Raw genomic sequence first — 57,671 nt, 5'->3', positions numbered from 1 at the left:
GGGGCGAAGCCCCTGACCGCGGGCAAACTCCGAAGGAGTTTGCATAACCGCGCTCTTGTTGTTTTCTTCGGGCGCTTCGCACCCTCTGAAAACCCTTTGAGAACCGGGCTGCTCGCTGTGCTCGCTTGCCCCTGCAATCAGGGTCCCATGCACGCAAAAACTGTCAACTTTTTAGCCAAAAGCAAAAGCCGTGCTCGCTGCTCACTCGCGCCAGGCATTGGGGCGGTGCCCCCTTGCCTTCGGCCTGTTTTCTGGTTGCATTGGTTATCAGGGCTATTTTTGAGCGTGTCGTGGTAGATGTTGAGAAGCAAAAACTAAAACTCTCCAAACTGCTGGAGGTGGCTGCAAAGGAGCAAGCCAAACTCTTGCTGGCGGAGAAGCAACAGAAAGCACGGGAGGCCCGTCAGGTCGCCCGGGAGAAAGCCAAGGAGCGTGCCAAGCTGTTCCGCTCGGCCGATGCACACCGAAAAATCGTGCTGGGCGGGCTGACGATTGCCGCCGAAGCCGATGGCTGGGACCCGGCCGAAATCGTCGGGGGCGCTGCTCGTGATTGGCGAGCGGATGGCCACGCACCCGAACGTGCGGGGCCAGCTCCGCGAAAAGGGTATTCAGCATCTGGAGGCGCGGGCGGCAGCCCGTGAAGGGGCGCGGTCATGAATCGCCCCAAGACCCCCGACCCGTTGTTGGCCCGACAGATGGAAGCCCTGCGCGCCCAGTTCCTGGCCAATGCGCTGGGCCTGCCGCTGCCGTATTTCTACGCCACGTCGGATTTTCTGGCAGAGGTGAGTTGCTGGTGTCTAAGCTGCCCGATGAGCGCCAGCAGGAAGCGATGGCCGCGTTGAAGGCCATCGCTGGAAAGGTTTAAGCCCGTTCCTTGGTTCGGTTGCTGGGCTTGCTGTCAGGCAGCTCAGTCAACAGGGGGCGCAAGGCGTCCAAGTTGAGCGCATAGGCCAGCACCGACAGGCCGGGAGACTTGCCGGCACCGTGCAGTTTCTCGGCGGCGGTGAATTCCCGGCTGTAAGTCGCATGGTGTTCGTCGTCCAGTTCGTGGCCGACGATTTGGGCCCTCATTTCCGAGGCGACGCCAGCGGTCTGCATCTCCTGGATGACGCTCTTGCGCAGGCTGTGGAAGCCGCGTTTGGCTTTCGGCCAATCGGCAGACAGCTTGCCCATGTAGTAGCCGAACGCTTTGGAAATCCAGTTACCGGGCCCGTTCTTGGCGTTGGTGGCGGCTTGCGGGAACAAGCGGGTATCGCCACGGTCCCGCAGCCGCTGCACGTAGTTGAGGAAGCCTAGCGCCAGCAGGTCGGCGTGGATGGGCACCACCCGTTTGGAGACATCGCTTTTAAGCCGCTGGTTCTCGCCTTCGTCGGTCACGTGGAGGACGGGCACGCCGTCGGCCTCTGCCACGTCCGTCAGCAGTAGTTGCCCGACTTCGCCGGCCCGGCCGCCGGTGTAAAGGCCCAGCAGGGCGGCCCAGCGTGTGCCGGGGGAAAGCCTGGCGACCTGCTCGGGCGCGTAGAGAGTGTGGATCTGGGGCAGGGTGAAGGCCTTGAAGCCCAGCTTTTTCCGCTGGCGCTTTTCCTTGGCCGTGTAACGCACGTGACCCTTGGCCGGGTTGTCCACGGTCGGGAAGTGGCCGGATTTGGTGGCCCAATCGAAGAAGCCGCCCGCACCGCCCAGGTAGGACTGTTTGTTGTAGATGGAGGGCGTGCTGTTGCCCTTGTCGCGCAAGTGTTGATAGAAGCGCGCCATGTCAGGCCGGCCGATGGTGTGCACCTGGTGGTTGCTGCCGATGTAGTCCACCAGCATGTTGATGGCCGTGCCCTTGATGGTCAGGGTCTTGGGGCTGGTGAACGCCTCAAGGCTTTTCAGCCATGCGTCGCGCGCCTTGCCCATGGAAATGGCTTCGGCCACAGTAGCGGCCGGAGCCGTTGGCGCAGGTGCAGCAGGTGCCGGAGAGGGGGCAGGGGGCTCGTAGCCGTCCAGCATGGCCATGAGCGGGTCCTTTTCATACATCGCTGCCAGTTCGGCATTGCGACCGCGTGGGGCCGTGGCTTGGCGGTAAAGCCGGACGTCGTCGTCGTTGTCCAGTTGCCAGCGCTCGACGATGGAGCCATCGGCGCGTTGCGTGCGTTCCAGCGTGAGTTCCGGCAGACGGCTTTTGCTCAAGCGTGCAATCAACGCGTCCACGTCGTCCTTGCTCATCCCTGTGTCCTGTATGGCGGTGAAAGCCGCAGCATAGCGGGCGGACAGCTCCAACGCGGCCAACCGTGCGGCCAGCAGGTCAGCGCCCAGCGAACGCTTGAGGAAAGCGCGTCCAACCCTTTCACGCAATGCAGAGGGAACGCGGATGCGGAAGAGGTAACGGCCTGACGCGGCCTGCGTAAGGTAGTGAGGAAGTGCCATCGGAGTTGTGCCCCGATTTGTGCCCTGCCCGCGATCTTTTAGCCAACAAAAAACCCCTGTAAAAACAGGGGCTTATGTAATGCTGGCGGAGAGAAGAACTGCTCGGGCGATGCCCAACGGGGCCCAGCCGATCTCAACCTTTGAAAATTCTAGCGCGCGGTTCAGCAACTTAGCTACAGCTGCGTACCAATCGACCCCAACGACACCTAAAGGAAGCAAACATCAAATGGCATACTCGATGGCATACCGGAAACAGGGGGGCCGAGGAAGGACATGGGATTGATCACGGATGCAAAGGCTCGCAGCCTGAGCCCTGGCGGTCAGGCTGTCCCGCACGGAGGCATAACTGGCCTGACGCTGCATCCGTCGCCCTCACAGAAGGGGCAGGGTAAGTGGGTGCTGCGCTACGTCAGTCCTGCCACGGGCAAGCGACGCAACGCCGGCTTGGGTGCCTACCCCGAAGTTGGGATTGCTCTGGTGGGTAAACTGGCGCGAGAAATGCGCGAGCAGATCGCGAGTGGGCAGGATCCGTTGGAGGTTAAGGCGGCTGACCACGCTAAGCCGAAGACACCGACCTTTCAGGAAGCAGCGGAGCTACTCCACGCGGAACTAAAGCCCGGGTGGAAGAATCCCAAGCACGCACAGCAGTGGCTTAATACGCTGACTGAGTACGCGTTTCCACGGATTGGCTCCCTTTCCATCGACCAGTTGCAACCGCGGCACGTTGCGGATGTCCTCCGCCCCATCTGGCTCGACAAGGCAGAGACGGCAAGTCGCGTGAAGCAACGGCTACACGCGGTAATGGCGTGGGGTTGGGCGCACGGATTTAACCAAGCCAACCCGGTCGATGTCGTAACACATCTGCTTCCGCTGCAGCCGGGAAAGTCTGTCCGGCAGGAGCATCAGCCAGCAATGCCCTGGGCGAAGCTTCCATCGTTCGTGAAAGCAGAACTTGCAGGAGCTGGCGAGTACGAAGTCACGCGAAATGCTTTGCTGTTCCTGATCCTGAATGCCAGTCGTTCCGGCGAGGTGCGCGGGATGACGTGGGCGGAAGTGAACCTTCGCGCGAAGCTGTGGACGATTCCTGCTGCTCGCATGAAGGCCAAACAGCCTCATCGAGTGCCATTGTCGGAACAGTCCGTCAAGCTGCTCAGGCGCCAGGAAGGCCATCACGACGAACTTGTCTTTCCCTCTGTGCAGGCTCGTTCGGTCATGTCGGACATGACGCTCACAGCCTTGTTGCGGAGAGCGAACGCACCGAGCGACACGCCTGGGCGTATTGCGACCGCCCACGGGTTCCGCTCGAGCTTCCGCGACTGGTGCAGCGAGCAAGGCTATGCCCGTGACCTGGCAGAGCGGGCGTTGGCGCATACGGTCAAGGACAAGGTCGAGGCCGCCTACCACCGCACAGATCTCTTGGAGCAACGTCGTCCGATGATGCAGGCCTGGGCCGACTTTGTTCACCCACCTGCAAAGAACCCCAAGAAGGATGCCTCGCCGCATGACGCCTGAATCGCCAGCCATTCGAGTTCGGCCCTTAGCCAGCATGCTTGACGGGAACGACCCTGTTGAGTTCGTTCACAGGCTCCTTGAGGCTGGATACGACAGGTTCTACGTCAAGGTCCCGAAGGGATTTCGGGTCAGCCTTCTCTCCATTGACCCCTTTCCTCCTGGGTACCAGCTTCTGTGGCCCCAGAAGTCAACCCAAGGTCCCGTGCGGGCTGATGGCAATCAGGCCCAGATACGGTATTTGCAGCTCGATACATCGCAGTTGCGTGACGTTCTCGAATATCCCCCCGTCGCATTGCACCAATTCAGTGCGGGAGGTCTGGAATCCGCGTTGACGCACGATGGCATTCCTTCAATCGATTTCAAGTATCGAAAGGGTTTGCTGGGTTTCCTCTTGCCCACCGAGCGGGCCATCGCCGACAAGGTGCCAACCGAGTTTGATGCCAGCTCGGGTGCTCCTGTGGTCGTGAAGACGTTGAATCGCATCAGAAGCCAGTATTCGTACATTCTTCACGGGGTCAGTTTCAAGGATGTTTTCGTTGAGGCGCCCGCACTTAGTGACGCCTTGGAAAGCACGCCGACTGCTAAGGATGTGCTTGTGCCAGCCTGTGGAGATGCGCCGGATGACCCCTATGGGCTGAAAGATTCGTCGCCATTGGTATACGAGATCCTCCGCAAAGCCTATCGAAATCGAGGGAGGGCGCGCAGTGAGATCGATGCGCCATCGCTTGCGGCAGAATTTCGAGAGTTGAATGCCGGCTACAAGAAGAATCCCAAGCCTTTCAACGACGGTCGGCATGAGTTCGCGGCGACGCTCGCCAACCCCGGCTACAACTATTCGTCCGAGGGCCTTGGGGAGATTGATCTTCCCGAAGAGGCCGTAGAGGTTCCGGCGGATACATTCCTCGATCAGGATTTCATCAATCACAAGCTCAGAAAACTCCTATATGCCGCCTGCCGTTGGAGTGGTGCTAAGGAACCAGGACTCGGCGGCGATCGGGAAAAATTGGTGGATCTCTTGGTTGGTCTTGGCTTCTTTGACCGGGAAGACAGTGATCAGGTGCAGTCGTTGGTTTACTTCATCACCGGTGAAAAGTACCGGCGCAACAAGCACAAGAGCGACTTTAGGCACATCCGCAGCGATCGAGGGTGACGCCAAGCCGGGGATGGGTAACGCGCACACCCGGTCATTTTCCATTTCGCCAAGACTTTGGGAGACGCGTGTGTGCCAGCAAGGGGATGAACAATCATGAGCACGCTGGCCGACCAGCTGAAGACATTGGGCTTACAGCCGACCGAGCGAGAGGTTGTGGACACTAGGAAGACCAATTCCAAGACCGGTGGTCGGCCGCTAGGATCTGGTAAGAAGCCACAATCTGATGAGGGAATGCTCTTCTTGAAGCTGCCACGCTTCGGAACTGTGGCCAGGCTCGACGAAGAACGGGGCTTCGGCTTCATCTCTGGTGGCGCGCGCGAGGACGTGTTCTTCCACTTCAGGGGATATCCGGGCCGGCTGCCTGACGGAAAAAAGCTTCCCCCTGTGGGATCGCAGGTGCTTTTCATTACGGGCAGCGACCCACGGCGTCCACACGAGCCCAAGAAGGGTGCAGTCTTGTGGGCGCCCGTCGAAATCTCTTCAGCTTCGCTAGGGAATGCGCCCACGGATCAGACATCTGTGGACGCTTTGCGGCGCAAGCGCCTAGGTGAGTTGCCGCGGGATGCGCTGTGGGGCCTGTTTGAAACAGCGTGGTACGCGAAGCCGTGGGGTGGAAATGCGCCGGCACCCACCGACCTGGAAGACGAGGTACTGGGACAGGTCGTCTGCGAACGTCTGGCCGAGATGTCGCCGGCTGATCTGGAAGCACATCAGGTCAGTAGCCGGCTGGCGAAGTCGCACTACCAGTTTGCTGCCTGCCTGTCGCCAGGCAGCCCGGCTTGCGCGTTCACGCGGATGCTGGAAGTGTTCGAGCCAGCACAGCTGGCCGTGCTGGGGACACCAGACCCCTCGTGGATTCAACGCCAGAGGCTTTCTCCGGACGCCCGCTCCCGCCTCCTTGAATGGCACCTGCTCAGCCGGGCCTTGTCGGAACCGCGTGGCAACTGGGAGTCCTGTTTCCCAGGAGCCGAGGCATCCGAGGTCGAGCTGGCAACGCGTTTCCTGGCCTACGACATCCCGCGGGATGCGTTCATCGATGCTTGGCTGGACAGGATCGTGCGTAACGGATTGCTGTCCGAAGTACAGGCTGAAGCGTGGGCGGACCGTAATCTCGATCTATCGGTTTCGCTGTTTCATCGACTTCCAGCCGCGCGCCAGGTTTCTCTGGTGTCAGGGTGGCGGAAGAATCCGGCAGGGCTGGACAAGCAACTCCAACAGGAACCATCACGTGCAAGGACGCTGCTTACCGCTGCGTCACTGGCGTTTGACCTGGAAACCGACGGTAAGCGCATCTGGGAAATCGGCTGCGCACGCAACGGACAGGCCAGCCTTCTTCACGATGAGCGTAGCGGGACCGACCTGGATGTGGCCATGGCCGACCTGGGGCAGCGAGTCCACGCTGCGCCATTGGTGGTAGGTCACAATGCCCTGGCATGGGACTGGCCGATTGTTGCCCGCCACATCGCGCCGACTTCGGTGCCATTGATCTGGGACACGTTGCTCATCGGGTACCTTCTGGAGCCGCAGGCGGCGTCGCACGCGCTCGGTGGGCGGCATCATGCGGACCGGGATGCACTTGACACTTTGCAGCTGTTCAAGCGACAGCTAGAGGGCCTGCCTGAAGATATTGCACGCAGTGTGTTGATCGGCGAGTTCACCGATTCTGCCCGACTGCTGGATGCGGTCATTGAGGCCCAGCGGGGCGTCCGCGATTTTGCCCGCGAGTTCCCGGGCTTCATGACCGCGGAGGGAACCTCGCCTGCAAAGCTGGTCGTCGTGCCCGAGAGCAGGCTCGGGGAGATCGACTGGGTTCCGGGCGCGTCGGTGGTCTCGGCGGACCCCAGCGAAGGGCTGGCGGCCGAGTGGCGGGAAGTTGACGTTGCCTTGCTTAAGAAGGCCCTGCCGGCAGACGCCGCGTCCGACCCGGCTGCTCGGGTCCTGGTGGCTGTTGGGGAGCTGGCTGCCGCGCAGGGCATCGCGCTGCGGCGGAACATGATTCCGGTCTGGCTGCTTGAACGTGACGCCCGCCTGCGGTCGGCGGTCGACATGGCGTGCGTAGTGCCGAAGGCCGGTTCGGGCTGGCGTATCGCGTCGTTGCCCGCCAGCGTTGACTGGTGGGCCAGCAGGGATCCATCGTCCTGCGTGGTGACCGGGCTCAGCGATGATGTTCTCGTGCTCGATCGACGGAAGGTTGCGCAAAGCGATGTTGCGCAGATGCTGGGTGAAATGCCCGCAGCGCCATTCATGCGTATCGGTGAAACCGGATCTGCGTTGCGATGGTTGCTCGTCGACCGTGCCGCACACGTGCTCGACTCTCGAGGAGGTCTGGCTGCATTCACGACGCTCCCCGTCAGCGATGCGGCGATCGTTCGTGCCGAGGGCGCGCCGGTTCCGTCATGCCGTCCGAAGGTCGCAACGCGGCGCCATCACGTGTTGCATCCGCGGGCCGAGGACCAGGGCAGCTACTGGGCCGAGGTGCTTCGTACGTTCAAAGAAGTGGCGACGTTTGGAGCGGGAACCGTTCCGATTCTCCTGATTGCGAGTACCCAAAGCGAGGCGCTGCGTGATCTATTGACAGTTGGGCTGGCGGAGATCGGGCTTGGCGAGGTGAAACCGGAACACCGCAGCCAACGTGAACACATGCTTCGCGCCTCGAGTGGTGGCCTCGCGCTGGTCGACGTGGTCGACCAGTGGCCCGTCTGGCAATCGCTTGCCCAGTCGGCAGGCGTGGTGCTGCAACCTGTGGTCGAGGCACTGCCGATCGAGGAGTGGCATGCCTGTGCGGAGACGCGCATTGCCGCGCAGGCAGGTTGTGATTCTGGGCAAAAGACCGAGAAGGCGGGCGGCGCCACCGTCGTTAGTGGCGCTGCTGTACTTGAGTCTGCGCCTGCCTTGTTGCGGGCCCGGTTGCATGGATGGATGGCCGATGTGGGGCTGTCAGCGTCGCAGCTCCCCACCATCCTTATTGATCCGCGCGTGGGCGACATGGCCAAGGGGCTGTCGAACTTGGCGGACTCGTTCCAGCTTGTGGAGACGCCATTCCTGGCTGAGCAGGCGCAACGGTTGGAGCTTGTGTTGTCGCCGTTCAAGCTGGTGCGAGAGGTGGCTCCTTCCGGCATCGAGGCTATGGAACGCTTCCTGGTGGCGAACTGGCAGCCTCGAAGCGGGGGCGGTGGGAATCGCGTCACCGGCTTCAAGCCGTCGCAGAAGATTGCGATGGAAGCCATCTGCGAACGCTCCGCTAATGTTCTCGTCTCGTTGCCGACGGGCGAGGGCAAGTCGGTGCTGTTTCAAGTTCCCGCGCTCTGCCGTGGCCTACGCAATAGACGGTTGACATTGGTCATCTCGCCGTTGAAGGCCTTGATGCGGGATCAGGTGGAGCGCCTGCGGGAGCAGGGTTTCTCCGAGTCAGTCGACTATCTGAGCGGTGATCGACCGCCCAGCGAGATCGCCGAAGTGATCCAGGGCGTACTCGATCATCGCATCGTGCTGCTGTATGTCGCGCCAGAGCGGACACGCAGCAGTGTTTTCCTCGATGTGCTTCACAAACGCATGCAAGCTGACAAAGGCTTGGAGCATGTAGTAGTGGATGAAACCCATTGCGTGAATCAGTGGGGATACGAGTTCAGGCCGGACTACTTTCATGCGCTGAATCTGTTGCTGCGCATGTGTCGTGCAATGGATTTGAGTGAGCCGACGCCTTTCCTGTTGCTGTCGGCAACGATCACCGCGTCCGACAGGGTCCGTTTGCAGGCCGTCATGTCCGGAGATTCCGGAGAGACGGGATCTCCACTGCCGCTCTTGGCAAGGCCGGACTCGTTCTCCAATCCATTGCGAACGCATATTGCCGTTGAGCCGCGTCGTGTGCGTGGCATGCTCAACGACCGGCGGAACTTTGACAAGGCACTGGCGGAGCGTCTGCCTCACATCGAAGAAGCCGTATCGGCGGCACGGCGCAACCGGGCGTCGACGGGTCAACGTAGTGCCGTCGTAGTTTTTGTATCCAGCCGATACCACGCGGAGGTCGTGGCGCAGCGGCTTGCCCGGGCCACCAGCGGTCAGGTCGACTACTACCATGCGGGCTTGGATGCAGGCTCGCGGGAAGAGATCTACACGCGCTTTCTTGACGGTGACCTTGATGTCCTCGTGGCGACGAAGGCCTTCGGCATGGGCATGGATATTCCGGATATCCATTGGGTCGTGCACCTTGCACCGCCGGGATACCTCGAGGACTACCTGCAGGAGGTTGGCCGGATCGGGCGCGGGGAGCGGGAGCGTAAGAATGCGCAGCTCGAAAAGCTTTCCGCCACGCTGCTATTCTCGGATCAGGACTTCGAGTCGATCCGGGGTTTGCGGGCGCGCAGCGCCCTATCCCTTCCAATCATCAGGGATCTCCACGAAAAGGTGTGCGAGCACGCATACCAGGTGGATGGCCAGCAGCTCGCGATCGTTCCTGCCGAGGGCTACGGCACGCCACAGAACCCCGTGGGGCAAAGTCCGGCCGCCAGACGCGCGGCCGCGACGCGAGTCAGAATGGGGCTGTACTGGCTCGAACGGGCCGAACGCGTCCGCCTGTGCGGTTCCGTCCCGGATCTGATTGAGGTGACTGCCTACCCGTCCTCGCTTGAGCGGATATCCCAGGAGGATGGTTTGGCTGCTGAAGTAGCCGGTTTGATTCTTAAAATTGGTTCGGTGGACACTTCGCTTGCAGGTGCATCCCTTGGAGGCGGCTCCGTTTTTGGCGCTTCTCCAACCCCGGCAGGACTTCTCGGCGGCACGATCGACGTGCTCGGACGGCTGTTTTCCAGCTTGTCCGACACGGTGGGCATGCTGTTCGATGGCTCGGCAAGAACTCCGGCGCGGTCGCTTCCAAGCCCACGTCCCGCACACGCCGGGTTGTCGAGCGGTGAGGCCGCCACGGCAAAGACGGTGATTCTCAATCTCTCCCAGATCAAGCTGCGCAGCAGTGCGATCAAGTCGATGGGAGATGTGCTGGCAGTCCTAGGCGACCTCGAAAAGCGTGGGGCTGTATCGCTGAATCGCGAGATTGACGTTGTTCCGCGCAAGCTTGCATCTGAGCCATCCACCAAGATCAGCGAGCTCTTCCAGTACGTCGATGGCGGAGTAGCCGAACTCATACGCCGGCTCGCGAAGAACGGACGAATCGAGTTCAATCCGTTTGAGATGGTCGAGGACGTAGAGGGGCCGCGGGTCGGCGATGACAAGCGCCGGATGTATGAAAGATTGTTCATTAACGGCTTCAGAAGCCTTGCGCGTGCATCCGGAGTCAAGCTTCGCCAGCTGGTTCGGGCCGACGATAAAGTCATCTGGGAGGCAGTGCTTCCGCGGTCGTCATGGTCCAAAGCAGATTCCAGACGGCAACGTTTCCTGCAGGGGGCGAAGTCCCTGTTCGCGGCCGTCGCAAACCAGAGATCGATCCCGATTTCGAAACTTGTGGATCAGCTACGTGCCGGAAGCCATGACGGCCGTTTCCGCGAATCCGACTTGAACAAAGTGGCCGCGCTCTTGTCGGCAATGAGCCTTGTCAGCATTTCGCCGGAGTTGGTTCCGCTGTCACATGTCGTAGCAGTATCCAATGTCGATGGCAGGCTTGAGGATCAGGCGGATATCTGGGACGAGCTCAGGCAGGTCAATGAACTTGCAGAGGCACGAAATCTGGCAATGGAGGTGTTCGCAAACGTGAACACGGATGCCCACCCGGTCTTCATCGAAGGGTATTTCGATGCCGCTGATGGCCCTGCGATCAAGCAGTTCCTTGATTCGCAACTGGGTGAAATAGTCAGCGAGGATCGGGACGGCCCCTCCACCTTGCTCTTGGAGATGCAGGAGAAGCTCCGCGCCACGAAAGCGGTTGAGTTCTTCGAGAGATTCAGGGGCTCGGAAGAATCAGCGCAATGGGAGGTGGCCAAGGCGCCGTTTGATCAGCACATCATGGTCAACGCGGGTCCCGGGGCTGGCAAGACCTTTGTCCTTGTAGGAAGAATCGCGCACCTGATCCGGGAGCAGAACATCGATCCCTCGCAAATCATCGTGCTTGCGTTCAATCGCGCAGTCGTCTTTGAGATCAGGCGACGGATTCGCGAGCTGTTCAAGTCGCTGGGCTATGCAGCCTACGCGGGGCGTCTGCGGGTCTCGACCTTCCACTCGCTGGCTATGCGGAGCCTGGCGCGGGAGGGGGTTGAGATTACTAGAGACAGTGTGCAAACCCTGCTTTCTGATTTTTCCAGTCGGCTGTCGAAAGATCCTTCGTTCGCCCAGAGGGTAGCCGGCGGCGCACGTTGTGTCCTTGTGGACGAATTCCAGGACGTGACGGATGACGTGTATCAGGTCATCAAGTATCTCCACTCCGGCAGCGGGTCTAGGGCAGGGGTCATGGTGATTGGTGACGACGACCAGGACATCCTGCGCTGGCAGCGGAAGAATGATGGTAGTGCTCACCAGTTCTCCGAGAAGTACTTTGATCAGTTTACGCACGATTTCGGGGGAGGAAGTTTCCAGGAGTTCCTGCTGGGCGTGAATTTCCGATCTGGCGAGAGCATTGTCGAACGCAGCCAGTTGATGATCTCAGGGTTCTTCGAGCGCACGAGCCGCTCCCGGCGTCTGAAGTCCTCCCGGTTGAGATCACGTGCGGGAGCCAGGGAAGGGGCGTGCCAGGCGATCGAGTGGAGCGGTCGAACGTGGGGCGAGGCGGTAGAAGGCACTGCAGCTTTGCTAAAGGACCTGACCGGCCGCGAAGGCGAGTCGACCGCCGTGCTCTGTCGTTCGAATGCTGAGGTCGCTGAAGCGCACAGACTGTTGAGCCAGGCGCTGCCGAAATTGAGGGTGCAGGGGGGCGCCAATCTGCGCGTAGCCCAGCTGAGGCACGTGGCGCTCTGGTTGGACCATCTTCGGGAGGCTGCTGCCAAAGGCGACGCCGCACTTTCAGAGGATTTGCGGCGAGAGATCTTCAACCGGACGGTGCAAGCTGGAGGTGTTCCGGAATACTCCAGGCCGGCTACGTCCGACGTCACGCTGGACGATCTGTGGGAGCTGTGCTGCCGCGAGCGTTCATTCCCCCATCTTTCCTCGCTCGTTCAGTTTGTCGATGAATTGAGAACCGATGAACTCGTGCGGTTGCTGGGGACGGTCGATGAAGCGTCAACGGCAGTAGTTTCGACACTGCATAAGGTGAAGGGGCTTGAGTTCGACAACGTAGTAATTCTGCCGTCGATGATTCAGTTCGGCGTTGCAGGGTGGGATCGACTGGGACCGGATCTCCAAGGCGATGCCGCGGAAGAGGCGCGGCTGCTGTATGTGGGAATGACCCGGGCCAAGAGGAATCTGACGTACTACCGCGGTGATCGCGAGCGGAGCTGGGGAAGGAAGGATCCTGTGCCGTATGACGGCCTGCGCACAGACGGCCATGTGTTGATCGGTTCAATGGAGGATGTCTCGCTCGGTTGGGCCATGCAACGCAACGCATTCAACCCAACTCCGGATGAGTGTCAGCGCTATATCGAGACTGAAGTCGCGATAGGTGATCCAATCGTGCTTGGCGGGTGGGGGGGCGGTGCGTTCAAGTCTTTCATGCATCGAGGGAGTTCAGGACAATTGACACAGGTCGGCTTTCTTGCGAAGCAACATGTAGTCGGCGGACCGAATGCTTCGCTGAAAGTCAGCGCGGTCCTGCGGTTCCGGCCGGACTCAATCGACGAGACGCTGGCAGACTGTGTTCGTGATCGTGGCTGGGGGTACGTTGTGCTTGTTTCGGGGCGCCTCCGCTGATGTTCGCTAGATTCCTAGCAGCGTAACCACGGCTCCTGCGTGCTCCCCGGGGCGTGTCAAGAGAAAGGGCCGGCAAGCCGGCCCTTCGTCTGGAAGCAAGATTTGAGGTCACTTTTTCAGCAACTCTCGATCAATGGCTGAGGTGTCCAGGCCGCTGCTCCTGGGCGCGCCACGGCCGCTGTGACCCTTCGGCATGATTCCCTTGCGCAGGTTGCGGATCCCCTTCTTGCTCGCGGTGTCGGCGTCCTCGTCGCCTGCCAGGGACTTCGGCGGGCTGGGTTTGAGCTGCGTGGTTTCCTTGCACAGGTACTCGATCGCCAGGCGCAAGCCGCGCAGCTTGTCAGTGTCCGTCGGATGGATCAGACCCAGGCAGTTGAAACGGTACTGGTCCGTCCGGGTGTAGCAGTTGAAATAGCTCGCCTTGGCCTTCTTGCCCGTCTCGCCGACATCCACCCCATCCTCGTACTCTCCATGGCCGCAGCGGCGGACCCAGTCCTCTCCGACCATGCGGGTCAGATTGGCCGCATCACGGTGCTTGTGCCCGTCCAGGACAATGAGGACGTGAAAGTGGATGCCACGATCGATCCCGTCCTCGCGCTTGCTGATGTAACCGAGGACGTCGGGAACGATTCGATTTTCGCGCAGAGCACGCAGGAACCTCGCGTAGTGGCCATCCGCTTCGCGAGTGTAGCCCCAGCCCTTGAACGCCGGGCGGAAGTAGAGATCAACCCGTAGGATCAGCAGCTGCGAACGACGCTGGAACTGGGCTGCCAGATACTCGCAGCAGCTGGTGATGTTCTTCTCTTCGTTGCGCTTGTAATTGTCGACTTCGTCCTTGTAGGCCTGGCTCCGACATGATGCGCGGATGGAAGCAGCCGCGTTCTCGAGAATCTCACGCGTTCGTGGATCACTCAGTACCGGATCGCCGTTACGGGTGTGAGCCCAGAGCTCAGGCGAACACTGGTCGACGACCTTCAGCATAACGGTCAGGGGAGGATTAAAGCGGTGGTGCTTGTAGTACTCCGCACTGTCTTGGTTGTAGCCCTTGCATACGTTGAAGATTGCCTTGCCGATCTGGGTTAGCTGATAGCGCGGCTGCCCCCTTCGATCGTGCACAACTTCAACCGGCTGGTCATCGCTCCGGGCGATGGCGTCGACGAGTTTCTCTGCTCGGAGCAGCCAGTAGATGAAGTCGTGTTCCTGCCCGACATAGGTCTGTCCGTAGCGTTGACTGGTCTTACGTACGAAGAGGTGGTGGTCCTGCTCTGCCGGGGGCATCAGCGGAGCCTTGGACTTGGGGACAATGGGAAGGTCGGGCATCTGCTCAAGGAGCAGGTCACAGTCGAAGGCGACTGCCTGGGTGTATGAGGTGGACTGATCGATCTCATTCATGTGAATGCTTCTCTGTATGTGCTGATTGATTTAACTAATTAATAGGATAGAAACCGGAATTCGAGCGGGATCGAGGGCCCCGCTTCTCCCAGCCTTGAAAATAAAAACCCCAAGCGCGTTGGGGTTTTTGTGTGATGACTTGCTACGTCGACTTAGTGAGCTGTTACATGCGGCGGGCACCCTCCATGCGGCTTTCCAGCCACTCGTCGATGACGTATTCGATCCAGCCCTTGGCGGAACTGCGCGAGCCGCCAGCGCCCAGCGGAACGGGGCGCGGGAACGTCTCGTCGTGCCAGCGGCTCGACGGGTTCAGGCGGTTATCGATGGTGCTCTCGGAGCACGAGAGCTTCTTCGCCAGGTCCTTCTTACGCAGAACTCGCTTGGAGCGCGTCAGTGGGGGCGCGATGCCCTTGGTATCGGTGTTCGAATGGGGCGTGTGGGTTGAACAGTTGTAGTGAAGGTTCATAACGCGATCTCGGTGCAGCGACAGGCCCTTTGCCTGCCTGCGGCCACGATGCGCGTTTTCTGGGGCGATGAATAAGGAGCGGAAAACTGAGATCGGGTGGAAAAAAGGTGGGGAAAATGGATCGCCGCGCGGGCATCTCTGACCGACGTTTGTTGCCGAGCGCGGGATCAGGGGGGCCAAACCTGGGGAGGAACCAACGTGACGACCCAATCCGACCCAAGTGATTGTGGTTCCGCGCTGACGGCGCCGGACAGTCGTAGCCGAGCCAACACTAGGTTCGGGTTCTCGACCTCGCCGGTCCTGGCCGGCCGGACGGCAGAACGGCTCAATGTCGGGGTCCTGTGGGCCGTGGCTTGTCCGCACAGCCTCGCTCTGCCCGGGTGGTTTCCACTGAAGCGGCTTCTCCGTAGGAGATACCTATGGCGGGGGCCCCCGGCGAGTTTAGGGAGTTTTCGGTCGGAGGATCGATGGCCATGCCGGTCAGCAGGAGTGCTATTACATCGGCGTTCGTGCATGCAGGCCATGCGGCCCCCCTCGGTTAGGGGGGGCGGATTTCAACCGGGCACGCCGGGTCAGCGAGAGAATTGCAGAAGAGTTACGCGGCGAAGGAGCGAGGCTTTCGGTTGCGCTTGGCCTTGGGCGCGTCTCGCATTGTCGCGATTCAAAATTCTCTCAAACCCTTAATACCCACTTGAAGCGGGAGATCCTCGCTTCACGTCTGAGCGCTACGTCCCAAGCGCTTACGGCAAGGTCAGAGCCATGCGCGATGACACCAAGGAGACGATTGTTCAGCTTGTAACGCTGGCCGCTGTAATTCTGGTGAGCCTGCTGACCAAGCGCGACATTCGCTTTCCCTGAGCCAGTGTCCTGGCAGCAGAAGGCCCGCCTTTACCGGCGGGCCTTCTGCTTTTGTGCCGTCAACCGAATGGAGTTCCCATGCATCTAGTTCAATCGATGGCCTACGCCGGCGAGAAGCCGTGGCATGGCCTAGGCAACAAGCTGGCACCCCGCCAGCCGATCGACGTTTGGAGGGAGCAGGCCGGGATGGACTGGGCGGTCGAAGAGTCCGAGGTGCGCTACATCACCGGCAGCAACAACGTTGGCCTCATCAATGCCTTCCCCGAGCAGAAGGTGCTTTACCGCTCGGACACCAAAGCGCCTTTGGCGGTTGTCAGTAAGCGTTTCAAGGTGGTGCAGCCGGGAGAGGTTCTGGAGTTCTACCGTGACCTGACAGTACACAGTGGCTTCGAGCTTGAGACTGCCGGCGTGCTCCGGGAAGGCCGCAAGTTCTGGGCACTGGCTAAGACCGGGCAAAGCACCGTTCTCAAGGGGCGCGACCGCGTGGACGGGTACCTGTTGCTGGCCACGGCGTGTGACGGAACGCTAGCTACCACCGCACAGTTCACATCGGTGCGCGTGGTCTGCAACAACACGTTGCGGATTGCGCTGGGTGGCGCCAGCGGTGCGATCAAGGTGCCGCATCGCAGCCATTTCGACGCGGACACGGTGAAACGGCAGCTGGGCATCACCGTCTCGGCCTGGGATGGTTTTGTCGCCCGGATGAAGGCGCTCGCCGAATGTCCGGTGGATCCAGACTCGGTGGAGGGCCTGTTGCGTCGCGTGCTGACCTACCCGGTTGCAGAGGGCAAGGCGACCGTGGTCAACGAGCAGGCATTGGCAAACGCCCGGGCCTTGTACGAAGGCGGTGGACGCGGGGCGATGCTGGCCTCCAGCCGAGGCACCGCCTGGGGGCTGCTTAACAGCGTCACGGAGTTCGTGGACCACCACCGCCGCGCGCGCAGCGACGACCACCGTCGAGACGCGGCGTGGTTCGGACAAGGTGCGCAAATCAAGCAGAAGGCTTGGGAAAGCGTCCTGGAACTGGTGTCCTAAGGTTTCCGTCCTTTACCAGCACGTCATAACGCCCGGCCATCTGGCCGGGCGTTTTCATTTGGGAGATTGCACATGAAGAAGCAGAACGCGCTGCGACTTGTCGATACGCGCACGCTGGACCGCGGGCAGTGGCTTGAGGTGCGCCGTGGTGGCATCGGCAGCTCCGATGCGGCCACGGCCGTTGGCCTGAACCCTTACAAGAGCCAGCTGGAGCTGTGGCTTGAGAAGACCGGGCGGCAGCCGGCCAGCGACCAACAGCCCGGCATGGACGATCCGCGATATTGGGGCACTTTGCTGGAGCCGTATGTGGCCGTGGCCTACCAGCAGAAGACGGGCCGCAGGGTTCGGAAGCTCAATGCCGTCCTCCAGCATCCGACCCTGCCTTTCATGCTCGCCAACATCGACCGCGAGGTCGTGGGCGATCCGGACGTCCAGATACTCGAGTGCAAGAGCGCGGGGGAATTCGGGTCGCGCTTGTGGAAGGACGGGGTGCCCGAGTACGTCCAGCTCCAGGTCCAGCACCAGTTGGCAGTTACAGGCAAGCACGCCGCGGACGTGGCAGTTCTGCTCTGCGGCCAGGACCTGCAGATCCACCGGATCGTCCGGGACGAGGACATCATCGCCCGGCTGGTCGTGCTGGAGGCCCGCTTCTGGGAGTGCGTCGAGACCGACACACCTCCGGCCGCGGACGGCAGCGAGTCGGCCGCCCGGGCCCTGCGCCACCTGTACCCCGGCAACGACACCAGTCTGGATTTCACGGGCGATGTGGCGCTTTGCCAGGTCTTCGACGAGCTGGCCGGGCTGCGCTCAGAGCTCGACGCCCAGCAGCAACGGGCCGAAACGCTCAAGCAGGCAATCCAGCAGGCCATGGGCGATGCATCCAAGGCGATCTTCGCCAATGGCTCGGTCACCTACCGGCGGGCCAAGGACGGCACGTCGTTCGACGCCAAGCGGCTGACCGCCGAGCGCCCCGACATCGCGGCCCAGTACTCGGTTGTGCGTCCCGGCGCGCGCCGGTTCGTTCTGGCCGTCCACACCGACACCCCCAACCAACCTTAGAGGGCGACATCATGTTGAAGGGACTTGTGATTACCCCGCCCGTGGTCGGGCGGATTTCCATCGGGCGCGTGGTCGAGCGCAACGGCAAGCGCCTGCCGGAGAAGGACGACCAGTTCACCCTGACCAGCCAGATCCAGAATCGGGACGGCTGGGTTCTGCACCCGCTGGACGAGGCGCTGCGCCAGCAGGCCGAGGGCAAGCTTAGGTCGATCCCGGTCCGGCTGCTTTTCAACGATCCGGGACTGAACCTTCGGGCGGACTACTCCTTGTTCGACCGCGACACCGGCCGACCGGTCTGTGTCGGCAACGGCGAAAGCTGCCGCAGGTCCACCCAGGAGGGCATCGCAACGCTCGCATGCCCCGGTCCGACCGCATGTGCGTTCGCGGCGGGCAGCTGCAAGGCGTACGCTCGCCTCAACGTTATGGTCGGGGACGCAGAGGACGATGCGTTGGGCAGCTTCGTGCTGCGCACCACGTCCTTCAACACCATCCGGACCCTGGCGGCGCGCATGCAGTACTACAGCGCCGTCTCTGGCGGTCTGCTGGCTTGCATGCCGCTGGAACTGAAGCTGCGGGGCAAGTCGACCACGATGAGCCACCGCGCGGCGATCTACTACGTCGACTTGGTGGTGCACTCGGGGATGACGCTGGAGCACGCCATCGCCGAGGCCCGGGAGGTGGACGCCACCCGGCGGGCAGCGGGGCTGGACCAGGCCGCCTTGGACGACGCCGCTCGGCGCGGATTCGCCAATGGTGCGTTCGAGGAGCTGGAGGAAGACGTGCCGGCGGTGGTGGAGGAGTTTTATCCGGAAGCCCTCCCGGAAACGGCCGCCAGCACAACGGAGCCATATGCAACGCGGCCCCCGCTAAGGGCGCGGCTGCAGGAGAAGGCCGCGCGTGCGGGGACCAGATGACCTGGCTCTCAAGGGAAGAAACCACCACTGGACCACTACCGGAAGGGCGCACTCGCGCCCTTCCGTAATTGGAGAGCAAGGAAATGACAGACGAACCCATGCCGGGGCTGTATGTGCGCAGCAACCGGCGCCGCTACGCGCCGGCCGACCCGGACGCGGTGCTGGCGGCGGCGAGGCGCATCGTGGATGCAAGGACCCAACGCGGGATGAGCTTCACCGATCATCAGGTCGCCGCACGGTTCTTCCAAGACAAGCTCGTCGGCGCCGAGCGGGAAATCTTCGCCGCTGTGTTGCTGGACACCCGCCACCGCCTGATCCACTACGCGGAGCTGTTTTACGGCTCCATCGACGGGGCCGAAGTCCATCCCCGGGAAGTGGTGAAGCAGGTGCTGCGGTTGAACGCGGCCGCGATCATCCTGGCGCACAACCATCCTTCGGGTGACGCGGAGCCCTCAGCCGCCGATCGGGCGATCACTGCGAGACTTAAGCAAGCGTTGGCGCTAGTGGACGTTCGGCTTCTCGACCATGTTGTGGTCGGCGGACGACAGACGGTGAGCATGGCCGAAAGGGGATGGTTATAGGCCTTTTCGCAGCCCAGGGGCGACGCCGTGGCGTCCCCCTGGGTTGCGGTCGGCACCATTCTTTTTTGTCCGCGGCTATATCGCAGCGTCTTGCCCGGCACGTCAAGGGATCGAGGACTTCCTCAGGCAATCGATTCCACCGACCCGTCCGGGCACGTGGCGTGATAAGCATCAAAAAGATGCGGTGTACATGCCTTCAAGAAGACCATATACTCCAAGATGAACAGCCCGGGACTGCCGTCGAATGTCAGAAGAACCGCTTCGTGATCTGACCCAGCCGCAACGCGACCGGCTCGCGTTCGTCGAGTTGCGGCTCCGGTTCATAGGGGAGATTCGCCGCCAGGATCTGATGACGCGGTTTGCCATCCAATCCGCTGCCGCATCCAGGGATCTCGCGCTTTACAAAGAGATGGCGCCCGGGAACCTCGATTACGACCCCAAGGGCAAGTCCTACGTTCTAGGACCAGCTTTTGACCCGGTGTTCGACTTCGCGCCGGAGCGAGTGCTCTCGTGGCTGGCCCAGGGATTCGGTGACGGTGAGCCTTTGCAGCGCAAGGCGTGGGTAGCTAGTGAAAGCCCCTCCAGGCTCGCGCTGCCCGATCTCGATGTCCTCGCCACCGTGACTCGCGCGATTTACCAGGAAAGCCCATTGAGTATCGAGTACCACTCGATCTCAAATGGCCGCACGGAGCGGGAGATCGTCCCATTCGCGCTGATCGACAACGGCCTGCGCTGGCACGTCCGCGCCTTCGACCGGAAATCCCAAGAGTTCCGGGATTTCGTCATCACTCGGATCAAGCGCCCGGTCCTTATGAAGGATGCAGATGTGCAGCCCCATGAGCGCAGTGATCAGGACATCCAATGGACCCGGATTGTTGAGCTGGAGATCGTGCCGCACCCGGACCAGCCCCGCCCTGAAATTACGGAGATGGATTACGGCATGGTTCGCGGGTCACTGCGAATGAAGCTGCGTGCTGCCACCGCAGGATACATCTTGCGTCAGTGGAGTGTGGACTGCTCTCCGGACCACAGTCTGCGCGGTTATGAATTCAGGCTCTGGTTGAAAGATCACCTGGCGCTGTACGGCGTCAAGAACGCTGTGTTGGCGCCGGGTTACCGCTCGCCCGACCAAAACAAGGGAGAGCAATAACGTGGCCTACGATCCAAAACGCGCGCTGGAACTTCTTCGCATCGGCTCCGGACGCGCCGATGCCACTTTCCGCGACGGCCAAGAAGATGCCATTCGTCATATCGTCGAAGGCAAAGGCCGCTTGCTGGTCGTGCAGAAGACCGGGTGGGGTAAGAGCTTTGTCTACTTCATCGCGACCAAGTTGCTGCGGGAAGCTGGAGCCGGCCCGGCGTTATTGATCTCGCCGCTGCTGGCGCTGATGCGAAACCAGATCGCAGCGGCAGAACGGATGGGGGTTCGCGCCGCCACCATCAACTCCGATAACCAGGATGAATGGAAATCGGTTGAAGCCAAGCTGCGTCGAAACGAAGTGGACATTCTGCTGATAGCGCCAGAAAAGCTGGGTAACGACTGGTTTAACACAGAGGTTCTAGCTGGTATCGCAGGGCAGATTTCGCTGATGGTTATCGATGAGGCTCATTGCATTTCCGATTGGGGTCACGACTTCCGTCCTCACTACCGACTGCTGGAACGTATCGCCAGAACGCTTCCAGCCAATCTGCGGCTGCTGGCCACAACGGCAACAGCAAACGATCGCGTTATGGAAGACCTTGTGGCCGTGCTCGGCCCCAACATGAAGGTGCTGCGCGGTGACCTGAATCGAAGTTCTCTGACGCTGCAGACGATGCGTTTGCCCAGTCAGGCTGTCCGTCTGGCATGGATCGCGCAGCAACTCAGTTCACTTCCAGGGCACGGCATCATTTACACACTCACTATCCGAGATGCCAATCAACTGGCGGATTGGCTCAAGGCCCAGGGCTTTGCTGTAGAGGCCTATACAGGTAAGACAGGTGATCGGCGTGAGGAGCTAGAGCAGGCTCTGCAGGAGAACAAGGTTAAGGCACTTGTAGCGACCACCGCATTGGGTATGGGCTACGACAAGCCTGATCTGGCATTCGTTATCCATTTTCAGATGCCAGGCTCAGTTGTCGCCTATTACCAGCAAGTAGGGCGCGCAGGAAGAGCGCTGGAATCTGCATATGGCGTGCTCTTGAGCGGAGATGAAGAAGAAGGAATTACCGACTGGTTTATCCGTAGCGCGTTCCCAACTCGCCAAGAGGTAGACGATGTCCTGGGGGCTCTTAATGAGGCACCGGAAGGACTTTCAATCCCTGACCTCATGACCTGCGTGAACATGAGCAAAGGTCGCATCGAGAAGACTATCACGGCACTGTCTCTCGAATCTCCAGCGCCGATCGCCAAGCAAGGTACGAAGTGGCAGCTTACTGCAGCCGAGCTAGGAGACGAATTCTGGGCGCGAGCAGACCGGCTCACCAAATTGAGGCGTGCCGAGCTCCAGCAAATGCAGGAATACGTCTCTCGGCCTTTCGGGCAGCACATGGGCTTTCTGATTGATGCGCTTGACGGCGATTCAAGCACCGTCAGCCCACCGTCGTTGCCGCCGCTGTCAGAAGAAGTAGATCAGTTGCTGGTTCGGGAAGCCGAGGAATTTCTTTGTCGCACAAGTCTGCCCATCGAGCCTCGCAAAAAATGGCCCGTGGGGGGAATGCCGCAGTACGGAATTCACACCGCATCCACCATTCCCTATCAAGCGCAGCCAGGCAAAGCCCTCTGCGTCTGGGGTGATGCCGGTTGGGGCGGCTTGGTTCGACAGGGTAAGTACCACGACGGCTACTTTTCCGATGACCTCGTTGCTGCGTGCGTGAAGATGATTCAAGAGTGGAATCCGCAGCCGAGCCCGACCTGGGTGACCTGCGTTCCTTCGCTTCGGCATCCCGCATTGGTGCCGAATTTCGCGCAACGCTTGGCTGCTGCGCTGGGTCTGCCGTTTCATATGGTCATCGCAAAAACAGACGCAAGGCCCGAACAGAAAACGATGGCAAACAGTACACAACAGGCGCGCAACATTGATGGTTCGCTCGCACTCAACGGCCAGCCCATTCCTCCCGGCCCGGTCCTCCTGGTGGATGACATGGTCGACTCGCGCTGGACCCTGACGGTGGCTGCATGGCTGCTGCGCAAAAGCGGTAGTGGTGCAGTTTGGCCGATGGCCCTTTCACAGACGGGGCACGACGAATGACGCCAGTCCTCTCACCCAATACACAGGCGATCCTGCTGCTGACGGCGCCGCTCATTGCCGGACGAGGCACTGCGTCATCGGATCTGCTCTCGCCAGGTGAATACAAACGTCTCGCGCGTCATTTGCGCGAGATCCAGCGTCAGCCTGCGGATCTCCTCTCACCGGACGCAGCTGAGATCTTGCGCGCGTGCCAGCCGATGATTGACGAGAGCCGCCTGCAGAAATTGCTGGGGCGCGGATTCCTGCTGAGCCAAGTGATCGAGCGCTGGCAAGCGCGCGCCATTTGGGTGGTCAGCCGCGCCGATGCCGAGTATCCGCGTCGTCTGAAGACCCGCCTGCGCGAAGATGCGCCGGCAGTGCTCTACGGCTGTGGCGACATGGCTTTGCTCGAAACCGGTGGGCTTGCCGTCGTCGGATCGCGGCATGTGGACGACGCCCTCATCGACTACACCATGGCAGTTGGCCGGCTCGCTGCTCGGGCAGGCAGAACGCTTGTCTCCGGTGGCGCCAAGGGCATCGATCAGGCCGCCATGCGAGGTGCGCTTGAGGGAGGTGGAAAAGTTTGTGGCGTTCTGGCGGACAGTCTGGAAAAGACCACCATGAACCGCGAGCACCGCAACCTGCTGCTCGATGGGCAACTGGTCCTGATTTCGCCCTACGACCCGAGTGCCGGGTTCAATGTCGGCAACGCCATGCAGCGGAACAAGCTGATCTATGCGCTGGCAGACACCTCACTGGTGGTCAGTTCCGACCTCAACAAAGGTGGCACTTGGGCGGGCGCTGTCGAGCAGCTCGACAAACTCAAATTCGTCCCGGTCTTCATTCGATCGACGGGCGAGGCTTCAGCCGGATTAGATGGTTTGCGAAAGAAAGGCGCACTTCCCTGGTCGAACCCGCAAGACGTGGATTCGTTCGAGGACGTGTTCAACGTGGCAATGCCCATGCCGACGGCATCCCCACAGGTTGGTTTTACGCTGTTTTCAAACGAAGAGCCAACATCGGCTGACGCCAAGCCAACGGCGCCCGTGCCACCCGACACCGCGCCAGCGCCCCAGGCCGCGAGTGAGCCATCAGCACCGGTCGACGTTGTTTCCGATGCGCAGCCACCCGCTGAGGCATTGGAAGAATCGCCGCCAGTCACGCCAGAGGCCGTGGCGCCTATAGACGAGGCCAAGGAATCTCCGCAGCCGGAATCGACCCCTGCCGAAGCGATCTTCGCTGCCGTGCGCGCTGCGATTCAGCAACTCTTGAGTGCGCCGATGAAGGACGCCGAAGTAGCAGCGGCGCTGGACGTTTCCAATGCACAGGCCAAGGCGTGGTTGCAGCGCCTGGTTGACGAAGGCGTACTAGAAAAACAGAAGAAACCTGCGGGCTACATCGTCAAGCAAAAGCGGCTATTCGAGTAACCGATGAAGACCAAACAAGAAGACAAGCCGCAGTGCGACGGCATTGATATAGAAGGGCCATTCGTTTGAGCGACCAACAAATCACCCTCAGCCAACTCGAAGGCCACCTCTGGGAATCCGCCAACATCCTACGCGGCCCGGTGGATGCGGCTGACTTCAAGACCTACATCTTTCCGCTGCTGTTCTTCAAGCGCATCTGCGACGTCTGGGACGAGGAGTACCAGGAGATCGTTGATGAGACCGGCGACGAGCAACTGGCCTGGTTCCCGGAATCGCACCGTTTCCAGATCCCGGAAGACTGCCACTGGAACGACGTTCGCACCAAGGCCAGCAATGTTGGGACGGCCCTTCAGCGCGCGATGCGCGAGATTGAGAAAGCCAACCCCGACACCCTGTACGGCGTGTTCGGCGATGCCCAGTGGTCGAACAAGGATCGGCTGTCTGATGCCTTGCTCAAGGACCTGATCGAGCACTTCTCCAAGCTGCCGTTTGGCAACAAGAACGTCAACTCGGATCTGCTTGGCGACGCCTACGAATACCTGATCAAGAAGTTCGCCGACGCCACCAACAAGAAGGCCGGGGAGTTCTATACCCCGCGCAGCGTCGTGCGGCTGATGATCGACATGCTCGATCCCAAGGAAGCCGAGACCATCTACGACCCCGCCTGCGGTACCGGCGGGATGCTGCTTGCTGCCGTGCAGCACGTCAAAGAAAAGCACGGTGACGTCAAGCGCCTCTGGGGCAAGCTGTACGGTCAAGAGAAGAACCTCACCACCTCGTCTATCGCGCGGATGAACCTGTTTCTCCACGGCATCGAAGACTTCCAGGTGGTACGCGGCGACACGCTGCGCAACCCAGCCTTCTTCGAGGGCGACCGACTGGCCACCTTCGACTGCGTGATCGCCAACCCCCCGTTCTCGCTGGAAAAGTGGGGCGAGGACCTGTGGCTGAACGATCCCTTCGGCCGCAATTTTGCCGGTCTGCCACCCTCATCCAGCGGTGACTTCGCGTGGGTGCAGCACATGATCAAATCGATGGCCGACGTCAGCGGTCGGATGGCCGTGGTGCTGCCCCAGGGCGCCCTGTTCCGCAAAGGTGTGGAAGGCAACATCCGCCAGAAGCTACTGGAAATGGATCTGGTCGAGGCGGTGATCGGCTTGGCGCCCAACCTTTTCTACGGCACCGGGCTCGCCGCGTGCATCCTGGTCTTGCGCAAGCGCAAGCCGGCCAAACACAAGAACAAGGTGCTGATCGCCGATGCGTCACGCCTGTTCCGCCGGGGCCGTGCGCAGAACTATCTGGAGCCTGAGCACGCCACCGAAATCCTCGGCTGGTATCGCGGCTTTGCCGATGTGCAGGACGCGGTCCGCGTGGTCAGCCTCGACGAGATCAAAGCCGAGGACTGGACGCTGAACATCTCGCGCTATGTCCTGCCGCCATTGCAAGAAGACATCCCACCGCTGCCCGATGCGATTGCGGCATTCAAGGACGCGCTCACCCGCTGCCGTGAAGCCGAAGAGCGGCTTGCGCAGGTCATGACTGAAGGGGGATGGCTGCAATGAGTCACCCAAGCAAACGCATCAGCCAACAAGAACTCGAAAGCTACCTGTGGGGCGCCGCCGTGCTGCTTCGCGGCCTCATCGACGCGGGTGACTACAAGCAGTTCATCTTCCCGCTGCTGTTTTACAAACGGGTCTCGGATGTCTGGGACGAGGAATACCAGGCGGCGCTGGCCAACTCAGGCGGTGACCTCTCTTACGCGCAGTTCGCGGAGAACCACCGCTTCCAGATTCCCGAGGGCGCGCACTGGAACGATATACGCCAGACCCCGAAGAACGTCGGTGCCGCCATCCAGAAGACCATGCGCGCCATCGAAACCGCCAACCCGGATCTGCTCGACGGCATCTTCGGCGATGCGCCATGGACCAACCGCGAGCGTCTGCCCGACGAAACGCTGAAAAACCTGATCGAGCACTTCTCGACGCAGACACTCTCGGTGGCCAACGTGCCGGAGGACGAGCTCGGCAACGCCTACGAGTACCTGATCAAGAAGTTCGCGGACGATTCCGGCCACACGGCAGCCGAGTTCTATACCAACCGCACCGTCGTCCACCTGATGACGCAGCTTCTGGCGCCGCAGGCGGGCGAGTCGATCTACGACCCCACATGCGGCACCGGCGGCATGTTGATCTCGGCGCTGGATGAAGTGAAGCGCTCGGGCGGCGAGTACCGCACGCTCAAGCTCTACGGGCAGGAGCGAAACCTTATCACCTCGTCCATCGCGCGCATGAACCTGTTCCTGCACGGCGTGGAGGACTTCGAGATCATCCGTGGCGACACCCTGGCCGACCCCAAGCACATCGAGGGCGACCGTCTGCGCCAGTTCGACGTGATCCTGGCCAACCCGCCGTACTCCATCAAGCAGTGGAATCGCGAGGCCTGGAGCAGCGACAAGTGGGGCCGCAACTCCCTGGGCACGCCGCCGCAGGGCCGCGCCGACTATGCGTTCCAGCAGCACATCCTGACCAGCCTTACCGCCAAGGGCCGCTGCGCCGTGCTGTGGCCGCATGGCGTGCTGTTCCGCAACGAGGAACAGGCCATGCGCGCCAAGATGGTTGAGCAGGACTGGGTCGAGGCTGTCATCGGCTTGGGCCCCAACCTGTTCTACAACTCCCCAATGGAGTCGTGCATCGTCATCTGCAACCGCAAGAAGGCGGCTGCTCGCAAGGGCAAGGTGATCTTCATCGACGCGGTGAACGAGGTCACCCGGGAACGGGCGCAGAGCTTTCTGAAGCCCGCGCATCAACAGCGCATCCTGACCGCCTATAAGACCTTTGCGGACGTGCCCGGTTTCGCCAAGGTCGCCACCCTGGGCGAAATCGGCGCCAATGCGGGCAACCTCTCTATCCCGCTGTATGTGAAGCGCATTGCCGCAGCCGTCGCTACCGACAGCAATGGCGACGCGGTATCGCTGCGCTCGGCATGGGACCAATGGCAAACGGATGGCCGCGCGTTCTGGCAACAGATGGACGCGCTGGTGGAAACGCTGGATGGGCTGATTACGGAGGACATCGAGCGTGTCTGATAACAAGAATTTGAAGCCAGGCTGGAAGGTCTGGCGCTTCGATCAGATGGCGACCAACGTCAATGCGCGCATCGACAACCCGTCCGAGTCGGGCATGGAGCACTACGTTGGTCTGGAACACCTGGATGCCGATTCGCTGAAGATCCGCCGCTGGGGTACGCCAGACGACGTGGAAGCCACCAAGCTGATGTTCAAGAAGGGCGACATCATTTTCGGTCGCCGTCGCGCCTACCAGCGCAAGCTCGGTGTTGCCGATTTTGATGGCATTTGCTCGGCGCATGCCATGGTCCTGCGAGCCAAACCTGAGGTCGTCCTTCCCGAGTTCCTGCCCTTCTTCATGCAGAGCGATCTCTTTATGAATCGGGCAGTCGAGATCTCGGTTGGCTCGCTGTCGCCCACAATCAACTGGAAAACGATGGCAGTCCAAGAGTTTGCTCTGCCGCCCCTGGATGAGCAGCAGCGCATATTGCAGGGACTCAGGTCGTCCAATGCGCTTGTAGAGTCCTATCAGAATCTGATTTCTGCATCTGAGCAGTTGTGGAAGTCAAGGACGACAGATTTGTTCGCCACGGACGCTGCAGGAGAATTTGTACCCCTGGGGGCGTTGGTTGACTACTCATCTGATGGCCCGTTTGGAAGCAAACTAAAGACTGAGCATTACTCTGACCAAGGGGCCCGCGTCATTCGGTTGAATAACATTGATCTTCTAGAGTTCAACGACACGGACTCCGCGTTTGTCCCAATGGACTACTTCGATGAGCTTCGTGGTTATGAAGTAAAAGGCGGGGACGTCATCATCGCAGGCCTTGGCGATGATCGCATCCCGATGGGGCGTGCTTGCATCGTCCCATTGAAAATGGGACCAGCAATAAACAAGGCGGATTGCTACTGTCTTCGGACCAATGAACGGATATCGGCAAAGTATCTCGTCCATTTTCTGAATAGCAGCGTGGGGCTAAGCCAAGCTCGCGCGATGGCGCAAGGCACCACGAGAAAGCGACTGAACCTTTCTAACATCAGGCGTTTTGGAATTCCGTTCAGATCGTTGGCTGAGCAGATTGAAGTTGCGGAGGAGCTTGATTCATACCTGGCATCCAAAAAGGAAGCAGTAGCTCGATTGCAGTTATCACTTGTTGTTCGCGATCAGATGCGTAAATCAGCGTTTGCGGAGACGGAGCATGTTTAACGAATCCAACACCGTCGAAGCCTACGTTCGCGATCTGCTCTCCGGCCCTATCAAAGCTGTCCCGGCCAACACCGCCCAGGAACCTCAAGCCAGCTACGGTCCCAGCCCCAAAGGCATCGGCTGGCGCTACGCCGCCCCGGCTGAGGTGCCGCGCCAGATTCAGGAAGTGCTGGTTGAACCCTGGCTGCGTGAGGCGCTGATCCGCCTGAACCCGGAGATTGCCGCTCAGCCCGATCGCGCCGACGAGGTGCTCTACAAGCTGCGTGCCATCGTGCTCTCGGTGCGCTCGGATGGCCTGATCCGCGCCAACGAGGAAATGACCGCCTGGATGCGCGGTGAGCGCTCGATGCCCTTCGGCCCCAACAACGAGCATGTGCCGGTGCGGCTGATCGACCTGGATGATCTGGCGCAGAACCAGTACATCGTCACCCAGCAGTTCATCTACCGCGCAGGCCCCACCGAGCGCCGCGCCGATCTGGTGTTGTTGGTCAACGGGCTGCCGCTGGTACTGATCGAGGCCAAGACGCCAGTCAAGAAGTGCATCAGCTGGGTCGATGGCGCGGTGCAGGTGCACGACGACTACGAGAAGTTCGTGCCTGAGCTCTTCGTCTGCAACGTGTTCTCGGTGGCGACCGAAGGCAAGGCTTACCACTACGGGTCCATCGGCCTGCCGGTCAAGGATTGGGGGCCGTGGCATCTGGATGGCAATGGGGAGGATGGTCAGCACCACCCGCTGAAGTCGCTCAAGCTGTCCGCTGAGAGCATGTTGCGCCCGCATGTGGTGCTGGACATCCTCGGCAGCTTCACCCTGTTCGCCACCAACAAGAAAAAGCAGCGCATCAAGATCATTTGCCGCTACCAGCAGTTTGAAGCGGCCAACAAGATCGTCGAGCGCGTGCTGGCGGGCTACCCCAGGAAAGGGCTGATCTGGCACTTCCAGGGTTCGGGCAAGTCACTGCTGATGGTGTTTGCCGCGCAGAAGCTGCGCATGCATGCCGGCCTGAAGAATCCCACCGTGCTGATCGTGGTGGATCGGATCGACCTGGATACTCAGATCACCGGCACCTTCACCGGGGCAGACATCCCCAACCTGGAGAAGGCCGACAGCCGCGAGAAGCTGCAGCAGTTGCTGGCGCAGGACGTGCGCAAGATCATCATCACGACGATCTTCAAGTTCGGCGAAGCCAGCGGTGCGCTGAACACGCGCAACAACATTATCGCGCTGGTGGACGAGGCCCACCGCACGCAAGAAGGCGACCTGGGCCGCAAGATGCGCGAGGCCCTGCCCAACGCGTTCTTGTTTGGCCTGACGGGCACGCCGATCAACCGGTCCGACCGAAACACCTTCTACGCCTTCGGTGCCGACGAAGACGAGAAGGGCTATATGAGCCGCTACGGCTTCGAGGAGTCGATCCGCGACGGCGCCACGCTGAAGCTGCACTTCGAGCCCCGCCTGATCGACCTGCACATCGACAAGGCCGCGCTGGACGCTGCCTACAAGGACTTGACTGGCGGCCTGTCGGACCTGGACAAGGACAACCTCGCCAAGACCGCCGCCAAGATGGCCGTGCTGGTCAAGACGCCCGAACGCATCCGCAAGGTGTGCGAGGACATCGTCGAGCACTTCCAGACCAAGGTGGAGCCGAACGGCTTCAAGGGCCAGATTGTCACGTTCGACCGAGAGTCCTGCCTTCTTTTCAAGTCCGAGCTGGACAAGCTACTGCCGCCCGAGGCCACGGACATCGTGATGTCGGTGCAGGCGTCCGACAAGAAGGACCACCCTCAGTACGCGAAGTACGACCGCACCCGTGACGAAGAGGAACGGCTGCTGGATCGTTTCCGCGACCCGGCCGACCCGCTGAAGCTGATCATCGTGACGGCCAAGCTGCTGACGGGCTTCGACGCGCCCATCCTGCAGGCGATGTACCTGGACAAGCCGTTGCGGGACCACACGCTGCTGCAGGCCATCTGCCGCGTGAACCGAACCTACTCGGAGCAGAAGACCCACGGTTTGATCGTGGACTACCTCGGCATCTTCGATGACGTTGCGGCGGCGCTGGAGTTCGACGACCAGACCGTCAAGCAGGTGGTCAGCAACATCCAGGAGTTGAAGGACAAGCTGCCTGAGGCGATGCAGAAATGCCTGGCCTTCTTCCAGGGCTGCGACCGCACGCTGCAAGGCTACGAAGGCCTGATCGCGGCGCAGCAGTGCCTGCCCAACAACGAGGTGCGAGACAACTTTGCTGCCGAGTACAGCGTGCTCAGCAAGATTTGGGAGGCGCTGTCACCGGACACCGTACTGGGCCCCTTCGAGAAGGACTACAAGTGGCTGTCTCAGGTGTACCAGTCGGTGCAGCCGTCCAGTGGCCACGGCAAGCTGATCTGGCATTCGCTGGGCGCAAAGACCATCGAGCTGATCCACCAGAACGTGCATGTCGACGCGGTGCGGGATGACCTCGACACCCTGGTGCTGGACGCCGATCTACTGGAGGCAGTGCTCTCGAACCCCGATCCCAAGAAGGCCAAGGAGATCGAGATCAAGCTCAAGCGCCGGCTGCGCGGGCATGGCGGCAACCCCAAGTTCAAGAAACTGTCGGAACGACTCGATGCGCTGAAGGACCGTTTCGAATCCGGACAGATCAACAGCGTCGAGTTTCTGAAGCAGTTGCTCGAGATCGCCAAGGAAACGCTGCAAGCCGAGAAGGAGGTCCCGCCCGAAGAGGACGAGGATCGCGGAAAGGCGGCGCTGACCGAGCTGTTCAACGAGGTGAAGACCGCCGAGACGCCCATCATGGTCGAACGCGTTGTGGCGGACATCGACGAGATCGTGCGCCTCGTCCGCTTCCCGGGCTGGCAAGGCACGCAGGCCGGCGAGCGTGAAGTCAAGAAGGCACTGCGCAAGGCCCTCTTCAAATACAAGCTGCATGCGGATGAGGAGCTGTTCGAGAAGGCCTACAGCTACATCCGGCAGTATTACTAAAGGGGGCGGGGGATGACCACTCAGACGATAGATAGTGCACCGCATGCAACCTGGTTTGTCGGCGCCAGCTACGGCGGTACCGATGATCAGATGCCGCGATTTCTTGCGGAAGGAATTTGGGAGAACGGCTACGACGACAAGCTCCTCGAAGTGGTGCGTTCCATGCGCCCGGGAGAGCGGATCGCCATCAAGTCGTCTTACACGCGAAAGCACGGTCTGCCTTTCGATAGCCGAGGCCGAGCGGTTTCGGTTATGGGCATCAAGGCGGTCGGCACGATCACTGAAAACCTGAACGACGGGAAGCGGGTGAAGGTGGACTGGGCCAAGGTCGAGCCAGTACGGGAGTGGTACTTCTACACTCACCGAGCAACGATCTGGCGTGTGCTGCCCGGCGAATGGATGAACGATGCGCTGATTGCATTTGCGTTTGACGGCAAGCCGCAGGATGTAGATCGCTTTCGCAACGAGCCCTTTTGGCGGGAGCGTTACGGCACGACTTCGCCAGAAAAGCAGCGCTTCGAGTGGACGGACTTCTACGAGGCAGTGGCCGAAAAGCTGCTGGCCCACGCAGACGATCGAACGCCGCTCATCGAGGGCATCCACGAGATCGCGTCCCGGGTGCCGGGGCTGACCTATCTCCAGGATAAGTTTCCTGATGGAACCAGTGGTCCGCTGCGGGACATTTGCCCATTCACCACGATGGGCACCTTTAACCGATCCATGACCGATGCTAACCGCAAGACCATCGCGGGCGAACTTGCCAAGTTGCTGGGTGTGACGGTGCCGGTCCCGCCTTCATTCGAAGGCATCCCCGTTCTCAACAACCAACGTTCCTGGTTTTTCGCCTATGCCGACAAGCGTGGTGCGGGCGACATCGACGCGCTATGGAAGGTATTCGTTGCCGCGAGCAAGATGGTCGATGGCGATCAGTTGGACACCCGAGATGCCTTCATCCGGGCTTATGACGAGGCAACCCAAGTGTGGGGTGTCGCATGGAACCTTTCGACAGGTCTCTACTGGGCGCATCCGTGGGAATTCCTGACGCTTGATAGCCAGTCGCGCCACTACATCAACAAGCGGCTCGGCCTGAATGTTCCCATCAGTGGTCAGCAAGGTCCCTGTGATGGACGCGAGTATTTGAAGCTGCTAGACGATTTGCGGTCGCGCTTCGGCGAAGACGGCTATCCGGTCCACAGTTTCCCAGACCTGTCGCTTGCGTCCTGGATGTACAAAGACCCGGTTGACGAGCCTGTGCCGGCTGGCGATATCGGTACCAATGCCGGAGCCGAACAGGAAACTGAAGGTGAAGTTCGCGAAGCCTTTCAGGTGGCAGCGCCAATCGTTCCCTACTCGGTGGAGGACATCCTCAAGGACGGCTGTTTCCTGGAGCGGGCCGAGATTGACCGCTTGCTCGATCGTCTGCGCACAAAAAAGAACTTCATCCTTCAGGGGCCTCCGGGCACGGGCAAGACCTGGCTAGCCAAACGGCTCGCGTTCGCGCTCATGGGGCAGAAAGACGACAGTAAGGTCCGCGCCGTGCAGTTCCACCCCAACCTGTCCTACGAGGACTTTGTTCGAGGGTGGCGCCCCACTGGCGAAGGTAAGTTGTCGCTGGCGGACGGTGTCTTCATGGAAGCTATCAAGGCCGCATCGAAGGACCCTTCGTCGAAGTTTGTCGTGGTGATCGAGGAGATCAACCGTGGAAACCCGGCGCAGATCTTCGGCGAGTTGCTGACGCTGCTTGAGGCCGGCAAGCGGACACCCAACGAAGCGCTGGAACTCTGCTATCCGGATGCGGACGGCAAACGACGTCCCGTCCATATTCCCGAGAATCTCTATGTGGTCGGCACCATGAATATCGCTGACCGATCACTTGCACTGGTCGATCTGGCATTGCGTCGCCGCTTTGCTTTCGTTGGGCTGGAGCCAAGACTGGGCCAGGTTTGGCGGGATTGGGTGGTCAAGGAGTGTGCTGTCGATCCGGGCTTGGTCGCGGATATCGAGCGCCGTATCGCCGAGCTGAACGACCAGATCGCGGCGGACGCGCGCCTTGGCAAGCAGTTCCGGATTGGTCACAGCTATGTGACGCCCGCACACCGACTGGAGGCGGGAGACACGAAGAAGTGGTTCCAGCAGATCGTGGAGACGGAGATCGGCCCGTTGCTGGATGAATACTGGTTCGACGCGCCCGACGAAGCACAAAAGGCGATTGCACGGCTGACGCAGGGCTGGTGATGACCGCCGTCGCAGAACAGGTGGAAAGTGCATCCATGAGAGCTGAGGGTTTCATTGGACGCATTCCGGTGCGCAACCTCTGGCTGCTGATGCTCTACGCCTCTGACCTGTTCCGCACTCGCGGCATCGGCAAGATCGGCTTGGAAGACAGCCCGGACGATCTACCGGATCTAGTCGCGGAGATCCTTGCCCACGCGGTTGAGGTGCGACAGCGTCGCCGCTTGAGTCTTGGCTATCGATCTCGTAACGCAGTCATCAATCGCGTGCGCGGTCGGATCGACGTCTTGACCACCGAACGCCATCAGTTGATGGATAGAGGCCTGGTGGCTTGCCGGTTCGACGAACTCACCATCGACACCCCACGCAATCGTTTCGTCCGAGCAGCCTTGGAGTCCATCTCCAGGATCGTTCAGAGGAAGGACGTTGCCCATCGGTGCCGCGCACTTGCGGGTGACATGAAGGCAATGGGTGTATCAGGGGACGCACCGACCCGCGCCCAAATGAGCACTGATCGTTTCGGCCGTAACGATGCGGACGACCGGTTCATGGTGGCAGCCGCAAAGCTGGCGTTCGACCTAGTGCTACCTACGGAGGCGTCGGGTGCGAATGTGCTCTCTCTGCCGGACCGAGAAGCACCGTGGGTACGCCGTTTGTTCGAGCGGGCGGTGGGCGGCTTCTACGAAGTCGTAGTGAGTCCGCAGGGCTGGCGGGTGCTATGCGGCGGGACGTTGGGCTGGCAGATCGAGCAGAAGACGGCGGGGATCGACAAGATCCTGCCGACGATGCGAACTGATGTCGTGCTCGACCACCCGTCAACCGGGCAGAGGATCGTCATCGATACCAAGTTCACCTCGATTGTGACGAGCGGTTGGTACCGTGAGGAAACCCTGCGCAGCGGATACGTGTACCAGATCTACGCCTATCTGCGCTCCCAGGCTGGGTGCGGCGATGCGCTTGCAGATCGCGCGAGTGGATTGTTGTTGCATCCCGCGATCGGCCAGATGGTCGACGAGACAGTGCTGATCCAGGGGCACGCCATTCGATTTGCCACTGTGGATTTGACGGCAACTCCTGCGGACATCAGGGCGCAGCTGCTGCGACTTTGCGTACCTGACCACACGATGAAGGCAGGCGCGTGAAAGGACATGGACAGAATCGAAATCGACACTTGGGCAAACATCAGCGCGGAAGGTTGGAGTTCCCTCCTTCTGGGTAACGGCGCCAGCATCGCCATCCACAAGGAGTTTGCATACCCAACGCTCCACAGCGTCGCTGATGCAGAAGGGTTGCTCGCAACCACCGCGCCAATATTCACCAAGCTCGGGACGACCGACTTCGAGCATGTTCTGCTTGCGTGCTGGTATGCCGAGCACGTCAACGTGGCACTGGGAACTCCGTCTGCCGACATCTCTGCGGCTTATGCGGAAGTGCGCACCGCACTGATCGAGGCGGTGCACAGCGTGCATCCTGTACATGCGGATATCGCCACCGACTTACAAAAGGTTGGTGCATTCGCGAGCGCGTTTCCGACTGTCGTCAGCCTGAACTACGACCTCACATTGTACTGGGCCATGCTGCTGTTCAATGCGGCAAGCGGCAGCTGGTTCAAAGACGCGTTCCATCATGGGGAATTCCAGACGGACTGGGGGTATCTGCGCAGGCCGCTTCCCCCGGCCGGTGGGGCCACGCTAGTGTTTTATCCTCACGGCAGTCTCGCCGTGGCGCGTGACTACATTGGTGATGAGACAAAGATTTCTGTTGGTGCAGGGGCCGCAGGTGACATGCTCGACACGATAACTCTCTGGTGGTCGTCCGGAAACTACGTGCCCGTGTTTGTTAGCGAGGGAACCAGCAAGCAGAAGGTCGCAGCGATTCGTCGGAGCCACTACCTGACGAACGTGTATGAAGAGGTTCTACCCAGCCTCGGAGAGAATCTGGTCGTGTATGGCTGGAGCTTTGACGAAAGGGATCAGCACGTGCTTGAGGCAATCGCGACAAGTCCACCCAAGCGAATGGCGGTCTCCGTGTTCACTGGTCAACCAGAACCGGATCAGCAGGCGTTCTGCCACCAGGTGCTCAAGGCCGCTGGCCGGTCCTTGCCAGAAACGGTTGTGACGTTTTTTGATTCGAAGAGCCCAGGTTGTTGGAACAATCCATGACGGTGCATGCCCTCCGAGATTGCGTTTGAACGGCGTCGCATCAGGGTCGATGTCTGAGGTCGCCTCGCACCGAGATGAAGTGTGAACTCGCGGATTTCCACGGGTCGCGCTAAGGGCCTGCTGTCGGCGAGCATTCGAGGACGAAGCCTCTTGAATAGAAAGATGCCCGGCGTTTGCCGGGCATTTTGTTCGCTCTGTCACGCTCACCGCCACGTAATGTTGCGCGATCGCGAGAACATCTTCATGCAGTTGATAAACGTTGTCTTGCCGCCGCACAACTCGATCAGGTCTCGCTGCTCCATGCGTAGAAGGGCGGCGCGCAGACGATTGCTGGGAATGCCAAGCAACAGGCCAATAGGCTCCGTGGGAACTTCCTTGTAGTCGGTTTCAAGGCGAAAGATCTTCAAGTGCTCGATTACGGCTGCCACGTCGGCCTCCTGTTGGGGCAGGGGAGGTGGCGGCACGAACACGAGTTCGTACTGGGTGGCATGCCAGGAGACAAGCGCCCAGGCACGTTGGAGGCAGGAGATCGAGACGTAGTGGGTCTGGCTTTCCCATACATGCAGCACCGCAGCCAGCCGGGCGGTCAGGTTGAGCATCTTCGAGACGAAGTCGGCGATATGCGCGAGCTGTCCGAACTTGAGATTGTGAGTGATGCGGCACAGCTCGTCCCAGTAGCCCAGCGCGTCAGGTGCGAAGGCCAGTTCGATGGGTGCAATGCCACCGGCCTCCTGGTTGTCCTGGTGCAGGTCGTAAAGCTCCTTGAGCGCCTCGTGGAGATTCGAAAGAGCCTCGTCATCGTCGCCCTCGGGTGCGTATCGATTGCCCATGGGCGACGGCTGGGCGACGCAGACGAGGAAACGCGCGAAGAAGCCGAGCCTGACGGCCTTGTGCTCGGTGTACTCATTGCGCTTGCACCGGGGGCGGAACGGCTCGATCGCGGCGGACTGCGCCAGCAAGCCGAACGTGCCACGTGGTTGGCTGGCATAGAGATGCCTCTTCTTCTCTCGACGAAACTCCAGCGGCTTGCCGTCGATCAGATCAACCAGATCCGACACGTGGCGCATCAAGCTGGAGCTCAGCAGCTTGTCACCTTCGTCGGTAAGGAAATCGACGGCTTCGTGCTCGCCATCCAGCTGGTGAAGCAGGCTTTCCAGGTCGAGGTTGCTCGCGAGGCGCGGACGGTGTTTGGGGGCCGCTGCGGCCGTACGGTGCAGCTCGGCCAGCGTCGCAAGAAGTTCCTGCGCGGGCTCCTGCTTGCGCAGGCAGCGCGCGATCTCGGCCTTCAGGAGCTTGATATGGAACTGTTGCTCGGCCGACGCGGCGCTCGCTTCGGTCCGCGCGACCTCATACCGAGCGAAGCTGTCTCGAGCGTGGTCCTTGAGCGGCTGGATCATGCACTCGTGTACCGGGCTCTTACTTCCACCAACATCGGCGATGCACAGCGTGTTGACGCTGATGGGAATGGGCGTCCAGTTTGGGGGCGACATTACGTAGAGAGGCGCAACCGCGGAGGACAGGACCGAAAGCAGGTGCGTCCGGACCAAGGCGGGGCAGGCTTCCGTGGCCCTGGCGCAAACTGCCCTCGCGGCAGCTGCGGCCAGCGGCGGGAGCATGCCGAAGTTGTGGTCGGATGCCTGGAAGGTCGTGAGCGGCGTAAGCATGTTCACACTGCGGCCCTCTCAAGACGGCCGTTGAGCGCGGCTGCGAGCGCATGGAGGGAAACCTCGCTCGCCGACGGGTCCTCTTCGCCACTGGCGGGCGCGTCCGATTCAGACTTGCCCAGTCGGCCGCGCAGCTCCTTGAGCTTTGCGGGGTAGAACTTCTCTCGCAGACCCAAGGCATTGATCAGGTCAATCAACTCCTTGTCGCTGATGCCGTCCGCCTTGGCGGTCAGGATCATCGGCTTGATAAGCGTAAGGAGCCGTTCGGCATCTTTCTTGTCTTTGAGTGCCTGGTACGCTGCGGTGAACTGCGCGGCCATTTCGTTAACGGTGCCGGGTGGCATGTGCTTGTCCTCGATCGGGAGAGCCGGGATGGCTGTCCTCAGCGGACATGCTGGGCAGGTACGAGGAAATTGAATAAGGAGCGGATTTCGGCAAGTGATCCAGAAACCTCTCCGGAAATTCCTGTCGAGCGGGGGGGGCTGGCCCTTGTCAGCAAGAGGTCAGTAAGGCGGCCGCGGCAAAGTCCGGTAGGCCAATTGCATCAAGCTGGAGTCAGGCACGTTTCGCATGAGAGCAATGGGTAGTGCAGCCCTCACGGGTTTCCGCTGCTTCGCGATGCGCAGCGCGGCGCAAAGGGGCCCAACCACAGCCAACTTGCTGTGGCATACTGGACGGCATACTGGAGTGATCGGAAAAGAAAAAAGCCCCTAAAAATCAGGGGCTTAGTTCGAATATCTGGCGGAGAGAGGGGGATTCGAACCCCCGAAGCGCGGTTTAGACGCTTACACACTTTCCAGGCGTGCTCCTTCAACCACTCGGACACCTCTCCGGGACCTGAACACGGCCGCGGGGCCGCGCTCAGGGGCGCAGATTCTAGCCGCGCGCCGGATTTATTGCGAGTCCCGCGGAGCTGTCGTGCGCGACGGGCCGTTCATGCCGGGACGCTGGAGGGTCGCTTCGCTACGCTCGTCCTTGGAACGCCCCCCCTGGCGCGGCACAATGACCGCATGTCCTACCTCGTCCTGGCCCGCAAGTGGCGCCCGAAGCGTTTCGCCGAACTGGTCGGTCAGGAGCACGTGGTGCGTGCGCTGTCCAACGCGCTCGATAGCGGCCGCATCCACCACGCCTTCCTGTTCACCGGCACGCGCGGGGTCGGCAAGACCACCATCGCGCGCATCTTCGCCAAGTCGCTGAACTGCGAGACCGGCACCAGCGCCGATCCGTGCGGCCAGTGCGCGGCCTGCTTGGACATCGACGCCGGGCGCTACATCGACCTGCTGGAGATCGACGCGGCTTCCAACACCGGCGTGGACGATGTGCGCGAAGTGATCGAGAACGCCCAGTACATGCCCAGCCGCGGCAAGTTCAAGGTCTATCTGATCGACGAAGTGCACATGCTGTCCAAGGCGGCGTTCAACGCGCTGCTCAAGACGCTGGAGGAGCCGCCGGAGCACGTGAAGTTCCTGCTGGCCACCACCGATCCGCAGAAGCTGCCGGTGACCGTGCTCAGCCGCTGCCTGCAGTTCAACCTCAAGCGCCTGGACGAGGCGCAGATCGGCGGGCAGATCACCAAGATCCTCGGCGCCGAGCAGATTCCCTCGGAGGACGGCGCGGTGCGCCAGATCGCCAAGGCCGCCGATGGTTCGCTGCGCGACGGCCTGTCGCTGCTGGACCAGGCCATCGCCTACACCGCCGGCGAGCTCAGCGATGCCGGCGTGCGCACCATGCTGGGCACGGTCGACCGCACCCAGGTCGGCGCGCTGCTCGACGCGCTGGCCGACGGCGACGGCGCGCGGCTGATGGCCACCATCGCCACGCTGGCCGAGTTCTCGCCGGACTGGGGCGGGGTGCTGGAGGCTTTCGCCGAGGCGCTGCATCGCATCCAGGTGCGCCAGCTGGTGCCGGGCGTGACGATCGAGGCCGAGGGCGTCGACGCCGAAGGCTTCGCCCAGCGCCTGCGCCCGGAAGTGGTGCAGCTCTGGTACCAGATGGCGCTCAACGGTCGCCGCGATCTCTACCTGGCACCCAGCCCGCGCGCCGGGTTCGAAATGAGTCTGCTGCGCATGCTGGCCTTCCGTCCGGCCGGAGCCGGCGATGTCGCGCCGGCCTCCGCCGCACCGGCCAAGCCGACCGCGGGCACCGTGGACGAGGCCGCAAGCGGACGCGCCGCCGCGGCCCCGCTGATGCCGGAGATGGCGACGGCCCCGCATGCGCCGGTCGAACCCGTGCCCGCACCCGCACCGAAGCCATCCGTAGTGAGCGAGCCGGAACCCGCGCCCTTCGCCGCTGCGCCGGCGGCGCAAGCCGCGCCCACGCCGGCACCAGCCATGGACGATGTCCCGCCGTGGGAAGTGCCGACGCAGAAGATCAGTGTCGCCGAGCCGGTGCAGGCAGCCCCGAGCCCCATCGCCGCGCCTGCCACGCCCGCGCGCGCGCCGTCCGCGCCGCCGCCGACCAGTGACGGCATCGCCGATACCGATCACTGGCTGGCGCTGGTCGCCTCGGCCAAGCTGAGCGGGCCTTCGCGCCAGCTCGCCGCCAACGTCGCCTTCGCCAGCTACGGCGATGCGGTGCTGCGCCTGTCCCTGGCGCCCGGCCTGGACTATCTGCGCACCGAGCGCTCGGTGGGCGACCTGGCCGATGCGCTGTCCGCCTCGCTGGGGCGCGTGCCCAAGATCGTGTTCGACACCGGCGCGGTCGCCGGCGAAGGTGCCGAGACGCTGGCCATGCGCGATGCGCGCCAGCAGGACGCGCGCCGCGCCTCGGCCGAAGAACAGTTCATGAACCATCCCGACGTGCAGCGGCTGATCCAGCAGCACGGCGCGCGCGTGGTGCCCGATTCCATCCGACCTTTCGACGAGTAACCAGACCATGCGTGGAAACATCGCCCAACTCATGCAGCAGGCGCAGAAGATGCAGGAAAACCTGCAGAAGGCGCAGGAAGAGCTGGCCAAGCTGGAAGTCACCGGCAACGCCGGCGGCAACATGGTCAGCGTGACGCTGACCGGCGCCAAGGAGTGCCGCAAGGTGCGCATCGATCCGACCCTGCTGTCCGATGCGGAAATGCTCGAGGACCTGATCGCCGCGGCGTTCAACGACGCCTCCAACAAGATCGACGCCGAATCCAAGACGCGCATGGGCTCGGCCACCGCCGGCATGCAGCTGCCGCCCGGCATGAAGCTGCCGTTCTGAAAGGCGGGGGTCAGAGGCCAGGGACCAGGGGCCGGTATGCCCCTGCGTTTTCCCTGGCCTCTGGTCCCTGATCCCCGGCCCCATCTCCTTTGACTTCCTCGCTGCTCGAACAGCTCATCGACGCGCTCAAGGTCCTGCCCGGCGTGGGCAGCAAGAGCGCCCAGCGCATGGCCTACCAGCTGCTGGAGCGCGATCGCGCCGGCGGCCGTCGGCTGTCGTCCGCGCTGGCCGAGGCCATGGAGCACATCGGCCACTGCCAGCAGTGCCGCGACTTCACCGAAGGCCCATTGTGCGCCATCTGCGCCAGCCCCAGCCGCGACCGCCACCAGCTGTGCGTGGTCGAATCCCCAGCGGACCGATTGGCCATCGAACAGGCCACCGGCTATCGCGGCCTGTACTTCATCCTGCAGGGCCGGCTCTCGCCGCTGGACGGCATCGGCCCGCGCGAGCTCGGCCTGGAACAGCTGTCCCAGCGTCTGGCGCAGGGCGAGGTCGCCGAACTGATCATCGCCACCAATCCCACCGTCGAGGGCGAGGCCACCGCGCACTATCTGGCGCAGCTGGCGCGCCAGGCGGACGTCAAGCCGATGCGCCTGGCGCACGGCGTGCCGCTGGGTGGGGAGCTGGAGTACGTCGATCGCGGCACGCTCTCGCACGCGTTCGGTTCGCGCAGCGAGATGAGTTGAGGCAGGCGTGAGTGGAGAGATGTGAGCAGTGAGCAGAAGCCGGAATCCTCTTCTTGCGCATCGCGCTAAGCTCTTCCCACTCCTGACTTCACTGCGCTCACTCCTCCAATGAACGACACCATCTTCGGCAAGATCATCCGGCGCGAGATTCCCGCCACCATTGTCTATGAGGACGATGAGGTGCTGGGCTTCAAGGACATCGCGCCACAGGCGCCGGTGCACGTGCTGTTCATTCCCAAGCAGGTGCACGTGCCCACGCTGGACGACCTGACGCCGGACCAGGCCACGCTGGTGGGCAAGCTGGTGCTGGCCGCGGCGCACTACGCCCGACATGAAGGCTTCGCCGACAAGGGCTATCGCGTGGTCATGAACTGCCGCGACGATGCCGGGCAGACCGTCTACCACATCCACCTGCACTTGCTGGCCGGCGCGGCGCTGGGCCACTTCGGCGCGCCGGGCGGCTGAAGCCCGCGGGACTGCCCGCGCAGGCAGTTGGCACGGCTTTTCGCCGGAGTGCAGGGCGTGAACCATGGGGATGGCATGCGTGCGCCAGCGGGGGACTCGCTTCGCCAACCCGCCTCGACCCGGCCGGGAATGGCTCATCGGATCGTCAGTCATCGCTCGCTGGCCCTTGGCGGGCGATGAGGCGCTGCCGGGAAAGCGCCATCGCCGCCCTTGGCCAAACAGGCACAAGGGCGGCTCCCACCTGTAGAGCGGAGCTTGCTCCGCTCAGGCTTTCCCGATGATCCGGCCGGAATGCAGCGGAGCAAGCTCCGCTCTACAAGAACGCGGCGACTTGCTCGTTCCGCAGAGCCGCTCGGATCGAGGCCCTGGCAGCAGATAGGTCAACTCATCTTCCACCAAAGCCTTGCTTTCGACCCGAAGTGCTTGGGCATGACGCGCGCGGCAGCGGTCCGGCGGGCGAGGGCGCGACCAGCGAGGAAGGAAGCCGATCGCCCGTCCTGGGTCAGGATGCCCTGATGGAGGGATCAGCGGTCCCCGCCCGTCGGAGCGCCGCACCCGAAGCCGACGCCCACGCCAGCGATCGATTGATAGGCAGAAGCACTTCAAAGAAAAGGCCGGCAATCGCCGGCCTTTTTCTACCACGCGGAAACTGAGGCGACTTACCACCAGCCCCAGCGCGGACCCCAGCCCCAGCCCGGGCCAGGACCCCAGAACGGGTCGTAGTACGGATACGGGCGCACCTGCACCTCGCGCACCTTCGGCCACAGGTAGACCACATCGGCGTCGACCTTGGGCAGGCGGTAGTCGTACTCGCCGATGCGCGTGGTCTCGGTGCCGGACACGCGACCGACGAAGGTCACCTCACGGCCCTTGGAGAAGATCGCCGGATCGTAGAAGCCCGCGCGGCAGGCGATGAAGCGCCCATCGGTGGCATCCGGCGTATCGCTTTGCGGACGGCCCGTGGCGCTGAGCGGCGCGGAGATCATCTCGAAGCACGTGCTGTTTGCACCCGGCTTGGTCTCGACGATGCGGCCACCCCAGCGCACCTGCGCGCCGGTCTGCACGCCGACCACCGCATCGCGCGGCGTCACACCGGGGAACTGACCCTGCAGCGGCTTGGGCGCGGTCGCGCAGGCGCCTAGGGCGATCGCAAGGCCAGTCACGGCCAGCGGACGGAGGAAAGACATGCGCTTCATACGGGCCTCGGAATGGATCACGGACGGTGCCGGCGAAGATCGCGTATCAGCGCCCGGACGTCCGCGTGACCGGCAGCGTAGCGTGCCTGTGCGAAACGCTGGCTGAGTGAGATGAGTTCCTCGTTTTTGTGCGCTGCAGTGGCGTCGCGTCGCACGCCCGCCACACGCTGCGCCCAGCGCTGCGCCGGCTCGTCCGCGCCGGGCGCCAGATCGAAGCGGCGATAGCGCCGCCCCAGCGCATGCCACTGCCGCAGCAGCGGATCGCGCTCGCGTTCGCCGCGCGCCAGCAGCCAGGCCATGCCCAGCAGCGCGCCACCGCCGGCCAGCGCGAACAGCAGGCCCAGGCGCCCTTCGTTCAGGCGCTCGATGCCGAAGGGCTGCAGCAGCCGGCGCTGGCGCTCGACATCGAAGCCCAGGACCAGATCGTTCCAGCCGCGCCGCAGCCAGTCGCTGACCTGCGCGTAGCGGCTCAGGCCGAACAGACCCTCGCCCCCGTCGCCACCGGCTTGGGCACGGTCGTCCAGCGTGTCGTAGATGCGCTCGGGCGCCACCGCGGCAGTGGGGTCCACCCGCACCCAGCCGCGCTGCGGCAGCCACACTTCGGCCCAGGCGTGCGCGTCCTGGCGGCGCAGGATCCAGTAGCCGCCGCCGAACGGATTGCGCACCCCGCCCACGTAACCGGTGACCACCCGCGCGGGAATGCCGGCCGCACGCATCAGGATCACGAAGGACGAACTGAACTGCTCGCAGAAGCCCTGCCTGGTCTGGAACAGGAACTCGTCGGCCATGTCGCGTCCCGGCAGCGGGATGTCCAGCGTGTAGCCGAAGTCCTTGCGGATCCAGGTCAGCGCGCGCTGGACGATGGCTGCATCGCCGTTGGCGCCGGCTTCGCCGCGCCACTGCCGGCCCAGCGCGACCGTGCGGGGATTGAGCCCCGGCGGCAGGCGCAGATCGCGCTGCAGCGCCTGTGGCGGCAGCTGCGCATCGAAGCGCGCCGGCGCCTGGCCCTGCATGCGCCAGCGCGTCAGCGAGGCCAGCGGGCGCTGCGCGCTCAGTTCGTAGTCGGCCGATAGCCGCGCGCCTTCGGGCGCCGCGAAGGGCAGGTCCAGCGCGACGAGCTGGCTGCGGTCTGTGGGTTCGTAGTCGAGCTGGTAGTCGTAGCGCGGGCCTTGACGCGACACCTCGGCCGGCGCGCGCCCACCGCTCCAGCCGCGGCGCCACACGCGGCCGTCGAAGTCGTCCAGCACCGGCCCGCGCCAGTACATCTGCGAAGGTGGTGGCGTGGCGCCGAAAAAGGTCACGCGCGCGGCCGGCGTGTCGTCGGCCAGAAGGTCGATCCACTCGCCCGGCCGCATGTCGTCGGACAGGCCTGGCCGGCCGACCGCGCGGTCGGGCAGGCCCCACAGCGGGCTGCCCAGGCGCGGGAACAGCCAGAACGTCAGCAGGACCAGCGGCAGCCCCATCAGCACCAGCCGCCCGAGCTGCCAGGGGCTGATGCGCGCCGCGCTGGCGCCGCTGGCGTCGAGCAGGCCGGACTCCAGCGCGGCCAGGCGCAGCATGGCCACCAGCGCGCACAGTACCGAGACCAGCCCCAGCGCCATCGTCAGCGGACCCTGATCGAGCAGGAACGCGGCGAACGGCGCGAACAGCGCAAAGCCCACCAGGCTGCGGCCGTCGCGCAGCGTGGTGGTCTCGGTCGGCTTGATCGCCAGCATCGCCGCCAGCAGCGCGCAGCCGGTATCGCGGCCGACGCGCGGCCCGGCCGACCACAGCACCGCGGCCAGCGCCGCCAGCGCCAGCAGCACGCGCAGCGGCAGCGGGATGCGCCGCTTCCACGAGGCGCCCGCGCTGAGCAGGCCGATCGCCCCGATCGCCAGCGCCGTGCCGCCCGGCAGCTGCAGCAGAAGCGGCAGCAGGCCGAAGCCGGCCGAGGCCAGCGTCCACAGTCGGCTGCGCGCGTCCAGCGCGGGCGAATCGGTGTGCACGCGGCGGCCGATCACGTCCTGCTCCTGGGCAGCAGCGCCAGGGCGCGCAGGCACTGGTGGCGATGGGTCGGCCCGCTGGCCGGCCCGATCGGCGGCTGGCCCGGCAGCAGCAGGCGCGTGCGCCGCGCCTGGCGTTCGGCCAGCTCGATCCAGTGCGTCAGCCGTGCGATGCGCGCCTCCTGCGGCAGGGCGGCCAGCGCGGACCAGTCCAGCACGACCTCGCGGCCGACCGGGCGTTCGTACTCGCGCACCAGCAAGGTGTCGCGGCGCGCCGAGGGCTTCCAGGCGATGGTGTGCTGCGCATCGCCGGGACGATAGGCGCGCAGGTGGTGCAGCTCCTCGCCGGCCGCGTCCACGCGCGTCTGGCGCGACGCGCCGCCGGGCTCGGGCAGGGGCGGGCCGTCGACTTCCACGGCCGGATAGACCAGCAGCGCCGTCTCGGGCCACGCCCACGACCACGCGCGCGCCACGCCCAGCGGCTGGGTGGTGGACAGGCGCAGCCGCGGCAGCGTGAGCCAGCCGCGCGTGGCGGTCGGATAGTCGAGCGTGGCGATGACCTGGTGGCCCTCGTGCAGCGCCGGCACCAGCGCCTCGTCCTGGCCGGCGCGCAGGCGCAGGCCGATGCGCGGGCGCGCATCGCGCGCGGACACGGCCAGCTGCAGCTGCAGCGGCTGGCCGGCATGCACCGGCTCGGCGCCGATCGCGTCGACGCGCAGACCCGAAAGCTGCAGGTGCGCGGCCATCAGGCTGGCCATCAGCGTCGCTGCCAGTAGCAATGCCAGCAGCAAGGCCGGGTTGTTGTTGTAGTTCAGCGCGCCCAGCAGCATGACGCCGACCAGGCCGCCGGCGAACAGGCCGAAGCCGGTCGGCAGTACATAGACGCGACGTCGGTCGAGGCTGACCGGCAGCGATTCGGGCGCCTGCGGCCTGGCCATCAGTGCCGCCTTGCTGCGCAGGCGCGCGAGCAACGCCACGCCTCAGTCCACCGCGACGGCTTGGGCGATGGCCTGGGCCAGCTCGGTGGCCGAGACGCCTTCGGCGTCGGGCACCAGACGATGCGCGGCCACGGCGGCGAACAAGGCCTGCACATCCTCAGGGATCACGTGGTCGCGGCCCAGCAGCAGCGCATGCGCGCGCGCGCCGCGCAGCAGCGCCAGGCCGGCGCGGGGCGAGAGGCCCACGCGCACGCCCGGCTGGCGGCGGCTGCGGTTCACCAGCGCCTGCACGTAGTCCAGCAGCGCATCGCTGGCATGCACTTGGGCGACGGCGGCGCGCAGTTCGAGCACCTGCTCCACGCCCAGCAGCGGACGCGCCTGGGCGATCAGTTCGCGCCGGTCGCTGCCGGCCAGCAGCGCGCGTTCGTCCTTGGGCTCGGGATAGCCCAGCGCCATGCGCAGCAGGAAACGGTCCAGCTGCGAATCCGGCAGCGGATAGGTGCCCGACAGATCGACCGGGTTCTGCGTGGCGATGACGAAGAACGGCTCTTCCAGACGGTGCGTGGTGCCGTCCAGCGTGACCTGGTGTTCGGCCATCGCCTCGAGCAGCGCGCTCTGCGTACGCGGCGGCGCGCGATTGATCTCGTCGGCCAGCAGCACATGGGTGAAGACTGGGCCGGGATGGAACTGGAAGCGGCGCGCCTGGGCATCGTAGATCGACACGCCCAGGACATCGCCGGGCAACAGGTCGGAGGTGAACTGCACGCGCTGGAAGTTCAGTCCCAGCGTGGCCGCCAGCGCATGGGCCAGCGTGGTCTTGCCCAGGCCGGGCAGGTCCTCGATCAGCAGATGGCCATCGGCCAGCAGCGCGACGAAGGCCAGGCGCACCTGGCGCGGCTTGCCCAGCACAAGTCCATTGACCTGCGCCTGGGCCTGCTGCAGAGCCGTCGACAAGGCCTCGGGTAGCATGGGGCGTGCTGAAGACCTGAGCTGCATCATGGCTCCACGTTGTCCTTTTTCCCGAGTGTAGCGGCTATATGAATGAAGAAGCGCGCGCACAGCGCACGTTCCTGGCGCTGTGGATCGTCCTGACTGTCATCAAGGTCATGATCGCCGCGCGCCTGCCGCTATTCGTCGACGAGGCGTTCTACTGGCAGGAAGGACGCCACCTGGCCGCGGCGTATTCGGACCTGCCTGGACTGACCGCGTGGATGACGCGTCTGGGCACGCTGATCGGTGGACAGCATGTGCTGGCGATCCGGCTGCCGTTCCTGCTGCTGTCGGCGGTGCTGCCGTGGCTGATGATCGGCATCGGCACGCGCTGGTTCAGCGCGGTGGCCGGCTGGCGCGCGGGCAGCCTGCTGCTGCTGATGCCGCTGTCGGGCAGCCTGGGCATCCTGGCCATTCCCGATGTGCCGATGGCCTTCGCCACGGTCCTGTGCCTGGATGCAGGCGCGCGCCTGCTGCGCCAGATCGATGCGGCCGGCGCGGCCGAGCTCGCGCTCGGCCTGGCCATCGGCGCGCTCAGCCACTATCGCTTCGTCGGCGTGATCGGCACCGGGCTGATCGCGCTGCTGCTGATTCCCGAAGGCCGGCGCGTGCTGCGCGATGTGCGCGTGTGGGTGGCGCTGGCGCTGGGGGTGGCGGCCTGGGCGCCGCTGATCGCCTGGAACATCGAGAACGCCGACGCGGGCCTGCGCTTCCAGCTGGTCGAACGTCATCCTTGGACCTTCCAGTGGACCGGGCTGTGGTTCCTGCTGGTGCAGGCGGCGCTGGTGACGCCGCTGCTGTTCTTCGCCTTGATCACGGTGCTGACCCGCGCGCTGCGCAAGGGTGATGCGCTGCCGCCGCAGCGGCGCTACTTCGGCCTGCTGGGCGCGGTGTCGACGATCGGCTTCTTCGTGCTGGGCTTCTTCGCCGATGTCGAACGCGTCAGCTTCCACTGGCCGCTGCCCGGCTATCTCCCCCTGCTGCTGGCCGTGCCGGTGCTGCTGCGCACCTGGTCGCCGTGGCTGCGGCGCGCGACCTGGACGCTGTGCGGGCTGGGCCTGGCCAGCGTGCTGGGCTATTACCTGATCGCCTCGGTACCGCGCTGGCGCGCGGACCTGGCCGGGCAGAAGTTCTATCCCTACAACTTCGCCGGCTGGAACGTGCTGGCCGACGCGGTGCGCGAGGAACTGGCGCGCGCGCCGGAGCCGACCGGCATGCTCGCCGACAACTTCAAGGTCGGCGCCGAGCTGGGCTTCGCGCTGGGCGACGATGCGATCCCGGTGCTCGACCATCCGCTCAACATCAAGCACGGCCGCGCACCACAGCTGCGCCTGTGGGGCCTGCACAGCGACGGCGCCAGCCCGACCGCACAGCTGCTGGTGGTCGGCGCCAGCGAGGTGTCCTATAAGGATCTGCTGGTGCAGTACCACTTCCTGTGCTCGCAGGTCGGGCCGTTGCCGCCGCCGCGGGTGATCAATGTCGACCACGGCCGCCAGCGCTTCCTGCTGTTCAGCCTGCCGCGCCGCGATGCGGCGGCGCTGGAGGCGGCCCGCGCGCAGCCGTGCGTGACCCCGGCGATGGCCTGGATCGATACGCCGGTGGGCGGCGCGGACGTGTCGGGCGTGTTCGACGTGGCGGGGTGGGCGTTCAAGGACGGGGTCGGGCTGGATGCGGTCGAGGTGCTGATCGATGGCCGGGTCGTGGCCCGCGCCCGCTACGGACTGCCCGCGCCGGGCGTGGCCACCTACTGGAAGATCTCCAACGACCCGCAGCATCCGGACGTGGGGTTCGGCGTGCGGGTGGATGCCAGCGGTCTCGCGCCGGGCCAGCACTGGCTGGGGCTGCGCCTGCACGGGCGCGACGGCAGCGTGGAGGACTGGTCCGAGCAGCCGATCCGCGTGCGGAAGCCTTGAGGCCAGCGGCGCCGGCCGAACGGTCAGGCCGCTCCGCGGCCATCTGCCAAAGCTGGGGGTGGTGGAGCGGGGCAGGGCGGCGGCGATCGGCGGTCCAAGTCGGGCGCCGGTCCGGCGCATTTGACATGACCAGGCCGGCTCTTTAACATTTTGCGGCTTATGTCCGCGCACGTGCCCGAAACCCTGGATATCTGGCGCATGGTGGCCGGGCGGCGCAGTCTCGAAGGCAGGGTGCCGCTGGCGGCCTTCCGCCGGCTGGACGGGCTGCTGACCGATGCACAGGGCGAGGTGGGCTTCACGATGCAGTTCGATCGCGATGCGCTGCAGGTGCCCTATGTGGAGCTGACGATCGATGCCGCGTTGCCGCTGGAATGCCAGCGCAGCCTGCAGCGGTTCCTGTTCCCGGTGTCGATGGTGCAGCGGCTCGGCCTGATCCGGGACGAGGCCGAGGAAGCGGCGTTGCCGCCGGAGATGGAAGCGCTGCTGGTGCCCGAAGACGGCATCTTGCGCACGCTGGACCTGGTGGAGGACGAGCTGGTGCTGGCGGTTCCCGCCGTGCCGATGGATCCGGAATTGCCCGCGGTGGAGCTTGACGCTGCCCCGCAGCAGGAAGAACTGGCGAAGGCCAACCCGTTCGCGGGCCTGGCCTCGCTCAAGAAGAACTGACCGCCCCGCAGGCGGTTGAATCGCAGACACGTTTGGAGCAAGACCATGGCAGTTCAGAAATCCCGCGTCACCCCGTCCCGTCGCGGCCAGCGCCGCGCCCACGACGCCCTCACCGCCAAGCAGCTGGCCACCGACCCGACCACGGGCGAGACCCACATCCGTCACCACGTGACGGCTGACGGCTACTACCGCGGCAAGAAGGTCATCGCGACCAAGTCGGCTGTCGTCGACGAAGAATGAGCCTGACGGCGCGCGTCGTTTAAGCACGCGCGCCCGATCGCCGCATCATTCAGGCCCGTCTTGCGGGTCGCGCAACGGGAATCACGATGAGCCAGCCGGTGACGAACGGTCGTATCTACTCGCGTATCGCAGGCACAGGCAGCTGCCTGCCGGACAAGGTGGTGACCAACGACGATCTGTCCAAGATCGTGGACACCAGCGACGAGTGGATCCGCACCCGCACCGGCATCCGTGAGCGACGCATCGCCGGCGAAGGCGAGACCAGCGCCTCGCTGGGGCATCTGGCCGCCCTGCGCGCGCTGGAAGCCGCAGGCGTGGCGCCGTCCGAGCTGGACATGATCGTGGTGGGCACCACCACGCCGGATCTGGTGTTTCCCTCCACCGCCTGCCTGATCCAGGCCAAGCTGGGCGCCGAAGGCTGCATGGCGCTGGACGTCAACGCGGCCTGCTCGGGCTTCGTCTTCGCCCTGTCGGTGGCCGACAAGTTCATCCGCACCGGCGATGCCCGCACGGTGCTGGTGGTCGGCGCCGAGACCCTGACCCGCATCACCGACTGGAGCGATCGCACCACCTGCGTGCTGTTCGGCGACGGTGCCGGCGCGGTGGTGCTCAAGGCCGATGCGACCACCGGCATCCTCAGCACGCACCTGCATGCCGACGGCAGCAAGAAGGAGCTGCTGTGGAATCCGGTCGGCGTGTCCTCGGGTTTCAAGCCGGAGGAGCCCAACAACGGCTCGCGCATCCTGATGAAGGGCAACGACGTGTTCAAGTACGCCGTCAAGGCGCTGGACGCGGTCGTGGACGAGGCCCTGTCGGCCAATCAGCTCGACAAGACCGACCTGGACTGGCTGGTGCCGCACCAGGCCAACCTGCGCATCATCGAAGCCACCGCCAAGCGACTGGACATGTCGATGGAGCAGGTGGTGGTCACCGTCGACCGTACCGGCAACACGTCCTCGGCCTCGGTGCCGATCGCGCTGGACGAAGCCGTGCGCGATGGCCGCATCCAGCGCGACCAGCTGGTGCTGCTGGAAGCCTTCGGCGGCGGCTTCACCTGGGGCTCGGTGCTGCTGCGCTTCTGAGCCGTGCTTGCGCGGCCGGCGCCAGGTTGTCCGTCCGCCAGCCACCCGATTTCTTCAGCGATTCAGGGCCGGCGCAAGCCGGCCTTGACGCATGGTGCGTGTTGTCAGGCATGCCTTCGGCCCGTCTGTGCTGAACGCAACGTGGCTTGCGTCCGACTGCAGGTTGTAATTGCGTTAACGCTTCGGGTTTAACATGTTTCCGACATGTCGGGTCCAGGCCCGAGGCGCGAGAAACCCCCATGGTCGAACCCATCCTCATCGACGGCCGGCAAGCCTGGCTCAAGCACTACCGCGACGGAGGCAGCCGCCTGCTGTCGCTGGGCGCGCTGAAGTTCATCGCCGACAAGCTTGGCATCGATCCCCTGCGCCCGCCGCCGCACCACGTCGGCGCCGGCGCGCTGGATACCGAGGCCCGCCGCCTGAGCGAGCTGGCCGCGCAACGCGTGCACGTGCCCGAAGTGATCGGCCGCGGCCGCGCCTCGCTGGTGCTCAGCGACAACGGCAAGTCGCTGGCCAGCTGGCTGCGCAATGCGCGCGACGATGCGCAGTGCGATCAGCTGGTGCGCCTGGCCCTGGAGGCGATGGCCAAGGCGCATGCGCAGGGCGCCTATCTCGGTCAGCCCTTGCCGCGCAACATGACCTACGACGGCCAGCGCATCGGCTTCATCGACTTCGAGGAAGATCCGCTGGAGGTGATGAACCTGGCCCAGGCGCAGGCGCGCGACTGGCTGATGTTCGGCTATGGCGTGGCGCGCTACTACGAGCGCCGGCCCGAGGCGCTGCAGGCGCTGATGCACGAGGCGATGGCGCGCGACGCCAGCGACGTGCAGCAGCAGACCCATCGGGTCACCGGCCGCCTGCAGCGGCTGGCGGCGGTGTGCAATCGCCTGGGGCGCAAGTCGCGCCGGCTGGCGCATGCGCTGCTGGTGCTGCATGCGGCCAGCACCTTCAGCGTGCTGATCATCGGCACGCTGGCCATCGACTGGTTCAGCGACGGCGACCTTGACGTGCTGCGTCTGCTGCTGGGATGAGCCGCGCGCCATCGCGAGGCCGACCGCTGGCATACGCCCCAGTACAGACGGCGCGCGCCTTTCACGCTTATCATCGCCGCTCGTTTTTCCCAGCAGGGCGTTTTTGCGCGTGACTGACACCTCACTTGCCTTCGTGTTTCCCGGCCAGGGATCGCAGTCGATCGGCATGCTGGCCGAACTGGCCGAGCTGCACCCGCAGGTGCGCGACACCTTCAACGAGGCCTCCGACGGCGCCGGCACGGACCTGTGGGCGCTCTCGCAGGGCGGCCCGGAAGAACTCCTCAATCGCACCGAATACACCCAGCCGGCCCTGCTGGCCGCGGGCATCGCGGTGTGGCGCCTGTGGCGCAAGGAAGGCGGCCCGACGCCGGCCCGGCTGGCCGGCCACAGCCTGGGCGAGTACACCGCGCTGGTCGCCGCCGGTGCGCTGTCGCTGCGGGATGGCGCGCACCTGGTGCGCATTCGCGGTCAGCTGATGCAGGAGGCCGCGCCGGCCGGCGTCGGCGCGATGGCCGCCGTGCTCGGCGCCGAGGACGCGCTGGTGGCCGAGGTCTGCGCGCAGGTCTCCGGCAGCAAGGTTGTGGTGCCGGCCAACTACAACTCGCCTGGCCAGATCGTGATCGGCGGCGACGCCGAGGCGGTCGATGCGGCCATCGCCGAACTCAACGCGCGCGGCATCCGCAAGACGGTCAAGCTGGCCGTCAGCGTGCCCTCGCACACCCCGCTGATGCGCGAGGCCGCCAACCGCCTGGCCGAGACCATCAAGGGCCTGTCCTGGCATCTGCCGGCGCTGCCGGTGGTGCAGAACGTCGATGCCCAGGTGCACGATTCGATCGAGTCGATCGCCGAGGCGCTGGTGCGCCAGCTGTATCTGCCCGTGCGCTGGACCGACTGCGTGCAGGCGCTGGCCGCCGGCGGTGCCACGCGCATCGCCGAATGCGGGCCGGGCAAGGTGCTGACCGGCCTGGTCAAGCGCATCGACAAGTCCCTCGACGGCCGCGCGCTGTCCACCCCGGCCGACTTCGCCTCGGCGCTCGAGACCTGGAAGACCGCATGAACGCTGCACTCCCCTTGGCCGGCGAGATCGCCCTGGTAACCGGCGCCAGCCGCGGCATCGGCGCGGCCATCGCCGACACGCTGGCCGCGCAGGGCGCCACCGTCATCGGCACGGCGACTACCGACGCCGGCGCGCAGGCCATCGCCCAGCGCATGGAGACCCTGGGCGGCCATGGCCGGACCCTGGACGTCACCGACGCCGAGGCGGTCGAGGCGCTGATCGATGCCACCGCCAAGGAGTTCGGCCCGGTCTCGATCCTGGTCAACAACGCCGGCATCACCCGCGACAATCTGCTGATGCGGATGAAGGACGAGGACTGGAACGCGATCCTGGACACCAACCTGTCCAGCGTGTTCCGCACCTCCAAGGCCGTGATGCGCGGCATGATGAAGGCGCGCCGCGGCCGCATCATCAACATCGCCTCGGTGGTCGGCGTGACCGGCAACCCGGGCCAGACCAACTACGCCGCGGCCAAGGCCGGCATCATCGCCTTCTCCAAGTCGCTGGCCAAGGAGATCGGTTCGCGCGGGGTCACCGTCAACGTGGTGGCGCCCGGGTTCATCGATACCGACATGACCAAGGCCCTGCCCGAGGACGCGCGCGCGGCCCTGCTGGGCCAGATCGCGCTGGGCCAGCTGGGCGAGCCGGCCGACATCGCCAACGCCGTGGCCTTCCTGGCCGGGCCGGGCGCCAAGTACATCACCGGCGAGACCCTGCACGTCAACGGCGGCATGTACATGCCGTAAGGCAAAAATCCGCCCTAAGTGGCTGATTCACGGGGCGATACGCGCACGCGCGCGTAACGTCCTGTTTCCACTACACTATCCCGTGTTTACTACCCACCTCCGTCTGGAGCGAATCCATGAGCAGCATTGAAGAACGCGTCAAGAAGATTGTTGTCGAACAGCTTGGCGTCAAAGAAGAAGAAGTCACCACCAACGCATCGTTCGTGGACGATCTGGGCGCCGACTCGCTGGACACCGTCGAGCTGGTCATGGCGCTGGAAGAAGAGTTCGAGTGCGAAATTCCGGACGAAGAGGCCGAGAAGATCACCTCCGTCCAGCAGGCCATCGACTACGTCAAGGCCCACGTCAAGGCCTGATCGGCGCTGACGCCATGCATCACGCCGGGGCCGCGCTTGCGGCCCCGCGCGCATCTGGTCGCAGGTGCGCCGACATCCCTGTCAACGCCGGTTCTGGACCGGCCTGCAGCATTGCGGAGTAGAACGTTATGAGCCGACGTCGCGTCGTCGTTACCGGCATGGGCATGGTCTCGCCGCTGGGCAACGACCTGGTCACCAGCTGGGACGGCATCAAGAATGGTCGCTCGGGCATCGGCCCGCTGACCTCGTTCGATGCCTCGACCTTCGCCACCCGCATCTGCGGCGAGGTGCGGGATCTGGACATCAGCCAGTTCATCCATCCCAAGGAAGCCAAGAAGATGGATGCCTTCATCCATTACGGCATGGCGGCCTCGCTGATGGCGCTCGAGGACTCGGGCCTGGAAGTCACCGAGGCCAATGCCGAACGCATCGGCGCCATGGTCGGTTCGGGCATCGGCGGCATCCTGGGCATCGAGCAGCAGACCGAAAAATACCTGGAGGGCGGCGCGCGCAAGGTCTCGCCGTTCTATATCCCCAGCACGATCATCAACATGCTGCCGGGCCACCTGAGCATCATGAAGGGCCTCAAAGGGCCCGGCTTCTCGGCTGTGTCGGCGTGCGCGACGGCCAACCATTCCATCGGCATGGCCATGCGCACCATCCAGTACGGCGATGCCGACGTGATGGTCTGCGGCGGCGCCGAGCGCGGCTCCTCGCCGACCTCGATGGCCGGCTTCTGCTCGATGAAGGCCATGTCCACCCGCAACGACGATCCGACCCGCGCCTCGCGGCCGTGGGACGCCGAGCGCGACGGCTTCGTCATGGGCGACGGCGCCGGCATCCTGGTGATCGAGGAGTACGAACACGCCAAGGCCCGCGGCGCGCGCATCTACTGCGAGCTGGCCGGCTTCGGCGCCAGCCAGGACGCCTGGCACATGACCGCGCCCAGCGAGAATGGCGACGGCCCGGCGCGCTGCATGACCATGGCGATGAAGGACGCCGGGGTGAACCCGGAAGACGTGGCCTACCTCAACGCGCACGGCACCTCCACGCCGCTGGGCGACCTGGCCGAGACCCTGGCGATGAAGCGCGCCATGGGCGATCACGCCTACAAGATGATGGTCAGCTCGACCAAGTCGATGACCGGTCACCTGCTCGGCGCCGCCGGCGGTGTGGAGGCCATCTTCTCGGTGATGGCGCTGCACGAGGGCGTGATCCCGCCGACCATCAACCTGGACAACCCGGGCGAGGGCTGCGATCTGGACTACGTGCCCAACGTGGCGCGCGAGAAGCAGATCGACGTGGCCATGTCCAACGGCTTCGGCTTCGGCGGGACCAACGGCACGCTGGTGTTCAAGCGCCTCTGAGCGTGCCGCGCCGTGCAACACCCGCATCGGGAGCGGCCTTGAGGCCGCTCCCGATGTGCATTGCGGGATGACGATGCTTCCATGCTGATCCACGACCTGCCCGGTGATACCGACCTGCTGGCCCTGCAGCGCAGCGCGCCGGCGCGCTATCCGCTGCTGATGGAGTCGGTCGCGTCCGGCACGGTGCATGGGCGCTGGGACCTGCTGCTGGCGAGCACGGGCGAAGGCCTGCGCCTGGGCGGCGATGGCGTGACCCGCACGCTGGACGGCGCGCCGCTGGATGGCGAGTTCCTCGCGCTGCTGGATGCCGCGTGGCAGCCGCTGCGCACGGCGCGTGCGGCCTCGCCCTGGCCGTTCCACGGCGGCTGGGCGCTGATGCTGGATTACGAGCTGGCCGCGCAGGTCGAGCCGGTGCTGGCCTTGCCGCAGGGCAAGGGCGCCGGTCCGGTGGCTTTGGCGCTGCGGTGTCCCGCCGCGGTGCTGCGCGATCGCGCGAGCGGCCGCTGCGTGGCGGCGGCCGAGCCCGGGTGTGAGGCGCTGCTGGAGCTGATCGCCGCGGATCTGGCGCGGGCGGCGACGCTGCCCGCGCCTGTCTGGCACGCGCCCGAGGCGCTGCACGAGGACGCGCCCGAGCGCTTCACCGAGGGCGTGCGCCGCATCCTGGACTACCTGGTCGCCGGCGACGTGTTCCAGGTGAATCTCTCGCGCGGCTGGCAGGCGCGCTTCGCGCCGCGGCTGGAGCCGGCCGCGCTGTACACGCGGCTGCGGGCCAGCAATCCGGCGCCGTTCGCCGGGCTGTTCCAGTACGAGGGACACGCCGTGGTCAGTGCCTCGCCCGAGCGGCTGGTGTCTGTGCGCGAGGGTGTGGTGGAAACGCGCCCGATCGCCGGCACCCGCCCGCGCTTCGCGGGCGACGATGATGCCGCGCGCATCCGCGAGCTGGTCGGCCACCCCAAGGAGCGCGCCGAGCACGTGATGCTGATCGACCTGGAGCGCAACGACCTGGGCCGGGTGTGCAGGCCGGGCACGGTCGAGGTCGACGAGCTGATGACGGTGGAAAGCTATGCCCACGTGCATCACATCGTCAGCAACGTGCGTGGCCGGCTGCGCGCCGGGGTCACGCCGGGGCAGGTGATCGCCGCGACCTTTCCCGGCGGCACCATCACCGGGTGTCCCAAGGTGCGCTGCATGCAGATCATCGCCGAGCTGGAGCAGACCCCGCGCGGGGCCTATACCGGCGCATTCGGCTGGCTGGGGCGCGATGGCGACATGGACCTCAATATCCTGATCCGTAGTGCGCAGCTGGATCAGGACCCGCACGGCACCACGCTGCGCTTCCGCACCGGCGCCGGCATCGTGGTCGATTCGGACCCGCAGGCCGAGCTGGACGAGACCCGGGCCAAGGCGCGCGGGATGCTGCTGGCGCTGGGGCGAGCGTGAGCGAGCAGGGGTGAGGAGTGAGCGAAAGCCGAATTCCGGCCCTGGCTCACCTCGCTCCCCGCTCCTCTGCGCTCACTTCTCCGGCTGGTATCCTGCCGCCCACTTCCGTCATCCCCCCGAATCGCCGTGGCGTCAGGTTGCAAGCGCGGTTGCCGCGCCCTCGTGTTCCTCCTCGTGCTGCTGGCGCTGGCCGTGGCTGCCGTCGGCGTGTGGGGCTGGCAGCACTACCAGGCCTTCCAGTCGCAGCCGCTGCCGGGGCTGAAGCCCGACCAGGTGGCGCAGGTGCGCCAGGGCGACAGCTTCCGCGGCGTGCTGGCGCATCTGCGCGCGCAGGGCATCACCACCGGTGCCGACATCGAATGGCAGCTGCTTGCGCGTCAGCTGGATGCGGCCGGCAAGCTCAAGGTCGGCGAGTACGCGCTCGAGCCCGGCGTGACCACGCCGCGTTCGCTGCTGCAGGCCATGCGCGCCGGCCGCACGATCCAGTACCGCTTCACCATCGTCGAAGGCTGGAATATCCGCCAGCTGCGCGCCGCGCTCAACGCCGCCACGCCGCTGCGTCACCAGACCATGCAGCTGGACGATGCGGCGCTGATGGCGCAGCTCGGCCACCCCGGGCAGCATCCGGAAGGCCGGTTCCTGCCCGAGACCTATCTCTATGCGCGCGGCGATTCGGACCTGGACGTGCTCAAGCGCGCCCACGAGGCCATGGACAAGACGCTGGCCGCGCTGTGGGCCACTCGTGCGCCCGAGCTGCCGCTGGACTCGCCCGAGCAGGCGCTGACCCTGGCCTCGATCGTGGAGAAGGAGACCGGCATCGCCGAGGAGCGCGCGCAGATCGCCGGGGTGTTCGTGCGTCGCCTGCAGTTGGGCATGAAGCTGCAGACCGACCCGACCGTGATCTACGGCATCGGCAGCCGCTACGACGGCAACATCCGCCGCAGCGACCTGACCACCGATACGCCGTACAACACCTATACGCGCACCGGGCTGACGCCCACGCCGATCGCCATGCCCGGCCGCGCCGCGCTGGAGGCCGCGCTGCATCCGGCCCAGGGCGACGCGCTGTACTTCGTCGCGCTGGGCGACGGCAGCGGGCGGCATGTGTTCTCGGCCACGCTGGACCAGCACAACGCGGCCGTACGCCAGTATCTGGACCGCCTGCGCCGCCCGCCGCTGCCGGAGGACGCCGCCACGGCGCCCGGTGACGCC

At 63.9% G+C, this 57,671-nt stretch carries 43 protein-coding genes and 1 tRNA gene (1 of these 44 running past the window's edge); 34 read left to right on the top strand and 10 right to left on the bottom strand.

Going from position 1 to position 57,671, the window contains the following annotated elements; genetic code table 11:
- The first annotated feature begins 125 nt into the window (after positions 1-125).
- Together WFQ05_RS16430 and WFQ05_RS16425 are read left to right on the top strand one after the other, a co-directional pair.
- On the top strand, positions 126-641 hold the full coding sequence (locus WFQ05_RS16430) for a hypothetical protein (protein ID WP_337054565.1): 516 nt from the start codon (positions 126-128) through the stop codon (positions 639-641).
- Between the two features lie 12 nt (positions 642-653).
- Positions 654-842 carry a hypothetical protein gene (locus WFQ05_RS16425; protein WP_005408295.1) on the top strand — a complete coding sequence of 63 codons (189 nt, stop codon included), beginning with the start codon at positions 654-656 and terminating at the stop codon, positions 840-842.
- Positions 843-861: 19 nt separating this feature from the next.
- Here the strand turns inward: WFQ05_RS16425 and WFQ05_RS16420 are convergent, their stop codons facing one another.
- The gene (locus tag WFQ05_RS16420) at positions 862-2,409 is read right to left on the bottom strand and encodes a site-specific integrase (protein WP_070470379.1); all 1,548 of its coding nucleotides are present in this window, start codon (positions 2,407-2,409) and stop codon (positions 862-864) included.
- A 273-nt stretch (positions 2,410-2,682) separates the two neighbouring features.
- Here WFQ05_RS16420 and WFQ05_RS16415 point away from each other — a divergent pair, with 273 nt between their 5' ends.
- The 3 genes from WFQ05_RS16415 to WFQ05_RS16405 all read left to right on the top strand — a co-directional run bounded on the left by WFQ05_RS16415 (position 2,683) and on the right by WFQ05_RS16405 (position 12,859).
- Positions 2,683-3,921 (top strand): tyrosine-type recombinase/integrase, encoded by a 1,239-nt coding sequence (locus WFQ05_RS16415; RefSeq protein WP_253133494.1) that lies wholly within the window; start codon positions 2,683-2,685, stop codon positions 3,919-3,921.
- The gene (locus tag WFQ05_RS16410; RefSeq protein ID WP_253133496.1) at positions 3,911-5,071 is read left to right on the top strand and encodes a hypothetical protein; all 1,161 of its coding nucleotides are present in this window, start codon (positions 3,911-3,913) and stop codon (positions 5,069-5,071) included. The genes WFQ05_RS16415 and WFQ05_RS16410 overlap by 11 nt, the downstream gene beginning before the upstream one ends.
- 96 nt (positions 5,072-5,167) lie before the next feature.
- Positions 5,168-12,859 carry a UvrD-helicase domain-containing protein gene (locus tag WFQ05_RS16405; protein WP_253133498.1) on the top strand — a complete coding sequence of 2,564 codons (7,692 nt, stop codon included), beginning with the start codon at positions 5,168-5,170 and terminating at the stop codon, positions 12,857-12,859.
- Between the two features lie 108 nt (positions 12,860-12,967).
- Here WFQ05_RS16405 and WFQ05_RS16400 read toward each other — a convergent pair whose 3' ends face one another.
- Complete coding sequence (locus WFQ05_RS16400) at positions 12,968-14,251, bottom strand: inovirus-type Gp2 protein (RefSeq protein WP_253133500.1); 1,284 nt, start codon at positions 14,249-14,251, stop codon at positions 12,968-12,970.
- A 163-nt stretch (positions 14,252-14,414) separates the two neighbouring features.
- Positions 14,415-14,717 carry an AlpA family phage regulatory protein gene (locus WFQ05_RS16395; protein ID WP_253133501.1) on the bottom strand — a complete coding sequence of 101 codons (303 nt, stop codon included), beginning with the start codon at positions 14,715-14,717 and terminating at the stop codon, positions 14,415-14,417.
- Positions 14,718-15,653: 936 nt separating this feature from the next.
- Between WFQ05_RS16395 and WFQ05_RS16390 the strand changes: the two genes are divergently transcribed.
- From WFQ05_RS16390 to WFQ05_RS16325, 14 genes are all read left to right on the top strand, one after another.
- The gene (locus WFQ05_RS16390; protein ID WP_253133502.1) at positions 15,654-16,610 is read left to right on the top strand and encodes a DUF932 domain-containing protein; all 957 of its coding nucleotides are present in this window, start codon (positions 15,654-15,656) and stop codon (positions 16,608-16,610) included.
- A gap of 72 nt (positions 16,611-16,682) precedes the next feature.
- Positions 16,683-17,669: a lambda-exonuclease family protein gene (locus tag WFQ05_RS16385; RefSeq protein WP_253133504.1), complete on the top strand. Its 987-nt coding sequence runs from the start codon at positions 16,683-16,685 to the stop codon at positions 17,667-17,669.
- A gap of 11 nt (positions 17,670-17,680) precedes the next feature.
- Complete coding sequence (locus WFQ05_RS16380; RefSeq protein ID WP_253133506.1) at positions 17,681-18,583, top strand: hydrolase or metal-binding protein; 903 nt, start codon at positions 17,681-17,683, stop codon at positions 18,581-18,583.
- Positions 18,584-18,666: 83 nt separating this feature from the next.
- A complete protein-coding gene (gene radC, locus WFQ05_RS16375) occupies positions 18,667-19,164 on the top strand; it encodes a DNA repair protein RadC (RefSeq protein ID WP_253133508.1) in 498 nt (165 codons plus the stop codon).
- Between the two features lie 244 nt (positions 19,165-19,408).
- Positions 19,409-20,314 (top strand): WYL domain-containing protein, encoded by a 906-nt coding sequence (locus WFQ05_RS16370; protein WP_253133510.1) that lies wholly within the window; start codon positions 19,409-19,411, stop codon positions 20,312-20,314.
- A gap of 1 nt (position 20,315) precedes the next feature.
- Positions 20,316-22,394, top strand: coding sequence for a RecQ family ATP-dependent DNA helicase (locus WFQ05_RS16365; protein WP_253133512.1), 2,079 nt, complete (start codon positions 20,316-20,318; stop codon positions 22,392-22,394).
- A complete protein-coding gene (locus WFQ05_RS16360) occupies positions 22,391-23,800 on the top strand; it encodes a DNA-processing protein DprA (protein WP_253133514.1) in 1,410 nt (469 codons plus the stop codon). The genes WFQ05_RS16365 and WFQ05_RS16360 overlap by 4 nt, the downstream gene beginning before the upstream one ends.
- A gap of 65 nt (positions 23,801-23,865) precedes the next feature.
- Positions 23,866-25,362 carry a class I SAM-dependent DNA methyltransferase gene (locus WFQ05_RS16355; protein WP_253133516.1) on the top strand — a complete coding sequence of 499 codons (1,497 nt, stop codon included), beginning with the start codon at positions 23,866-23,868 and terminating at the stop codon, positions 25,360-25,362.
- A complete protein-coding gene (locus tag WFQ05_RS16350) occupies positions 25,359-26,885 on the top strand; it encodes a class I SAM-dependent DNA methyltransferase (protein WP_253133518.1) in 1,527 nt (508 codons plus the stop codon). Before WFQ05_RS16355 ends, WFQ05_RS16350 begins: the two co-directional genes overlap by 4 nt.
- The gene (locus WFQ05_RS16345) at positions 26,878-28,071 is read left to right on the top strand and encodes a restriction endonuclease subunit S (RefSeq protein WP_253133520.1); all 1,194 of its coding nucleotides are present in this window, start codon (positions 26,878-26,880) and stop codon (positions 28,069-28,071) included. Before WFQ05_RS16350 ends, WFQ05_RS16345 begins: the two co-directional genes overlap by 8 nt.
- Positions 28,064-31,051 carry a type I restriction endonuclease subunit R gene (locus WFQ05_RS16340; RefSeq protein ID WP_253133522.1) on the top strand — a complete coding sequence of 996 codons (2,988 nt, stop codon included), beginning with the start codon at positions 28,064-28,066 and terminating at the stop codon, positions 31,049-31,051. The genes WFQ05_RS16345 and WFQ05_RS16340 overlap by 8 nt, the downstream gene beginning before the upstream one ends.
- 12 nt (positions 31,052-31,063) lie before the next feature.
- Positions 31,064-33,286 carry an AAA family ATPase gene (locus tag WFQ05_RS16335; RefSeq protein ID WP_253133524.1) on the top strand — a complete coding sequence of 741 codons (2,223 nt, stop codon included), beginning with the start codon at positions 31,064-31,066 and terminating at the stop codon, positions 33,284-33,286.
- Positions 33,286-34,425, top strand: coding sequence for a 5-methylcytosine-specific restriction endonuclease system specificity protein McrC (gene mcrC / locus WFQ05_RS16330; RefSeq protein WP_253133526.1), 1,140 nt, complete (start codon positions 33,286-33,288; stop codon positions 34,423-34,425). Before WFQ05_RS16335 ends, mcrC begins: the two co-directional genes overlap by 1 nt.
- A 6-nt stretch (positions 34,426-34,431) precedes the next feature.
- Positions 34,432-35,445 carry a DUF4917 family protein gene (locus WFQ05_RS16325; protein ID WP_253133528.1) on the top strand — a complete coding sequence of 338 codons (1,014 nt, stop codon included), beginning with the start codon at positions 34,432-34,434 and terminating at the stop codon, positions 35,443-35,445.
- A 203-nt stretch (positions 35,446-35,648) separates the two neighbouring features.
- Here WFQ05_RS16325 and WFQ05_RS16320 read toward each other — a convergent pair whose 3' ends face one another.
- The 3 genes from WFQ05_RS16320 to WFQ05_RS16310 form a co-directional block, all read right to left on the bottom strand.
- On the bottom strand, positions 35,649-37,109 hold the full coding sequence (locus tag WFQ05_RS16320) for a YfjI family protein (protein WP_253133529.1): 1,461 nt from the start codon (positions 37,107-37,109) through the stop codon (positions 35,649-35,651).
- 2 nt (positions 37,110-37,111) lie between these two features.
- Entirely contained in the window at positions 37,112-37,453 is a 342-nt protein-coding gene (locus tag WFQ05_RS16315) for a hypothetical protein (protein WP_253133531.1), read from the bottom strand.
- A gap of 395 nt (positions 37,454-37,848) precedes the next feature.
- Positions 37,849-37,941: transfer RNA gene (locus tag WFQ05_RS16310), tRNA-Ser, on the bottom strand.
- 178 nt (positions 37,942-38,119) lie between these two features.
- On the opposite strand from WFQ05_RS16310, the gene dnaX reads away from it, so the two are divergent.
- The 4 genes from dnaX (at position 38,120) to WFQ05_RS16290 (ending at position 41,455) form a co-directional block, all read left to right on the top strand.
- Positions 38,120-39,976, top strand: coding sequence for a DNA polymerase III subunit gamma/tau (dnaX, locus tag WFQ05_RS16305; protein WP_337054562.1), 1,857 nt, complete (start codon positions 38,120-38,122; stop codon positions 39,974-39,976).
- A gap of 7 nt (positions 39,977-39,983) precedes the next feature.
- Entirely contained in the window at positions 39,984-40,304 is a 321-nt protein-coding gene (locus WFQ05_RS16300) for a YbaB/EbfC family nucleoid-associated protein (RefSeq protein ID WP_130520062.1), read from the top strand.
- A gap of 89 nt (positions 40,305-40,393) precedes the next feature.
- Complete coding sequence (recR, locus tag WFQ05_RS16295; RefSeq protein WP_130520064.1) at positions 40,394-40,990, top strand: recombination mediator RecR; 597 nt, start codon at positions 40,394-40,396, stop codon at positions 40,988-40,990.
- 108 nt (positions 40,991-41,098) lie between these two features.
- Positions 41,099-41,455 carry a histidine triad nucleotide-binding protein gene (locus tag WFQ05_RS16290; RefSeq protein ID WP_337054561.1) on the top strand — a complete coding sequence of 119 codons (357 nt, stop codon included), beginning with the start codon at positions 41,099-41,101 and terminating at the stop codon, positions 41,453-41,455.
- A gap of 659 nt (positions 41,456-42,114) precedes the next feature.
- On the opposite strand, the gene WFQ05_RS16285 is transcribed toward WFQ05_RS16290, so the two are convergent.
- Genes WFQ05_RS16285 through WFQ05_RS16270 form a run of 4 tightly spaced genes read right to left on the bottom strand, consistent with a single transcriptional unit; the run spans position 42,115 to position 46,567 of the window.
- Positions 42,115-42,642, bottom strand: a complete 528-nt coding sequence (locus tag WFQ05_RS16285) for a Slp family lipoprotein (RefSeq protein WP_130520067.1) — start codon at positions 42,640-42,642, stop codon at positions 42,115-42,117.
- Positions 42,643-42,668: 26 nt separating this feature from the next.
- Positions 42,669-44,636, bottom strand: coding sequence for a DUF3488 and transglutaminase-like domain-containing protein (locus tag WFQ05_RS16280; protein ID WP_337054572.1), 1,968 nt, complete (start codon positions 44,634-44,636; stop codon positions 42,669-42,671).
- A gap of 11 nt (positions 44,637-44,647) precedes the next feature.
- Positions 44,648-45,571, bottom strand: a complete 924-nt coding sequence (locus WFQ05_RS16275) for a DUF58 domain-containing protein (RefSeq protein WP_337054571.1) — start codon at positions 45,569-45,571, stop codon at positions 44,648-44,650.
- A 42-nt stretch (positions 45,572-45,613) separates the two neighbouring features.
- Positions 45,614-46,567: a MoxR family ATPase gene (locus tag WFQ05_RS16270; RefSeq protein ID WP_130520212.1), complete on the bottom strand. Its 954-nt coding sequence runs from the start codon at positions 46,565-46,567 to the stop codon at positions 45,614-45,616.
- Between the two features lie 41 nt (positions 46,568-46,608).
- On the opposite strand from WFQ05_RS16270, the gene WFQ05_RS16265 reads away from it, so the two are divergent.
- The 11 genes from WFQ05_RS16265 to mltG all read left to right on the top strand — a co-directional run.
- Positions 46,609-48,474 (top strand): glycosyltransferase family 39 protein, encoded by a 1,866-nt coding sequence (locus tag WFQ05_RS16265; RefSeq protein ID WP_337054560.1) that lies wholly within the window; start codon positions 46,609-46,611, stop codon positions 48,472-48,474.
- Positions 48,475-48,633: 159 nt separating this feature from the next.
- The gene (locus tag WFQ05_RS16260; protein ID WP_130520073.1) at positions 48,634-49,140 is read left to right on the top strand and encodes a YceD family protein; all 507 of its coding nucleotides are present in this window, start codon (positions 48,634-48,636) and stop codon (positions 49,138-49,140) included.
- Positions 49,141-49,185: 45 nt separating this feature from the next.
- The gene (rpmF, locus tag WFQ05_RS16255; protein ID WP_130520075.1) at positions 49,186-49,380 is read left to right on the top strand and encodes a 50S ribosomal protein L32; all 195 of its coding nucleotides are present in this window, start codon (positions 49,186-49,188) and stop codon (positions 49,378-49,380) included.
- A gap of 86 nt (positions 49,381-49,466) precedes the next feature.
- Positions 49,467-50,462, top strand: coding sequence for a beta-ketoacyl-ACP synthase III (locus WFQ05_RS16250; protein WP_130520076.1), 996 nt, complete (start codon positions 49,467-49,469; stop codon positions 50,460-50,462).
- Between the two features lie 239 nt (positions 50,463-50,701).
- Positions 50,702-51,493 carry a serine/threonine protein phosphatase gene (locus WFQ05_RS16245; RefSeq protein WP_337054559.1) on the top strand — a complete coding sequence of 264 codons (792 nt, stop codon included), beginning with the start codon at positions 50,702-50,704 and terminating at the stop codon, positions 51,491-51,493.
- Between the two features lie 109 nt (positions 51,494-51,602).
- Entirely contained in the window at positions 51,603-52,550 is a 948-nt protein-coding gene (gene fabD / locus WFQ05_RS16240; RefSeq protein ID WP_306992917.1) for an ACP S-malonyltransferase, read from the top strand.
- Positions 52,547-53,296, top strand: coding sequence for a 3-oxoacyl-ACP reductase FabG (gene fabG / locus WFQ05_RS16235; protein WP_130520082.1), 750 nt, complete (start codon positions 52,547-52,549; stop codon positions 53,294-53,296). The genes fabD and fabG overlap by 4 nt, the downstream gene beginning before the upstream one ends.
- A gap of 116 nt (positions 53,297-53,412) precedes the next feature.
- Entirely contained in the window at positions 53,413-53,652 is a 240-nt protein-coding gene (acpP, locus tag WFQ05_RS16230) for an acyl carrier protein (protein ID WP_130520084.1), read from the top strand.
- A gap of 128 nt (positions 53,653-53,780) precedes the next feature.
- Positions 53,781-55,019: a beta-ketoacyl-ACP synthase II gene (gene fabF, locus WFQ05_RS16225; protein WP_337054558.1), complete on the top strand. Its 1,239-nt coding sequence runs from the start codon at positions 53,781-53,783 to the stop codon at positions 55,017-55,019.
- Positions 55,020-55,100: 81 nt separating this feature from the next.
- Positions 55,101-56,459: an aminodeoxychorismate synthase component I gene (locus WFQ05_RS16220; RefSeq protein WP_337054557.1), complete on the top strand. Its 1,359-nt coding sequence runs from the start codon at positions 55,101-55,103 to the stop codon at positions 56,457-56,459.
- Positions 56,460-56,585: 126 nt separating this feature from the next.
- Positions 56,586-57,671 carry the 5' portion of an endolytic transglycosylase MltG gene (gene mltG, locus WFQ05_RS16215; protein WP_337054556.1) on the top strand. Its footprint extends 42 nt past the window's final position, so the window shows 1,086 of its 1,128 coding nt (coding positions 1-1,086); the start codon lies at positions 56,586-56,588; its stop codon lies off the right edge, out of view.

Source organism: Pseudoxanthomonas sp. USHLN014 (assembly GCF_037153335.1).
In the GTDB taxonomy this organism is placed as follows: Bacteria; Pseudomonadota; Gammaproteobacteria; order Xanthomonadales; family Xanthomonadaceae; genus Pseudoxanthomonas_A; species Pseudoxanthomonas_A winnipegensis.
The sequence above is the reverse complement of the archived record's forward strand: the minus strand, read 5'-3'. Positions and strand labels throughout refer to the sequence as shown.

Coding starts and splice junctions, on each gene's coding strand:
- WFQ05_RS16250 (WP_130520076.1), top strand. CDS start 49,467: ATGAGCCAGCCGGTGACGAACGGTCGTATCTACTCGCGTATCGCAGGC.
- WFQ05_RS16285 (WP_130520067.1), bottom strand. CDS start 42,642: ATGTCTTTCCTCCGTCCGCTGGCCGTGACTGGCCTTGCGATCGCCCTA.
- WFQ05_RS16320 (WP_253133529.1), bottom strand. CDS start 37,109: ATGCTTACGCCGCTCACGACCTTCCAGGCATCCGACCACAACTTCGGC.
- WFQ05_RS16390 (WP_253133502.1), top strand. CDS start 15,654: ATGCATCTAGTTCAATCGATGGCCTACGCCGGCGAGAAGCCGTGGCAT.
- WFQ05_RS16410 (WP_253133496.1), top strand. CDS start 3,911: ATGACGCCTGAATCGCCAGCCATTCGAGTTCGGCCCTTAGCCAGCATG.
- WFQ05_RS16405 (WP_253133498.1), top strand. CDS start 5,168: ATGAGCACGCTGGCCGACCAGCTGAAGACATTGGGCTTACAGCCGACC.
- WFQ05_RS16395 (WP_253133501.1), bottom strand. CDS start 14,717: ATGAACCTTCACTACAACTGTTCAACCCACACGCCCCATTCGAACACC.
- WFQ05_RS16300 (WP_130520062.1), top strand. CDS start 39,984: ATGCGTGGAAACATCGCCCAACTCATGCAGCAGGCGCAGAAGATGCAG.
- WFQ05_RS16370 (WP_253133510.1), top strand. CDS start 19,409: ATGTCAGAAGAACCGCTTCGTGATCTGACCCAGCCGCAACGCGACCGG.
- WFQ05_RS16350 (WP_253133518.1), top strand. CDS start 25,359: ATGAGTCACCCAAGCAAACGCATCAGCCAACAAGAACTCGAAAGCTAC.
- WFQ05_RS16380 (WP_253133506.1), top strand. CDS start 17,681: ATGTTGAAGGGACTTGTGATTACCCCGCCCGTGGTCGGGCGGATTTCC.
- mcrC (WP_253133526.1), top strand. CDS start 33,286: ATGACCGCCGTCGCAGAACAGGTGGAAAGTGCATCCATGAGAGCTGAG.
- WFQ05_RS16415 (WP_253133494.1), top strand. CDS start 2,683: ATGGGATTGATCACGGATGCAAAGGCTCGCAGCCTGAGCCCTGGCGGT.
- WFQ05_RS16265 (WP_337054560.1), top strand. CDS start 46,609: ATGAATGAAGAAGCGCGCGCACAGCGCACGTTCCTGGCGCTGTGGATC.
- WFQ05_RS16385 (WP_253133504.1), top strand. CDS start 16,683: ATGAAGAAGCAGAACGCGCTGCGACTTGTCGATACGCGCACGCTGGAC.
- WFQ05_RS16425 (WP_005408295.1), top strand. CDS start 654: ATGAATCGCCCCAAGACCCCCGACCCGTTGTTGGCCCGACAGATGGAA.
- WFQ05_RS16220 (WP_337054557.1), top strand. CDS start 55,101: ATGCTGATCCACGACCTGCCCGGTGATACCGACCTGCTGGCCCTGCAG.
- WFQ05_RS16335 (WP_253133524.1), top strand. CDS start 31,064: ATGACCACTCAGACGATAGATAGTGCACCGCATGCAACCTGGTTTGTC.
- acpP (WP_130520084.1), top strand. CDS start 53,413: ATGAGCAGCATTGAAGAACGCGTCAAGAAGATTGTTGTCGAACAGCTT.
- WFQ05_RS16400 (WP_253133500.1), bottom strand. CDS start 14,251: ATGAATGAGATCGATCAGTCCACCTCATACACCCAGGCAGTCGCCTTC.
- WFQ05_RS16420 (WP_070470379.1), bottom strand. CDS start 2,409: ATGGCACTTCCTCACTACCTTACGCAGGCCGCGTCAGGCCGTTACCTC.
- dnaX (WP_337054562.1), top strand. CDS start 38,120: ATGTCCTACCTCGTCCTGGCCCGCAAGTGGCGCCCGAAGCGTTTCGCC.
- WFQ05_RS16245 (WP_337054559.1), top strand. CDS start 50,702: ATGGTCGAACCCATCCTCATCGACGGCCGGCAAGCCTGGCTCAAGCAC.
- WFQ05_RS16270 (WP_130520212.1), bottom strand. CDS start 46,567: ATGCAGCTCAGGTCTTCAGCACGCCCCATGCTACCCGAGGCCTTGTCG.
- WFQ05_RS16325 (WP_253133528.1), top strand. CDS start 34,432: ATGGACAGAATCGAAATCGACACTTGGGCAAACATCAGCGCGGAAGGT.
- WFQ05_RS16360 (WP_253133514.1), top strand. CDS start 22,391: ATGACGCCAGTCCTCTCACCCAATACACAGGCGATCCTGCTGCTGACG.
- WFQ05_RS16340 (WP_253133522.1), top strand. CDS start 28,064: ATGTTTAACGAATCCAACACCGTCGAAGCCTACGTTCGCGATCTGCTC.
- fabG (WP_130520082.1), top strand. CDS start 52,547: ATGAACGCTGCACTCCCCTTGGCCGGCGAGATCGCCCTGGTAACCGGC.
- fabF (WP_337054558.1), top strand. CDS start 53,781: ATGAGCCGACGTCGCGTCGTCGTTACCGGCATGGGCATGGTCTCGCCG.
- rpmF (WP_130520075.1), top strand. CDS start 49,186: ATGGCAGTTCAGAAATCCCGCGTCACCCCGTCCCGTCGCGGCCAGCGC.
- radC (WP_253133508.1), top strand. CDS start 18,667: ATGACAGACGAACCCATGCCGGGGCTGTATGTGCGCAGCAACCGGCGC.
- WFQ05_RS16275 (WP_337054571.1), bottom strand. CDS start 45,571: ATGGCCAGGCCGCAGGCGCCCGAATCGCTGCCGGTCAGCCTCGACCGA.
- WFQ05_RS16290 (WP_337054561.1), top strand. CDS start 41,099: ATGAACGACACCATCTTCGGCAAGATCATCCGGCGCGAGATTCCCGCC.
- WFQ05_RS16315 (WP_253133531.1), bottom strand. CDS start 37,453: ATGCCACCCGGCACCGTTAACGAAATGGCCGCGCAGTTCACCGCAGCG.
- WFQ05_RS16260 (WP_130520073.1), top strand. CDS start 48,634: ATGTCCGCGCACGTGCCCGAAACCCTGGATATCTGGCGCATGGTGGCC.